Source organism: Collimonas sp. NPDC087041 (genome assembly GCF_044745265.1).
Lineage (GTDB): Bacteria > Pseudomonadota > Gammaproteobacteria > Burkholderiales > Burkholderiaceae_D > Collimonas.
The window spans coordinates 228,985-285,809 of sequence record NZ_JBIUZX010000001.1; the positions used below are offsets into that span (position 1 = coordinate 228,985).

General features: G+C 58.7%; 52 protein-coding genes (2 of these 52 only partly in view). 30 read left to right on the top strand and 22 right to left on the bottom strand.

The window, feature by feature from the left end; translation table 11 throughout:
- The 5 genes from ACIPF8_RS01055 to ilvD all read right to left on the bottom strand — a co-directional run.
- Nucleotides 1-426, bottom strand: partial view of a hypothetical protein gene (locus ACIPF8_RS01055; RefSeq protein WP_400416591.1) — the beginning only. Its footprint begins 516 nt before the window's first position; 426 of the gene's 942 nt are visible here — the first part of the coding sequence; its start codon is at nucleotides 424-426; its stop codon lies off the left edge, out of view.
- Nucleotides 426-3,077 (bottom strand): DNA mismatch repair protein MutS, encoded by a 2,652-nt coding sequence (mutS, locus tag ACIPF8_RS01060; protein ID WP_400416593.1) that lies wholly within the window; start codon nucleotides 3,075-3,077, stop codon nucleotides 426-428. Before mutS ends, ACIPF8_RS01055 begins: the two co-directional genes overlap by 1 nt.
- 187 nt (nucleotides 3,078-3,264) lie before the next feature.
- Nucleotides 3,265-4,152, bottom strand: coding sequence for a hypothetical protein (locus ACIPF8_RS01065; protein WP_400416595.1), 888 nt, complete (start codon nucleotides 4,150-4,152; stop codon nucleotides 3,265-3,267).
- Nucleotides 4,153-4,243: 91 nt separating this feature from the next.
- Nucleotides 4,244-5,512, bottom strand: a complete 1,269-nt coding sequence (locus ACIPF8_RS01070) for a TIGR03862 family flavoprotein (RefSeq protein WP_400416596.1) — start codon at nucleotides 5,510-5,512, stop codon at nucleotides 4,244-4,246.
- 352 nt (nucleotides 5,513-5,864) lie between these two features.
- Nucleotides 5,865-7,739, bottom strand: coding sequence for a dihydroxy-acid dehydratase (gene ilvD / locus ACIPF8_RS01075; RefSeq protein WP_400416598.1), 1,875 nt, complete (start codon nucleotides 7,737-7,739; stop codon nucleotides 5,865-5,867).
- A gap of 318 nt (nucleotides 7,740-8,057) precedes the next feature.
- On the opposite strand from ilvD, the gene metC reads away from it, so the two are divergent.
- On the top strand, nucleotides 8,058-9,263 hold the full coding sequence (gene metC, locus ACIPF8_RS01080) for a cystathionine beta-lyase (protein ID WP_400416599.1): 1,206 nt from the start codon (nucleotides 8,058-8,060) through the stop codon (nucleotides 9,261-9,263).
- Nucleotides 9,264-9,266: 3 nt separating this feature from the next.
- On the opposite strand, the gene ACIPF8_RS01085 is transcribed toward metC, so the two are convergent.
- Nucleotides 9,267-9,734 (bottom strand): Lrp/AsnC family transcriptional regulator, encoded by a 468-nt coding sequence (locus ACIPF8_RS01085; protein WP_061533720.1) that lies wholly within the window; start codon nucleotides 9,732-9,734, stop codon nucleotides 9,267-9,269.
- Nucleotides 9,735-9,944: 210 nt separating this feature from the next.
- Here ACIPF8_RS01085 and ACIPF8_RS01090 point away from each other — a divergent pair, with 210 nt between their 5' ends.
- The gene (locus ACIPF8_RS01090; protein WP_400416600.1) at nucleotides 9,945-11,876 is read left to right on the top strand and encodes an autotransporter outer membrane beta-barrel domain-containing protein; all 1,932 of its coding nucleotides are present in this window, start codon (nucleotides 9,945-9,947) and stop codon (nucleotides 11,874-11,876) included.
- Nucleotides 11,877-11,983: 107 nt separating this feature from the next.
- Here the strand turns inward: ACIPF8_RS01090 and ACIPF8_RS01095 are convergent, their stop codons facing one another.
- Both ACIPF8_RS01095 and ACIPF8_RS01100 read right to left on the bottom strand, forming a co-directional pair.
- A complete protein-coding gene (locus tag ACIPF8_RS01095) occupies nucleotides 11,984-12,601 on the bottom strand; it encodes a DUF2242 domain-containing protein (RefSeq protein ID WP_400416602.1) in 618 nt (205 codons plus the stop codon).
- A gap of 133 nt (nucleotides 12,602-12,734) precedes the next feature.
- Nucleotides 12,735-13,586, bottom strand: a complete 852-nt coding sequence (locus tag ACIPF8_RS01100) for a metal-dependent hydrolase (RefSeq protein ID WP_400416603.1) — start codon at nucleotides 13,584-13,586, stop codon at nucleotides 12,735-12,737.
- 129 nt (nucleotides 13,587-13,715) lie between these two features.
- Between ACIPF8_RS01100 and ACIPF8_RS01105 the strand changes: the two genes are divergently transcribed.
- From ACIPF8_RS01105 to selD, 3 genes are all read left to right on the top strand, one after another.
- Nucleotides 13,716-14,333, top strand: coding sequence for a TetR/AcrR family transcriptional regulator (locus tag ACIPF8_RS01105; protein WP_400416604.1), 618 nt, complete (start codon nucleotides 13,716-13,718; stop codon nucleotides 14,331-14,333).
- An 81-nt stretch (nucleotides 14,334-14,414) separates the two neighbouring features.
- Nucleotides 14,415-15,476 (top strand): tRNA 2-selenouridine(34) synthase MnmH, encoded by a 1,062-nt coding sequence (gene mnmH / locus ACIPF8_RS01110; RefSeq protein WP_400416606.1) that lies wholly within the window; start codon nucleotides 14,415-14,417, stop codon nucleotides 15,474-15,476.
- A 63-nt stretch (nucleotides 15,477-15,539) separates the two neighbouring features.
- The gene (gene selD / locus ACIPF8_RS01115) at nucleotides 15,540-16,595 is read left to right on the top strand and encodes a selenide, water dikinase SelD (RefSeq protein WP_400416607.1); all 1,056 of its coding nucleotides are present in this window, start codon (nucleotides 15,540-15,542) and stop codon (nucleotides 16,593-16,595) included.
- A 33-nt stretch (nucleotides 16,596-16,628) separates the two neighbouring features.
- Here selD and ACIPF8_RS01120 read toward each other — a convergent pair whose 3' ends face one another.
- From ACIPF8_RS01120 to ACIPF8_RS01135, 4 genes are all read right to left on the bottom strand, one after another.
- Complete coding sequence (locus ACIPF8_RS01120) at nucleotides 16,629-18,359, bottom strand: alpha/beta fold hydrolase (RefSeq protein ID WP_400416608.1); 1,731 nt, start codon at nucleotides 18,357-18,359, stop codon at nucleotides 16,629-16,631.
- 155 nt (nucleotides 18,360-18,514) lie between these two features.
- Nucleotides 18,515-19,984 (bottom strand): PepSY-associated TM helix domain-containing protein, encoded by a 1,470-nt coding sequence (locus ACIPF8_RS01125; RefSeq protein WP_400416610.1) that lies wholly within the window; start codon nucleotides 19,982-19,984, stop codon nucleotides 18,515-18,517.
- 23 nt (nucleotides 19,985-20,007) lie between these two features.
- Nucleotides 20,008-22,239 carry a TonB-dependent receptor gene (locus ACIPF8_RS01130; RefSeq protein WP_400416611.1) on the bottom strand — a complete coding sequence of 744 codons (2,232 nt, stop codon included), beginning with the start codon at nucleotides 22,237-22,239 and terminating at the stop codon, nucleotides 20,008-20,010.
- Between the two features lie 216 nt (nucleotides 22,240-22,455).
- On the bottom strand, nucleotides 22,456-22,842 hold the full coding sequence (locus tag ACIPF8_RS01135; protein WP_400416612.1) for a DUF2946 domain-containing protein: 387 nt from the start codon (nucleotides 22,840-22,842) through the stop codon (nucleotides 22,456-22,458).
- A gap of 178 nt (nucleotides 22,843-23,020) precedes the next feature.
- Here ACIPF8_RS01135 and ACIPF8_RS01140 point away from each other — a divergent pair, with 178 nt between their 5' ends.
- Nucleotides 23,021-23,488 carry a MaoC family dehydratase gene (locus ACIPF8_RS01140; protein ID WP_400416613.1) on the top strand — a complete coding sequence of 156 codons (468 nt, stop codon included), beginning with the start codon at nucleotides 23,021-23,023 and terminating at the stop codon, nucleotides 23,486-23,488.
- 54 nt (nucleotides 23,489-23,542) lie between these two features.
- On the opposite strand, the gene ACIPF8_RS01145 is transcribed toward ACIPF8_RS01140, so the two are convergent.
- Nucleotides 23,543-24,232 carry a GntR family transcriptional regulator gene (locus ACIPF8_RS01145; RefSeq protein ID WP_400416615.1) on the bottom strand — a complete coding sequence of 230 codons (690 nt, stop codon included), beginning with the start codon at nucleotides 24,230-24,232 and terminating at the stop codon, nucleotides 23,543-23,545.
- A 262-nt stretch (nucleotides 24,233-24,494) separates the two neighbouring features.
- Between ACIPF8_RS01145 and dctP the strand changes: the two genes are divergently transcribed.
- The 11 genes from dctP to ACIPF8_RS01200 all read left to right on the top strand — a co-directional run bounded on the left by dctP (nucleotide 24,495) and on the right by ACIPF8_RS01200 (nucleotide 34,916).
- Nucleotides 24,495-25,514 carry a TRAP transporter substrate-binding protein DctP gene (gene dctP / locus ACIPF8_RS01150; protein WP_400416616.1) on the top strand — a complete coding sequence of 340 codons (1,020 nt, stop codon included), beginning with the start codon at nucleotides 24,495-24,497 and terminating at the stop codon, nucleotides 25,512-25,514.
- Entirely contained in the window at nucleotides 25,511-26,098 is a 588-nt protein-coding gene (locus ACIPF8_RS01155) for a TRAP transporter small permease (RefSeq protein ID WP_400416617.1), read from the top strand. The genes dctP and ACIPF8_RS01155 overlap by 4 nt, the downstream gene beginning before the upstream one ends.
- A gap of 76 nt (nucleotides 26,099-26,174) precedes the next feature.
- Nucleotides 26,175-27,524, top strand: a complete 1,350-nt coding sequence (locus ACIPF8_RS01160) for a TRAP transporter large permease (protein WP_400416618.1) — start codon at nucleotides 26,175-26,177, stop codon at nucleotides 27,522-27,524.
- Between the two features lies 1 nt (nucleotide 27,525).
- Nucleotides 27,526-29,199, top strand: a complete 1,674-nt coding sequence (gene mdcA / locus ACIPF8_RS01165) for a malonate decarboxylase subunit alpha (protein WP_400416619.1) — start codon at nucleotides 27,526-27,528, stop codon at nucleotides 29,197-29,199.
- 9 nt (nucleotides 29,200-29,208) lie between these two features.
- Nucleotides 29,209-29,523 (top strand): malonate decarboxylase acyl carrier protein, encoded by a 315-nt coding sequence (mdcC, locus tag ACIPF8_RS01170; protein ID WP_400416621.1) that lies wholly within the window; start codon nucleotides 29,209-29,211, stop codon nucleotides 29,521-29,523.
- Nucleotides 29,520-30,419: a biotin-independent malonate decarboxylase subunit beta gene (locus tag ACIPF8_RS01175; protein WP_400416623.1), complete on the top strand. Its 900-nt coding sequence runs from the start codon at nucleotides 29,520-29,522 to the stop codon at nucleotides 30,417-30,419. Before mdcC ends, ACIPF8_RS01175 begins: the two co-directional genes overlap by 4 nt.
- A gap of 2 nt (nucleotides 30,420-30,421) precedes the next feature.
- Entirely contained in the window at nucleotides 30,422-31,132 is a 711-nt protein-coding gene (gene mdcE / locus ACIPF8_RS01180) for a biotin-independent malonate decarboxylase subunit gamma (RefSeq protein ID WP_400416625.1), read from the top strand.
- A complete protein-coding gene (mdcG, locus tag ACIPF8_RS01185; RefSeq protein WP_400416627.1) occupies nucleotides 31,116-31,790 on the top strand; it encodes a malonate decarboxylase holo-[acyl-carrier-protein] synthase in 675 nt (224 codons plus the stop codon). The genes mdcE and mdcG overlap by 17 nt, the downstream gene beginning before the upstream one ends.
- The gene (gene mdcB, locus ACIPF8_RS01190; RefSeq protein ID WP_400416629.1) at nucleotides 31,787-32,710 is read left to right on the top strand and encodes a triphosphoribosyl-dephospho-CoA synthase MdcB; all 924 of its coding nucleotides are present in this window, start codon (nucleotides 31,787-31,789) and stop codon (nucleotides 32,708-32,710) included. The genes mdcG and mdcB overlap by 4 nt, the downstream gene beginning before the upstream one ends.
- Before the next feature lie 103 nt (nucleotides 32,711-32,813).
- Complete coding sequence (locus tag ACIPF8_RS01195) at nucleotides 32,814-33,959, top strand: ABC transporter substrate-binding protein (protein ID WP_400416630.1); 1,146 nt, start codon at nucleotides 32,814-32,816, stop codon at nucleotides 33,957-33,959.
- Nucleotides 33,960-33,989: 30 nt separating this feature from the next.
- Nucleotides 33,990-34,916 (top strand): ACP S-malonyltransferase, encoded by a 927-nt coding sequence (locus tag ACIPF8_RS01200; RefSeq protein WP_400416632.1) that lies wholly within the window; start codon nucleotides 33,990-33,992, stop codon nucleotides 34,914-34,916.
- A 40-nt stretch (nucleotides 34,917-34,956) separates the two neighbouring features.
- On the opposite strand, the gene ACIPF8_RS01205 is transcribed toward ACIPF8_RS01200, so the two are convergent.
- On the bottom strand, nucleotides 34,957-35,862 hold the full coding sequence (locus tag ACIPF8_RS01205) for a LysR family transcriptional regulator (protein WP_400416634.1): 906 nt from the start codon (nucleotides 35,860-35,862) through the stop codon (nucleotides 34,957-34,959).
- A gap of 205 nt (nucleotides 35,863-36,067) precedes the next feature.
- Between ACIPF8_RS01205 and ACIPF8_RS01210 the strand changes: the two genes are divergently transcribed.
- The 6 genes from ACIPF8_RS01210 to pgm all read left to right on the top strand — a co-directional run bounded on the left by ACIPF8_RS01210 (nucleotide 36,068) and on the right by pgm (nucleotide 41,058).
- A complete protein-coding gene (locus ACIPF8_RS01210; RefSeq protein ID WP_400416636.1) occupies nucleotides 36,068-36,253 on the top strand; it encodes a hypothetical protein in 186 nt (61 codons plus the stop codon).
- Between the two features lie 79 nt (nucleotides 36,254-36,332).
- A complete protein-coding gene (locus tag ACIPF8_RS01215) occupies nucleotides 36,333-37,385 on the top strand; it encodes a hypothetical protein (RefSeq protein WP_400416637.1) in 1,053 nt (350 codons plus the stop codon).
- A 183-nt stretch (nucleotides 37,386-37,568) separates the two neighbouring features.
- Nucleotides 37,569-37,955, top strand: a complete 387-nt coding sequence (locus ACIPF8_RS01220) for an RcnB family protein (protein WP_400416639.1) — start codon at nucleotides 37,569-37,571, stop codon at nucleotides 37,953-37,955.
- A gap of 97 nt (nucleotides 37,956-38,052) precedes the next feature.
- Entirely contained in the window at nucleotides 38,053-38,286 is a 234-nt protein-coding gene (locus ACIPF8_RS01225; protein ID WP_400416640.1) for a hypothetical protein, read from the top strand.
- Between the two features lie 56 nt (nucleotides 38,287-38,342).
- A complete protein-coding gene (gene gnd, locus ACIPF8_RS01230; RefSeq protein ID WP_400416642.1) occupies nucleotides 38,343-39,371 on the top strand; it encodes a phosphogluconate dehydrogenase (NAD(+)-dependent, decarboxylating) in 1,029 nt (342 codons plus the stop codon).
- A gap of 25 nt (nucleotides 39,372-39,396) precedes the next feature.
- A complete protein-coding gene (gene pgm, locus ACIPF8_RS01235) occupies nucleotides 39,397-41,058 on the top strand; it encodes a phosphoglucomutase (alpha-D-glucose-1,6-bisphosphate-dependent) (protein WP_400416644.1) in 1,662 nt (553 codons plus the stop codon).
- Nucleotides 41,059-41,088: 30 nt separating this feature from the next.
- Here pgm and ACIPF8_RS01240 read toward each other — a convergent pair whose 3' ends face one another.
- Nucleotides 41,089-41,985 carry a sterol desaturase family protein gene (locus ACIPF8_RS01240; RefSeq protein ID WP_400416646.1) on the bottom strand — a complete coding sequence of 299 codons (897 nt, stop codon included), beginning with the start codon at nucleotides 41,983-41,985 and terminating at the stop codon, nucleotides 41,089-41,091.
- Nucleotides 41,986-42,083: 98 nt separating this feature from the next.
- Between ACIPF8_RS01240 and ACIPF8_RS01245 the strand changes: the two genes are divergently transcribed.
- The gene (locus tag ACIPF8_RS01245; RefSeq protein WP_400416648.1) at nucleotides 42,084-43,112 is read left to right on the top strand and encodes an AraC family transcriptional regulator; all 1,029 of its coding nucleotides are present in this window, start codon (nucleotides 42,084-42,086) and stop codon (nucleotides 43,110-43,112) included.
- A 12-nt stretch (nucleotides 43,113-43,124) separates the two neighbouring features.
- On the opposite strand, the gene yjfF is transcribed toward ACIPF8_RS01245, so the two are convergent.
- From yjfF to ACIPF8_RS01270, 5 genes are all read right to left on the bottom strand, one after another.
- Nucleotides 43,125-44,129, bottom strand: coding sequence for a galactofuranose ABC transporter, permease protein YjfF (gene yjfF, locus ACIPF8_RS01250; protein WP_400416649.1), 1,005 nt, complete (start codon nucleotides 44,127-44,129; stop codon nucleotides 43,125-43,127).
- A complete protein-coding gene (locus tag ACIPF8_RS01255) occupies nucleotides 44,126-45,154 on the bottom strand; it encodes an ABC transporter permease (RefSeq protein ID WP_400417006.1) in 1,029 nt (342 codons plus the stop codon). The genes yjfF and ACIPF8_RS01255 overlap by 4 nt, the downstream gene beginning before the upstream one ends.
- Before the next feature lie 95 nt (nucleotides 45,155-45,249).
- On the bottom strand, nucleotides 45,250-46,791 hold the full coding sequence (locus tag ACIPF8_RS01260; protein ID WP_400416651.1) for a sugar ABC transporter ATP-binding protein: 1,542 nt from the start codon (nucleotides 46,789-46,791) through the stop codon (nucleotides 45,250-45,252).
- A gap of 128 nt (nucleotides 46,792-46,919) precedes the next feature.
- Complete coding sequence (locus tag ACIPF8_RS01265; protein WP_400416653.1) at nucleotides 46,920-47,900, bottom strand: ABC transporter substrate-binding protein; 981 nt, start codon at nucleotides 47,898-47,900, stop codon at nucleotides 46,920-46,922.
- 144 nt (nucleotides 47,901-48,044) lie between these two features.
- The gene (locus ACIPF8_RS01270) at nucleotides 48,045-48,929 is read right to left on the bottom strand and encodes a Crp/Fnr family transcriptional regulator (RefSeq protein WP_400416655.1); all 885 of its coding nucleotides are present in this window, start codon (nucleotides 48,927-48,929) and stop codon (nucleotides 48,045-48,047) included.
- Between the two features lie 306 nt (nucleotides 48,930-49,235).
- Between ACIPF8_RS01270 and ACIPF8_RS01275 the strand changes: the two genes are divergently transcribed.
- From ACIPF8_RS01275 to otsA, 4 genes are all read left to right on the top strand, one after another.
- A complete protein-coding gene (locus ACIPF8_RS01275) occupies nucleotides 49,236-49,454 on the top strand; it encodes an osmotically-inducible lipoprotein B (protein WP_400416657.1) in 219 nt (72 codons plus the stop codon).
- Between the two features lie 142 nt (nucleotides 49,455-49,596).
- Nucleotides 49,597-50,331, top strand: a complete 735-nt coding sequence (gene otsB / locus ACIPF8_RS01280) for a trehalose-phosphatase (RefSeq protein ID WP_400416659.1) — start codon at nucleotides 49,597-49,599, stop codon at nucleotides 50,329-50,331.
- Between the two features lie 18 nt (nucleotides 50,332-50,349).
- Nucleotides 50,350-52,200 carry a glycoside hydrolase family 15 protein gene (locus ACIPF8_RS01285; protein WP_400416661.1) on the top strand — a complete coding sequence of 617 codons (1,851 nt, stop codon included), beginning with the start codon at nucleotides 50,350-50,352 and terminating at the stop codon, nucleotides 52,198-52,200.
- Between the two features lie 67 nt (nucleotides 52,201-52,267).
- Nucleotides 52,268-53,644 (top strand): alpha,alpha-trehalose-phosphate synthase (UDP-forming), encoded by a 1,377-nt coding sequence (gene otsA / locus ACIPF8_RS01290; protein WP_400416663.1) that lies wholly within the window; start codon nucleotides 52,268-52,270, stop codon nucleotides 53,642-53,644.
- Nucleotides 53,645-53,791: 147 nt separating this feature from the next.
- Here otsA and ACIPF8_RS01295 read toward each other — a convergent pair whose 3' ends face one another.
- A complete protein-coding gene (locus ACIPF8_RS01295) occupies nucleotides 53,792-54,058 on the bottom strand; it encodes a DUF1488 family protein (RefSeq protein ID WP_400416665.1) in 267 nt (88 codons plus the stop codon).
- Nucleotides 54,059-54,355: 297 nt separating this feature from the next.
- Between ACIPF8_RS01295 and ACIPF8_RS01300 the strand changes: the two genes are divergently transcribed.
- Nucleotides 54,356-54,655 carry a hypothetical protein gene (locus ACIPF8_RS01300; protein WP_400416667.1) on the top strand — a complete coding sequence of 100 codons (300 nt, stop codon included), beginning with the start codon at nucleotides 54,356-54,358 and terminating at the stop codon, nucleotides 54,653-54,655.
- A gap of 288 nt (nucleotides 54,656-54,943) precedes the next feature.
- Nucleotides 54,944-55,681, top strand: coding sequence for a peptide-methionine (S)-S-oxide reductase MsrA (msrA, locus tag ACIPF8_RS01305; RefSeq protein ID WP_400416669.1), 738 nt, complete (start codon nucleotides 54,944-54,946; stop codon nucleotides 55,679-55,681).
- Nucleotides 55,682-55,729: 48 nt separating this feature from the next.
- Here the strand turns inward: msrA and ACIPF8_RS01310 are convergent, their stop codons facing one another.
- Nucleotides 55,730-56,825: the 3' portion of a carbohydrate-binding protein gene (locus tag ACIPF8_RS01310; protein WP_400416671.1), read on the bottom strand. 425 nt of this gene lie beyond the right edge of the window; 1,096 of the gene's 1,521 nt are visible here — the last part of the coding sequence; the start codon falls outside the window, past its right edge — the gene reads right to left on this strand; its stop codon occupies nucleotides 55,730-55,732.

Consider the following 56,825-nt stretch of genomic DNA (forward strand, 5'->3'; position numbering starts at 1 on the left):
CGTCGATTGCCTGATCAGCGGGATCTTGCTGTCGCCAAAGGAAAACTCGTCGGAAAAGAAAAGATCGCGGATGCGGCTCAGGCGTTCCAACGCGGCTGAACGATCGGCGCTGGTCTTGCATCCGACCCAGTCGCTGGCGGACAAGGAGACGATCAAGCCGTTTTTTGCACTGCTCAAGAGTGTCTTGCGTTGTCCGTATAACTTGTCGGTGCAGGGTTCGTTAGCGGCCTTGATGCCGTTGGCAACCACGAAGGCGAGGTTGTCGGCATCGGTTTCGGCAATGGCGTTGCGCAGGGCGGTTTCGTCGGAGGAGTTGCGAAAAGCATGACCGATGACCCCAAAGCTGAAGGTCGCCGTCTCGGCTAGCGTTGTTCCCGCACTTGCTGTCAGTGCCAGCATGAACGCTAGCCGGAGAATGGCATTCATCAGTTTTGTGGAGAGATTGAAAGTTGTTTCAGTCGGTACAACTGCTCCAGTGCTTCACGCGGCGTCAGCGCATCGGGATCGATGCCGTCCAGGGCGTCGAGCAATTCGCTGCCCAGTGCATCGGCCGCTGAATCGGTATCGCTGCTTTCGCTGTCGGCGTGTGCGGCCTGCGCAAACAGATCGAACTGTGGTGTTGCCTGCACCGATTGCGACTCCAGCAGCGCCAGATGTTTGCGCGCCGCGCGGATCACCGGTGTCGGCACGCCGGCCAACTGCGCCACCTGCAAGCCGTAGCTCTGCGATGCCGGGCCACTTTGCACGGCATGCAGGAAGACGATGCTGTCCTTGTGTTCGACCGCCGATAAATGGACGTTGGCGGCGGACGGATGCAGGTCCGGCAACTGGGTCAGTTCAAAGTAATGCGTGGCAAACAGCGTGAAGCTGCGGGTGACGTCGATCAGATGGCGGGCAATCGCCCAGGCCAGCGCCAGGCCATCGAAGGTCGAGGTGCCGCGGCCGACTTCATCCATCAGGACCAGCGAATTTTCGCTGGCACCGTTCAGGATCGCGGCCGATTCGGTCATCTCCACCATGAAGGTGGAACGGCCGCCGGCCAGGTCGTCGGCAGCGCCGATGCGGGTGAAGATGCGATCAATCGGCCCCAGTACCGCGCTGCTGGCCGGTACATAGCTGCCAACATAGGCCAGCAGGGTGATCAAGGCGACTTGCCGCATGAAGGTCGATTTACCGCCCATGTTGGGGCCGGTGATCAGCAGTAGTTTGCGCTCGGTGGACAGCTGGCAATCGTTGGCGATGAAGCGTTCGATCTGTTTTTCGACTACCGGATGGCGGCCTTGCTCAATTTGGATCGCCGGCTCGGCCACCAGTTGTGGCACGCACCAGTCGTGGCGCGCGGCGTGATCGGCCAGCGCTACCAGCGTGTCGATCTGCGCCAGGGCATGGGCGATGTTTTGCAATGTGCCGATGTGCGGCGCCAGGTCTTGCAGGACCTGCTCGTACAGCATTTTTTCGCGCACCAGGGCGCGTTCCTGCGCCGACAGCGCCTTGTCTTCAAACGCCTTCAGTTCCGGCGTGATGTAGCGCTCGGCGTTTTTCAGGGTCTGGCGACGGCGATAGTCGTCCGGCACCTTGTCGGTCTGGCCGTGCGTGACTTCAATATAAAAGCCATGCACCTTGTTGTATTCGACCCGCAGGTTGGCGATGCCGGTCCGCGCGCGCTCGCGGGTTTCGAGGTCGATCAGGAACTGCCCGGCGTTTTCCGACAATGCGCGCAGTTCGTCCAGTTCGGCATCGAAGCCGGTGGCGATGACGCCGCCGTCGCGCACCATGGTTGACGGTTCGGTGGCGATCGCGGTTTGCAGCAATTGCAGGCAATCGACCGGGGTTTCCAGTGCAAAGCGCAGCTCCTGCAGCAACGGCGCCTGGTTGTCGCTGCCGCACAGGGCGATATCGGCGCGCAGGGAATCCAGCTGCAACAGGCCGTCGCGCAAGCCGGCCAGGTCACGCGGGCGGGCCGACAGCAGGGCAATCCGCGCGGTGATGCGCTCGACGTCCGGTACCGCGCTCAGTGTGCCCGAGATGGCGCTGCCGGTATCGGCTGCAATCAGGGCGCCGATCGCCGCGTGGCGGCCGCGGGCCACCGATTGCTCGCGTTTGGCATGATGCAGCCAGTGGCGCAGCAGGCGCGAGCCCATCGCAGTACGGCAGTGATCCAGCAGCGAGAACAAGGTCGGTGCGCCGGATGAGGCATCCTGGCCGCGAATGGTTTCGGTCAGTTCCAGGTTGCGCCGGGTGGCGGCGTCCAGTCCGATGAATTCGTTTTCGGTCTCGACGGTGAGTGTGCGCACATGCTGCAAGCCCTTGCCCTGGGTCGACTGGGCATAGCGCAGCAGCGCGCCGGCGGCGCCGATTGCAGCGCTCAGGTTTTCCGCGCCGAAGCCACTCAAGGTGCTGACGGCAAGCTGGTCGAGCAGGGACTTCTGGCCGTGGGTGATATCGAAATGCCATTCGGGCACAGTGGTGGCCTTGTCGACCAGGCCGCTGCCGAGCATCGCGTCGGCCATGTCTGCAGTCAGGATCTCTGCCGGCGCGATGCGTTCCAGTTCCTGTTTCAGCAGGGTGTCGAGGTCGCCCGGCTCACAGCCGAATTCCATCATCTTCAAGGCGCCGCTGGCCATCGACAGCCAGGCCAGGCCGACCTTGAGAGATTTGCGTTGCTGGGTGACGTACAGCGCCAGCAACGGCTGGTCGGATTTTTCCGGCAGCAGGTTGGAGTCGGTCAGGGTGCCGGGCGTGATCACGCGCAGCACCTTGCGGTCAACCGGGCCCTTGCTGGTCGCCGGATCGCCGATCTGTTCGCACAGCGCCACCGATTCGCCGAGCTTGATCAGTTTGGCCAGATATTGGTCGGCCGAATGGAATGGTACGCCGCACATCTTGATGGGGGCGTTGTTGTAGGTGCCGCGTGAAGTCAGCGTGATGCCGAGCAGGCGCGTGGCCTTTTCCGCATCTTCAAAAAACAGTTCGTAAAAATCTCCCATCCGATAGAACACGAGCGTGTCCGGATAGTCGGCCTTGATGCCGAGATATTGCTGCATGCCGGGTGAAACTTTTTGTGCCGCTACCGTCATTGGGCGGCCCGTTTGCTGGATTTGGATTGCATTGAATGAGTTCTTTCTCAAGCGCCGCGACAGGCGCTTGATTGCTGGGTTTCGATATAGGCGATATTGTAAGCCGAAGACTGCTCAATCGGTATTACTTTGCAGATTTAGCCGGAATCGAAGGACCATATGGCGGCTGGCAGGTGAGGTGTGCTTGTCAGCGGCCGGGCGCCATATCCTGGAAGAACATTTCCCGCATCAGGAACTGCTGCAGTTCAGCCGTATCTTTTACTCTCGCGCTGAGCGTAATCACGCGACCTAGGCGTTGCGAGCGCCAGGGGATGTCGCCATCGGTTTTCTTGCGGATCAACTCGATCATCTTGTTGACGACAGCCATTTCGATACTGTCCTCGCCACCGCGTTCGATCGGGATCTGCTGCATCGCATTGCGGCTGGTGTTGGCGCTCCAGCCGCGGAAAATCAACGTGGCGCGGAACGGTGTTTTGTCGCGTACTTCAAAAATGCCGCCGGTCTTGTCTTTATCGAGGCCCATCCAGCCGCGCTGCGCCTGGATGTTGGCGCGAGCGATGTCGTTCGAGGTTTGTGGTGTTTCATCGGACGGGCTGGTTTCGCCGGCCAGTGCCCGTTCCTGGGCCTGCGCCGCTTCGCGTCGCTCACGCGAGGCCTGGATGTGCGAAGAAAAATCTTCCTCAACCGATTGCTGATATTTCGGCGCATCCGGCTGCGGCGTAACGATCGTCTGCGGCGTGATGGCGGTGATCGCGCGCGGGGACTGGACGACTTTTGGGGTTGCCTTGCGCGGCTTGGCCGGCGTTGGGGCGGTTTTGGGCTTGGACGGTGTCTTGACAGGCGGTGGCGCGCTATGCGGCACCGGCGCCAGCGTGATGCTGACCGTGCCCATGTTGCCCGGCGCCGGCGATTCTATCTTGACATCGGTCGGCAACTGGGTCAGCAGATACCAGATGCCGACTCCGTGGAGCAGGATCGAAATCAGCACGCCAACGATCTTGGGAGTGCGCTGACGATTTGCCCGCCGCCGATCTATCCACGACATCTTGCGTGGGGCTACACTCCTTTCCTTCATCGATTCAACCTTGTCCACTTGATTGCAAATTTGATAGCAGCTTCGCTGGAAGCTGCATGGTTCATTAGTAAACGCTCCGCGGGCGAGCTGATCATGCTACCGCAACTCTGTGTAACCAGCTTAAAGCGCCATTGCCGGCAGCACGTCCGGAAGCCAGGCAGGCGCTCAGCAGATAGCCACCGGTCGGCGCTTCCCAATCAAGCATTTCGCCGGCGCAGAATACGCCCGGGATGGCCTGCAGCATCAACTGTTGGTCGAGACCTTCAAATGTCACGCCGCCGGCGCTGCTGATCGCTTCATCGATAGGCCGTGGCGCCAGCAAGGTCAACGGCAGCGCCTTGATGGCATTGGCCAGCGACAGCGGATCGATAAAGTCGGCGGGCGCCACCAGTTCGCGCAACAAGCCGGTCTTGACGCCTTTCAGGCCTAGCCGGCTTTGCAGGTGGCTGGACCATGAACGCGCACCGCGCGGGCGCGAGACTTCGTCAATCACGCGCTGCAGCGGCCAATCCGGCAGCAGGTCGATATGAATGACGGCGCTGCCTTCGGCGCTAATCCGATCCCGCAATCCGGCCGACAGTGCATAGATCAAGCTGCCTTCGACACCGTGGGCGGTAACAACGAATTCACCTTGCTTGCGGAATCCATGTTGGTCGCCGGCGTTATCGTCGATTGTGATGGCGACCGATTTCAGATGGTCGCCGGCAAAACGACCACGGAAATATTCGCTCCAGCCAACGTCGAATCCGCAATTGGCAGCTTGCAGCGGGGCGATTGGCACATCGCGCTGCGCCAGCAGCGGCACCCATTTCGCATCCGAGCCAAGCCGTGCCCAGCTGCCGCCGCCGAGCGCCAGGACTACCGCATCGGCGCTGGCGGTGTGCGCGCCTTGCGGCGTCTCGAAAACCAGCGCACCGGCTTCATTCCAGCCGAGCCAGCGATGCCGCATGTGAAATTGCACGCCGGCCTGGCGCAGCCGATGCAGCCAGGCGCGCAGCAGCGGGGCTGCTTTCATGTCGGTCGGGAAGACCCGGCCGGACGAACCGACAAAGGTATCGATTCCCAGTGCATGCACCCATTCGCGCAATGCGTCCGGGGTGAACTGGTCCAGCAACGGTGCAATGTCCGGTTTGCGTGAGCCGTAGCGCGACAGGAAGGCATCGTAGGGTTCGGAATGCGTCAGATTCATGCCGCCTTTTCCTGCCAGCAGGAATTTGCGGCCGACCGAAGGCATGGCGTCATACACCTCGACCTGGATGCCGCCGGCAGCCAGTACTTCGGCTGCCATCAGACCGGCAGGACCGCCGCCGATGATTGCCACGGTTTTCTTTTGCGCTTCGGAATGATTCAACGATGTCATCTGCCGGTGGATGCCGATCCTACAGTTTGGTTCAGGGGAGCGATAACGGAAGGAATTGCGGGAACTGCCATGCAATTCGCCGGGAAATCGATTACGTTTGCGATCCCGTTTTCCCTGGGCAAAATCTGCTGCGGGAAACGGTTCGCAACTTTACCATATCGAGGCCGATAATATGGCTCCCGGCAAGCGTTGCAGAGTATGTTGAAAACGCTTTCCGACATGGAAGTATACGGAAAAGAGGCCGGTTCGCACCGGCCTCTTTTACATAGAGTTACACTTTTTCTGGCAAGTCTACGCTGCGACACATTGATGCATGCCGCTGCGCAACCGACCTGAGAATCAGCGCTTGAAATCAGCGCTTGAGCTGGCTGATATCGCGCACCGCGCCGCGATCGGCCGAGGTGGCCATGGCAGCATAGGCTTGCAATGCCTGCGATACGTAACGCTGGCGATTCACTGGCTTCCAGGCATCCTTGCCTTTGGCTTCCATCGCTGCGCGTCGTTGCGCCAGATCGCTGTCGCTGATTTTCAGGTGTATGCGGCGTTCCGGGATATCGATTTCGATGATGTCGCCTTCTTCCACCAGACCGATGGCGCCGCCTTCCGCCGCTTCCGGCGAGGCATGGCCGATCACCAGGCCGGACGAACCGCCGGAGAAGCGGCCGTCGGTGAACAGCGCGCAGGATTTGCCCAAGCCCTTGGATTTGATGTACGAAGTTGGGTACAGCATTTCCTGCATGCCGGGGCCGCCTTTCGGGCCTTCGTAGCGGATGATGACGACGTCGCCGGCGTGCACGGTGTCGCCGAGAATCGCTTCCACTGCATCGTCCTGGCTTTCAAAGACGCGCGCACGGCCGCTGAACTTGAGGATGCTTTCGTCGACGCCAGCAGTTTTGACGATGCAGCCGTTTTCCGCCAGGTTGCCGTACAAGACCGCCAGGCCGCCGTCTTGCGAGTAGGCATGGGCCTTGTTGCGGATACAGCCGTTGTCGCGGTCGGTATCGAGGCTGGTGAAGCGCTTTTCCTGAGAAAACGCGGTCTGGGTCGGCACGCCGCCGGGTGCTGCGCTAAACATCTTGTGTACTGCCGGATCCTGGGTTTGCGTGATGTCGTTATTGGCGATGGAATCGGCCAGCGTCTTCGCGTGGATCGTCGGACGGCTGGTATCGAGCAAGCCGGCGCGCGCCAGTTCGCCGAGGATGCTGACGATGCCGCCGGCGCGGTGCACGTCTTCGATATGATATTTGTCGGTCATTGGCGCCACCTTGCACAGGCAAGGAACATGACGCGAGATGCGGTCGATGTCGGCCATCTTGAAATCGACTTCAGCTTCCTGCGCCGCCGCCAGCAAGTGCAGCACGGTGTTGGTGGAACCGCCCATGGCGACATCCAGCGTCATGGCGTTTTCAAACGAAGCCTTGCTGGCGATCGTGCGCGGCAGTACCGAATCGTCGTCCTGCTCGTAGTAGCGCTTGGCCAGTTCAACGATCAGGCGGCCGGCGCGCAGGAACAGTTCCTTGCGGTCGGCGTGGGTAGCGAGGATGGTGCCGTTGCCGGGCAGGGCCAGGCCCAGCGCTTCGGTCAGGCAGTTCATCGAGTTGGCGGTAAACATGCCGGAACAGGAACCGCAGGTCGGGCAGGCCGAACGTTCGATTTCCGCGATGTCGGCATCGCTGACCGAGGCGTCGCCAGCCTTGATCATGGCGTCCACCAGGTCGATCTTGAAAATCTTTTGGTCGATCACGGCCACGCCCGGCAGCTTTTCAACCACCTTGCCGGCTTCCATCGGGCCGCCTGAGACGAATACGACTGGAATGTTGAGGCGCATCGCAGCCATCAACATGCCCGGAGTGATCTTGTCGCAGTTGGAGATGCACACCATCGCATCGGCGCAGTGGGCATTGACCATGTACTCGACCGAATCGGCGATCAGCTCGCGCGACGGCAGTGAATACAACATGCCGCCATGGCCCATGGCGATGCCGTCATCGACCGCAATGGTGTTGAATTCCTTGGCGACGCCGCCGGCGGCTTCAATTTCGCGCGCGACCATCTGGCCCAGGTCCTTCAGATGGACGTGGCCTGGAACGAATTGGGTAAAGGAGTTGACCACCGCAATGATCGGTTTGTCGAAATCGCCGTCTTTCATGCCGGTGGCGCGCCAGAGTGCGCGGGCGCCGGCCATGTTGCGGCCATGGGTGGTGGTGCGGGAACGATATTGCGGCATGATTTCAGTCTCCAGAAGAATGGCTTTTAGGCTGGCAATAGAGTGCCTTGCCCATTACGCGATGTCAAATATATGATTTGTTGTCTATTAATATGTTTTGCATATTAATGGCGGGGGCAAATTTGCTAGGTGCGTTAGAGGTGAAAAACCACATAATTCCATTATTGGGGATTAATTTACCTTTAATTTATTTATTTATAGAAAATTATTCTATTAATATCTCATTTGTCTTCCGTAGTTGCAATAATTTTCCCCACTCCAAACTCTAGAATAGACCCAGGTAATGTCGCCGTACAGCTCTGGATGGAGTGCTTCACAATGTCTTTCGATAAAACTTCAGGTTCACCTTCGATGCCGGCCCACGTCGACACGCAATTGGCCCACATCGGCCGTGAGCCGTCGCGCTTCGCCGGGATGGTGAATACGCCGGTGTTCCGCGGTTCGACCATCATCGCCAACAACCTGGAAGACTGGGAAGCCAGCCGCCAGATTGATAACCCGATGTCGAACTACGGCCGCTTCGGCACGCCGACCACGCGTTCGTTCGAACAGGCCATCACCACGCTCGAAGGCGGTCACAACTGCCTGGTGTTCCCATCCGGCCTGTCGGCCTGCACCCATAGCATCATGGCCTTCGTCAAGAGTGGCGACCATGTCCTGATCACCGACAGCGTGTACGGCCCGACCCGCACCTTCGCCGACCGCGTGCTGCGCCGCATGGGCATCGACGTCGAATTTTTCGATCCGTTGATCGGCGGCGAGATTCGCAATCTGCTGCGCCCGAACACCAGCGTGGTGTTTGTCGAGTCGCCCGGTTCGTGGACTTTCGAGGTGCAGGATATCCCGGCGATCGCGGAAGAGGCACACAAGGTCGGCGCTTACGTGCTGCTGGACAACACCTGGGCCACGCCGCTGTTTTTCAAGCCGTTTGAACATGGCGTCGATGTGTCGATCCACGCCGCCACCAAATACATTGTCGGCCACTCCGACGCCTTGCTCGGCGTCGCCAGCGCCAACGAACGCGCCTGGTGCATCCTCAAGCACGGCGCACACGATTTCGGCCAGACTGCCGGTCCGGACGATATCTACCTGGCTTTGCGCGGCATGCGCAGCATGTCGGTGCGCCTGCGCCAGCACTGGGAGAGCGGCATCCAGTTGGCGGAATACCTGCGTACCCAACCGCTGGTGGAAAGCGTGCTGCATCCGGCCTTGCCATCCGATCCGGGCTACAAGTTGTGGCAGCGCGATTTCCTCGGCGCCAGCGGCTTGTTCACGATTGAATTGAAAGAAGTCGGCCGGCCGGCCTTGTCGAAGTTTTTCTCCAGCCTGGAATTGTTCGGCATCGGCTTGTCGTGGGGCGGCTTTGAAAGCCTGGCCTTGCCGCTGGATAAACCACCGACCCGTGTGGCTTCAAAGAAGAGCTACCAGAATCCGCTGGTGCGGATCCATGTCGGCCTGGAAAATATCGAAGATCTGGTGAGTGATATGGGGCAGGCGTTCAAGCAGATGGAAAAGGCGCTTTAAACCTTAGTCCAGCCCGGCATAACCAAGCGGCAGCGCCGTGGTGTGCTTGATCTGCTCCATTGCGAAGCTGGCGTTGACGTCGAACAGCGCGTTCGACTGCGTCAGCTTCTGGTACACCGCATCGTAGGCGGCAATGTTGGGCACCACCACCCGCAACAGATAATCGATGTTGCCGCTCATGCGGTAAAACTCGACCACTTCCGGAATCATCTTCACCGTATTGCTGAACTGTTCATACCAGGTGGCGTTGTGCTGGTTGGTCTTGATCAGCACAAAAACCGTGACGCCAACATTCAGCTTGCCGGCATCAAGCAGCGCCACCCGGCGCACGATCACGCCATCTTCTTCCATTTTCTGGATGCGGCGCCAGCAAGGCGTCGACGACAGATTCACCTTTTCGGCGATTTCCGCGACCGGCGTGGTGGCGTCCTCCTGCAGGATGGCGAGAATCTGTTTATCTATTTTATCCATGATCAATTTGAGTGTAGAGGAGGGCATCGCTGGCAGCCCAAATGCGCCACATAGTTTGGCACAACCGGCGTAAAAACCAAGCAGTTTAGGCCCCCGAATATGGTGTCGACGATTTCAGAGGGTTTTGTCTATGCAGTTTGATTGACAACGCTGGCGAGGAGGCAGATATTAGCGTCGCTGCATTCATAAAAATACAAGAAGGAGACACAATTGAGTTTATCTTTAGCTAAGCCATTCCGGCTGCGCCCGATGGCGCGCGCGTTGAAGCTGGTCACCCGCACGGCAGCCGTACTCGGCACCGGACTGATTGTCAGTTCCTCCGCCTCCGCGGCGAACTTTTCCCAAATGGTGTTTTTCGGCGACTCGCTGACCGATAGTGGATTCTTTACCGGCGTCGGCCAGCAAGCGTCGTTCACGACCAATCCCGATCCAGTGTGGGCGCAGATCGTCGCGCACCACTATGGCACTGCCGCTAATCCGGCCGCAATACTGACACCAAGCGGCGCCCAGCCTGCCGGCGGCACCGACTATGCAGTCGGCGGCGCCCGCGTGACCAGCCAGGATGGTTGGCCCAGCGCGGCCACGGGGCCTTTGGTGCCGACGGTAACGAGTCAGGTCAATGGCTACCTTGCCGCGAATCCGCATCTGGACAGCAAGGGGTTGTATACGGTCTGGGCCGGCGCCAATGACGTATTCGGGTACACCCAAACGAATATGGCGGCCCTGCTCAATCCGGCGACGCAGACCGCTACCGCAGTGCAGACGATCCAGGAAATCACCGGCGAAGCCGCCAATGTGGTCGGCTTGGTCAAGCGCCTGCAGCAAGCCGGTGCGGGCACCGTACTGGTCATTAATCTGCCGGACATCGGACGCACTCCGGAAGGTTCGGCGATTCCTGCGCTGTCGACCTTGTGGACGGCTTCTTCGACCAGTTTCAATACCGCGCTGAACAATGGCTTGAGCGGCCTGGGCGGCAACATCATCGCGCTGAATGCCTTCGGCATGTTGCGTGAAGTGATTGCTAATCCTGGCTTGTACGGCTTTACCAATGTCACCAGCCCGGCTTGCACCACCAGTTCTTCAGGCAACTGCACGTTGCAGACGCTGGTGGCGCCGAACGCCGACCAGACCTATCTGTTCGCCGATGGCGTGCATCCAACCGGCGCCGGCCATGCGATCCTGGCGCAATACGTGGTGTCGGTGCTGCAGGCGCCAGGGCAGATCGGCATGCTGGCCGAAGCGCCGCTGGCCAGCGCGCAGACTTTCACACGCGCCATTGACGATCGCTTGCGCCTGACACCGCGCGCCGGTCAGGTCGAAGCGTATGCAGCCTATGACAATACGCACCAGAGTCTCGATCACAACAACAATAATCCCGGCCTGGATGGTTCGGCCAACAGCTTGACTGTGGGTGTCGATTACGCGGTCAACCAGAATGTCACGGTTGGCGGCGCCTTTGGTTTTGCCCATAACAAGGCCGAGTTCGGCGGCAATACCGGCGGCTTCAAGCTGGATCAGGCGATGTTGTCGGCGTACACTCAGTACCGTGATGGCGCCTGGGCGCTGAATGCAATCGGCATGGTCGGTTCGCTGCAGTACAACGACGTGACCCGTAACATCGCGCTGGGTCCGGCGACGCGTAGTGAAAGCGGCGACACCAACGGCCATCAATTCCTGTTGCGCATCGGCGGCCAGTACGATTTCAACGTCGGCGCACTGGTGCTCAGCCCGGTCGGCACACTGACTTGGCAACAGGTGAATGTTGGTGGTTACTCGGAAAACGGCAACGACAGCACTGCCATGAACTTCCAGTCGCAAACGCGCAATTCGCTGGTATCCAGCCTGGGCGCGCAAGTCAGCAGCAAGCTGACGCTGGGTTCATATGAAGTGAAGCCGTTTGCCAAGCTGGCTTGGGAAAAGGAATTCGATGATAGCGAACGCGATGTCCGCGCCAATATCGTCGGCATGGCGGGCAGCTTCGGCTTGCCGGCGTATCTTGGACCATCCAACAGCGCACGTGTGGAACTGGGAGCGAGCATTGCGCTGGCGACCGATTTCAGTGCTTACGCCAGCTATAACGGCCAGTTCGCAGGCGGCAACAAGATCAATTCTTTCCAGGTTGGCCTGAAAAAAGCGTTCTAAAGCGTTTTGAATCGTAGGGTGGGCACGTTTTTGTGCCCACGCTGAACGGACTTGCCGATGCCGGAGGTTCATGACGCGTGGGCACAAAGGCGTGCCCACCCTACATTTTATGGGGATGTTTCGTCGGAGGTTTTGGCCGACGACTTGGTCGGCAGCGCTGGTTCGTCGTCGAAATCGACCACCGGGGCGCCGCCATCCAGGCCGAGGTAATGTTCGGTCAGGCCGAAGAAGCGATCATAGAACTGTCCGGCAGGAATGGTCTCGCTGGCGACCTTCACCAGTGAATCTGATGTGCTGCCGATCGGCATGGAGACCGAACCCAGCACGCTCAAGCCGACACTGGCGGAGTTGTTGGTCTTCTTCAACGCGTAGCGATCTTGCGTGGCGCTGACGAACACCGTGGTGCTTTTGCCTAGTTTGTCGTTGGCGGCGCACACCACATTGAATTCAATTTCGACGTGCACATCGCTTTCCGGCTGGAAGTGCTTGTGGCCGTCCACCAGGTCAGCCTTGGCCTGTTTGATGATGTAGCCCTGGCTCAGCAGGGTGCGCCGCACGGCCTCACAGGTTGCCGGCCCGGAGCTGGCAAAATCATGGGAGAAGGTGCTGGTTTCGCTGAATTCTTCGCCCTGGTATACCGCGGATTTTGTGGTCGAGCAGCCGGCGAGGACGCCCGCCAGCGAGACGGCGAGTAAGGCGGGCGATAACCTGGACATCCTGAACATAAACGAAAACTCCTTGAATCGGCTAAATGGAAGCGGCGGATGGCATTTTAGTCCATTGCCGCTCCTAATAATCAGTCGATTCGACAGAAGTCCGGGAGTTTTGTTGCGCTGGTGTTGCAGATTTGTTGCGGCTTCACGCTTCCTTCGGTCCGCGCACGATGCTGTAGCGGCTTGCATTGTCGTTCAGCCAGGTCGTCGCCAGCTCACGGTTGTCATGCTGCCAAGGGTGGAAATCGCGCTTCATGTAGCTGAAAAGCGGTCCGATCGTCAGCCAGAACAAGCCGTATCGGCCAAAGAAAAAGCTGGCCGCATCGAGCCACGTGCTGGGCTTGAACAGCACCCGGTCGTGCCACAGGTTGTTGATGGTTTGTCCGGTTGCCCTCGTGGTGAAACTCCACATCGCATACATATACCAGCGCACGCGCGTCCGGCGGTCGCCACCCAGGGTGCGAAACAGGTCGAATGCAACCGCCTTGTGTTCGGTTTCTTCGACCGCGTGCCAGCGCCATAGCGTGGCCAGCATTGGATCGGCGTCGTCCAGGACTTCCGGATGGCGCAGCGTGATGTCGGCAAGCACCGCAGTGCAATGCTCAAAAGCTGCCGTCACGGCCAGCCTGCTTAGCGGGGGCACTTTGCGGCGGAGTCCCAGCTCGATCTGATTGCGTGCCCAGTCTTGCCAGTGATTGACCAGTCCTTGCTTTGCCAATTCTTCGTTATAGAGACTATGGATACGCCGATGAGTCGCTTCCTGGCCGACAAAATCCTGGATGGTGGCGCGCAAAGAAGCGTGGTCGGCATCGGCCGGCAGCGTTTCCGCCGCCGCGCGCACGGCGTCGATGAATTCCTGTTCGCCGACTGGAAAGCTCATCGACAGGGCATTGAAGTATTGAGTGCGGAATGCCTTGCCGCCCAGCCAATGGCGCGGGAAGCCTTGCGACAGGTCGACCAATAGTTTCCTGACCATCAATGGTGTGGATGTGTTCACGGACTGCCTTTGTTAAATGACGATAGAGACACTATACTGAGCTTTATTCAGTTTTTAAACTCGCAAGTTGCTCAGTTTTTGACAGGTATCCATATGGCCAAGCGAAATCCCGTTTCCTCCTCTGAAATCATGCGAAAAATGCCCACGCAGGAGCGTGCGCAACGGACAATAGAGACCATTTTCCAGACCACTGCTCAGATTTTGGAAAGCGAAGGCGAAGCCGGCCTGACCACCAACAAGGTGGCGGAAAAGGCCGGTTTTTCGATTGGTACGCTGTATCAGTACTTCCCGAGCAAGGAAGCGATCCTGTCGGCCTTGATCGCACGCGAACGGCGGCGCGTGATGGATGAACTGAATGCGTTGATGGAAAGCGCCGAGAACCAGAGCGATCAGCTCGATCCGAAAACCTTCCTGCGGCAGTTCATCCGCATCAATATCGAAGGACTTGGCAGCGGCAGGAGCGTCAAGCGGGCGATGATCCGCTTTGCCTGGCAACACGACCATCACGAGGAGATAACCCAGGCCCTGCGCGAGACGGCGGAACGGATCGCCATCAGCATGCAGCGGATCCATCATCCGTACCTGCGGCCACCGACCCCGGCGATGATGTTCGTGGTGACGCGTGCCGTGATCGGCGCCATCCGCAGCGCTTCGCTGGAAAAGTCGCCGCTGCTCGGCAGCATCGAGTTCGAAGATGAACTGGTGCGGCTGGCTTGGGGCATGCTGTCGCAGTCCAGCGATTTCTGACGGGGCGCCATCAATCGGGTTGCGCGCCAAAATGACCGATAATGCATGTACCGCTGTTGCACTAACCTATAGAAAACCCGCATGAAATACCCGGCATTGCTCCCTTTTTCAGAAATTCTTCCTCGGCTCTCGCAGTTCGACACCATCATCGATGCACGCAGTCCGTCTGAATTTGCCGAAGACCACATTCCCGGCGCCATCAATTGTCCGGTGCTGGACGATGCGCAACGGATACAGGTCGGCACCATGTACAAGCAGGTCAATGCGTTCGAAGCGAAGAAGCTGGGGGCGGTGCTGATCGCCCGCAATATTGCGCAGCATATCGAGACGCTGTTCATCAGCCAGCCACGCGAATGGGAGCCGCTGATCTATTGTTGGCGGGGCGGCAACCGTAGCGGAGCGATGGCGCATATCATGGCCAAGATTGGTTGGCCGGTGGTACAGCTGGACGGTGGCTACCGGGAATATCGTCGCCACGTCAATGAGAGCCTGGGCGAACTGCCGCAGCGATTTTCCTTCAGGGTGATTTGCGGCCCGACCGGCAGCGGCAAGAGCCGCCTGCTGCAGGTGCTGGAACAGCAGGGCGCACAAGTGCTTGATCTGGAGCAGATGGCGGCGCACCGCGGGTCGGTGCTGGGCAATCTGCCGAGCGAACAGCAGCCGTCGCAAAAAACTTTCGAAAGCCGTATCTGGCAGCGCTTGCAAGGTTTCGATCCGCAGCAGCCGGTATTCGTTGAATCCGAGAGCAAGAAAGTCGGCAATCTGCGCGTACCGGAAATGCTGATGGAGCGAATGCGCAATTCGCCGTGTATTGCGGTTGCCCTGGCGCGCCCGGAGCGGGTGCGGCTACTGATTGAGGATTATGCGCATTTCGTCGTCGATCCCGCTTCGCTGAATACCCAACTGGCTTGCCTGGCCTATGTGCACGGCCGCGAAAAGGTTGGGCAATGGCAGCAAATGGCTTTGTCGGGGCGCATCGGGGAGTTGGTTGATGAGCTGTTGCTGAAGCACTATGATCCGGCCTATGCGCAGTCGATCAAGCGCAACTTCGAGCAGTTTTCCAATGCGCAGATACTGGATCTGCCCGATATTTCAGATGCCGCCTTTTTGCGGGCGGCAAAGCAATTGCATCAGAATAGTTGAACTGCGATGGCGCGCGCACGGCGCGGACTGCCGTCTTTTATCTACCTACATACCAGGACCAGCATGAGCGACCTCATTGAACCAGCCATCAAACTGACTTCCTTTTCGCACGGCGGCGGCTGCGGCTGCAAGATCGCGCCCGGCGTGCTGGCGCAAATCCTCAAGAATTCGAATGGTTTTCCGGTGCCGAAGGAGTTGATGGTCGGCATAGAAACCGCTGACGACGCTGCGGTCTACAAGCTCAACGACGAACAGGCCTTGATCGCCACGACCGATTTCTTCATGCCTATCGTCGACGATCCCTACGACTTCGGCCGCATCGCCGCCACCAATGCGATTTCCGACGTCTACGCCATGGGCGGCACGCCGATCATGGCGCTGGCGCTGGTTGGCATGCCGATCGATAAATTGCCGGTCGAAGTCATCGGCAAAATTCTGCAAGGCGGCGAATCGATCTGCGCCGAGGCCGGCATTCCGATTGCCGGCGGCCATACCATCGATTCGGTCGAGCCGATCTACGGACTGGTGGTGCTGGGGCTGGTGCATCCATCCAAGGTCAAGCGCAATGCCGGCGCCAAGGCGGGCGACAAACTGATCCTGGGCAAGCCGATCGGTGTCGGCATTTTGTCAGCGGCGCTGAAGAAGGGCGCGCTGGATGCGGCCGGTTATGCGGCATTGATCGACAATACCACCAAGCTGAACAAGCCGGGCCGACTGTTATCGGAGCTGGCGGGGGTCAACGCCTTGACCGACGTCACCGGCTTTGGTGTACTGGGGCATTTGCTGGAACTGGCGCGTGGCGCCAAGCTGTCGGCCAAGCTCAACATGGGATTGCTACCTTTGCTGCCGCAGGTGCAGCAACTGGCCGAGCAGGGCTACATCACAGGCGCTTCCGGCCGCAACTGGAGTGGCTACGGCCACGATGTGAAGCTGGCCGACAGCATCACGCCGGTGCAGCGTAGCCTGTTGACCGATCCGCAAACTTCGGGCGGCTTGCTGGTCTCTTGCGACGCCGGCGCCGTTGAGGAAGTGCTGGCACTATTCCGCCGTGAAGGCTTCGCCGACGCTGCCGTCATCGGTGAGATGACGACAGGTGGCGGTGTCGACGTGATTCCTTGAGTTAGAGACGCGGGATTCCCGGGAAGAGTCGCGCTACTTGACGTATGGGGCCACATCTCCCGATATTTCTTTCATTCTGAGAATGATTTGTTCTATTCGTTCCGGGTCTGAATGCATTGTATAAAGTGATGCAGGCGTTTCATCTGGCTTCGGGCAAACGGTTAGGCGCTGGGGTTTGGCACCGTAAGCGAGATAGGCTGCGACGTGCTGATTGACGCAAGGATATGCGGCGTAAGTAAATATGCCATGGGCATTGACACCTTCGATGTAGACCATGCTGGCATTGGGTACGTTGGCAAATGCGTGAAAGGCCGGCGCAGCGGGAGTGAAGTGATCGAACTCAGCTTGTACCAGCAGCAGGCTGTCGGTTTTCGCCAATTGCTCGACAGGTGGTTTTACCGGTTTCTTTGCTCGCCATTGCGCACAATATCGTTCCGTTATGTCGCTTCCGCCAAATGGATATTTTTGGGCGTATTCGTTTTCCTTGGCTGTCCAGTATGCGTCGCCGCCCGCGAATGTGTCATTGCAGGCAACGGCATATCGTGTCGCGCCATTCAGGTTTAACGGCCCGGGCTTAATTGTTGGAGAAGAGTCGAAGATACTGCTGATCTGGAATCCGGCGATCGATTTTGCAGTCTGATTGACTGTCGCGTCAGAACTGAACACATGCTGTTGGGCCATTTGAAGAAGCGTGTCTTTGTCGAGATCGGGTGCATGCTGTAGCCAAAAACTGATTGCTCGGGCGGCCATCAACGATTCCGGGCTGAAGTAGAAGCGGGCGGCGGCGCGCACTCTGGGTTGCAAGTCCAAAAATATTTTTCGTATTGCGGCTGGATTACTGCCCATGCCATATATTTCCGGATTTGCCGCGGCGTGTTCGACTGAGAATTTATTAAAAATCGCTTCTCTAGATGGTGCTTGGGCTATGCCGGCTGCTTGAAATGTCTTCGTCCAATCCATGTTTGAATCCAGCACCATGCGTCCGACATGCCGTGGAAATAGCGAGCCGTACCAGGCGCCCAGCCAGGTGCCATAGGAAACGCCAAAATAATTGAGTTTCTTCTCCTTCAATGCAACACATACGAACTCCATGTCGCGCGCTGTCTGATCGCTATTGATATGCAGCACATTTTTCTGGGCCAGGCAGCCGCGGGCGACGATACCTGCGTTGCGGCGGATGGCCCGAATGTTTTCGGCGCTGCGATCGTCGGTAACATCATTTTGAGGCTCGATCAATTCGTCTGAGCGACAGTCAAAACGCATCGCCTCTACGCTTCCGGTACCGCGCGGAGAGATACCGATCAAGTCGAAGCGCTCGGTAATACGTTTGAAGGCGTCGCCGCCAGGGGCTTCTGTTTTATAACTGCCCCACACTTCTGCCAAGCCCATGACGAAGAACCCGCCCGGAATGCCCGGTCCGCCTGGATTGGTGAAAATCGCGCCTTCTCTTTCTGTCGGATTCTTGGCGCGCACCCGCCTGATCTCAAATTGGATGTCGCCTTTCGACGGATTCAAGTGATCCAGGGGAGCGGTGACGATGCCACACTGGGTGCGGGCGAAGACCTCCGCGGAGAAGCCCTCGTCCGGACATGTGGGTAGCCAGGCAATGCCCCGGGTACTTTGCGCAATGGAAGGCGAACTGCAAAACGCACCGAGACAGGCAATGATTGCAATGCCCGGGATTATGCGGCCCGATGTGAGCGGCCATCTGCGGGCGGGGCAAACTATTAATCGGCGCGTATTGTTTTTGAATAGCTTTATCAAAATATCTCCACGAATATTTGTTCGAGGGCTTCACTTCCTCATCAATCAAAAGATGTGAAGTTGATGCATCGACATAATTGATCATGTTCGATGTTATTTTGATAATTGCATGTCGTCTTTTTTGAAGCAATCGCTGTTTTTAGATTAAGACAAATCTAAGGGTTATTGCTTCTGAAAATCAGCGTATCGCCCAGCCACACCACGATCATGCTCGCGCCCATCAGCGGAAACAGGATGCCGAGGAGCGCCATGTAGCCCTTCCAGCGCCTGATCGACGGCGGTGGCTGCGGCACACGTTTCGGCGCGCCGAGTGCGCGTTGCGGACGGCGCATCCACCACATCACGAATCCGCTCAGCGCCATACCCAGCAACGCCAATGAAACTGCGGCGCAGAGCAGCTGGTTGGCGAGGCCGAAATATTCTCCCATGTGCAGCGCCACGCCCAGCGTCACCAGTTTGGAGACCGGGTTGTAGTCGGTAAAGCGCATGTCTTTCATGATCTTGCCGCTGTACTGGTCGATGTGCAGCGTACGTTGCCGGTCCAGGTCGGAACGCACGAATTCCCCGGCGCTCGGCGCATAGGCGGCGGTGAATACGTCCGAGGTTTTGTTGGGCAGCGCCAGCTGGTAGGTGCGCATGCCGTTGCTGGCTGCAATCGCGACTACCTGGTCGAGCGACAGGCGTTGCAGTGGCGCGGCTTGAGATTGCGGCACCGTGGTGGCGCCGACCGCCCACGGCACTTCGGCTAGTGGCAGGTCTTGCATCTTCATCGGCATCGACATGGAGGCCATCGCCTCATGTTGTGCGTGGTCGCTATGGCCGCCGTGGCCACTGTGATCGTCGTGCTTGTGTTCGCTGCTCGCAACCGGCTTCGGCTGCGCAGAGCCGGCCCAGGTCACGATGGCCTGGAAATTCTTGCCCCAGAAGCTAGACCATGGCAGGCCGCTCATGATGAAGAAGAGCGCGCCGATCGATACCCAGATGCCGGCTACCAGATGCAACTCGCGCCACAATGCACGTCCACGCAAATTCAGGCGCGGCAGCAAGCTGCCCCATACTGAAAACTGTTTGCGCGGCCACCACAGCGCGATGCCGGTGCCGATCATGATCAGGGTCCAGCAAGCGGCCAATTCCATCAACCAGCCGCCCCAGCGTCCCAGCAGCAAATCGCGATGGATTTGCCGGACCTGTTTCATCAGCCGATGTTCGACGCTGAGCGTGCCCAGCACCTGGCCGTTGTATGGATTGAGATAGACGCTGTCGCTGTCGCCGGACGACAAGCGGAACACGGCTTCGGTGCTGCGGCTTGGATTCTGGCTGACCGATAGCGAAGTCGCCACTGCATCCGGCGGCAAGGTGGCGGCGGCGATCGCCAGCAGCCGGTCGTAGCCTAGCCGTGGCTGGTTGCTGGCGCTGACAAACAGCTTGTCGCCGTACAGCGCGCCTTCGATTTGCGGCTTGAATACATAGATCGATCCGGTAATCGCCAGCACCATCAAGAATGGCATGACGAACAGGCCGGCATAGAAATGCCAGCGCCACAGGATGCGGTAATTGCGTGATGCGACCGACGTTGTGTCTGTTGTCGCGTCGGCCAGCGGTGCTTGCCGCAGAGAGGTTTGCATGATGGTTCCTTGTTGAATGCGTTCTACAAACTGACCTTGGCTTCCAGGTAGAAAGTCCGGCCCGGATAGGGGTAGTACACGTAGTAGCGGCGGTTGGTCAGGTTGTCGATGCCGATGCCCACTTCGGTGTTCCTGGTCGGCTTGATGGTCAGCTTGCTGTCGAACACCAGGAACGAACTGGTGCCGCCGAATGTGTCCGGATTGATGTCGGTGTTGGTCAGTGTGTTGTACTGGCGTCCGGAATAGCGACCGCCCAGCGAGGCGGTAACCTGGTCGCTGAATCGATAGCTGCCGACCAGGTTGGCGCGCCACAGCGGGATGCGGTAGAAGTTCTTGCCGACGGTTGCCGGGTTCTTGCTGTTTTCCAGGATGATCGAGCGGGTATAGCCGACGCTTGCGCTTAGATCCAGTCCGCGCAGCAGCACGTCTTCACCGGCATAACTGAGTTCTATGCCGCGCGAACGTACGCGGTCGATGTTCTGGATGCTGGTGACGTTGGGGAACACGGTGGTGTTGGTTTGGCTGAACAAGGTGTTCTTGACGTCGTCTTCGAACAGCGACATGCGCAGCGAGCCGTTGTGCAGCGCCCACTCGGCGCTGAGTTCCTTTGCCAGGTCGTTTTCCGGTTTCAGGTTGGGATCGTTGTTGACCAGGGTGGATCCGGTCAGGCTGCCCTGGAACAGTTCGCTGACAGTCGGGAAGCGGTAGGCGCGGCCGGTGGAAAAGCGCAAGGTCAGGTCGGAAGTCGCCTTGAATGCCAGGGCTGCTTTCGGCGACCAATACGATAACTGGCGATTGTCGTAGCGCTGGGCCGCGCTGCTGGTTGCGCGAGCGCCGTCGTAAGCGCGCCAATCTTCGTAACGCAAGCCGTAGGTCAATTTCCACAGCTGGCTCAGTTGCCAGGCGTCCTGTGCAAACAGTGCCTGGGTCTCGGTCTTGCCGGCAAATGCATTGTTGAAGCTGCCGCCGTCGCTGCCGCGCCAGTTGGCCAGGTTGTAGGTAGTGTTTTCGAGGAAGTAGTTATCGTAGTGATAGCCGATGGTCGGCCAGTGGCTGCCGGCGGTGACGGTTTCGGGTTTGTAGTCGGCCGTCAGGTCCAGCGTTTTCCAGCCGGAACCGTCGCCGAAGGTGGCGACGCCGCTGAGATTGTTCGCCAGCCCGCTGTTGGCGGAGCGGGCGATGCTTTTGGATACATCGAAATACGAAGCGACGGCGGAGTAATTCCAGCCGCTGGCATGGCGGCTTTTCAGCGTCAGGCCATATAACTGGTTTTCGCTTTCGCTGGCTGCCGGCGCGAAGAAAGAGGCCGGCAGGTTGTATTGGTAGCCGCCGATGTTGACCAGGCCGGAGTAAACCGGGTTGCCGTTGGCGTCGCGCAAAAAGGTCTGGGTGCTGTTGCTGACCTGCTGGCGCCAGTAGCCGAACGTGAAGCCGGCCTGCAGCGTGGGCGTGATGTCGTAGGCTGCCTTGAACTTGAATTGGTCTTGCACTGCACGCTCGGCGCCTTCGGCGTTGACGCCGAAAATGGTGGCGGGAGCGCCGTTCGGATCGGTGTATTGATAGGCGCCGGTCACCGGAATGGCGGCGCTGCCGGCTGCTTGCGTCGAGCGCGGCTGGCTGGCGTAGACGAATGGTTGGCCAGCGTTGGACAGGTGGTCGATGCCGAGCAGGAAAGACAGATCGCCGACCTTGTTGCCGATCGAAGCGGTACTTTTGTTGCCGTCGAAATGGCCATCGACGCCGAACAGGTTGAATTGCTGGCTGAACACCTGCGCCTTGATCATCGCTTCCAGTTTGGTCGGCATCTTGGTCGTGATGGCCACGGTTGCACCCATCGAGTTGCCCGGATAGAGCGCGGAGAACGGACCGTAGATCACATCCACTTGCGCAATGTCTTCCGGGAACACCATCGACCAACGTGGCGGGAAACTGTGCGTGTTACCGAGGAAATTGCTGAGCAGCAGGCCATCGGCATAAACCAGGCCGCGTGCAGTCTGCGAAGTGCCGTTGCCGCGCACCGAAATGGTGGCGTTTTCGTCGCCGATGAAGCGTTTGCGGATTGCCATGTTCGGCATGTATTTCAATGCATCTTCGGTGTTGATGACGTTCAGGTTTTGCAATTGTTCGGCGGTGATACGTTCACTGCTGGCGGGCAGGTTGGGGTCTATCGCCCGTTTTTCCCGGGTCGCGGTGACGAACACTTCGGTGGCTGTGCGGTTATCGTCTTCGGCCGCCCAGGCGGTTTGGACGAACATGGGTAGTGCTAACAACGATACCGGCAGCAGTGCTGCCGACAAGCTTGATGTTTGATGTAATGACAAGTACCGGCGCGATGCGGCACCCTTGGTTTGCTTGCGCAAATCAGGCATGGTTTTCCCCTGGACTTCAATGAATACGGCAATGAATAAGCGTCCTCCGGATTGCCGAGGCAATGGAGGCTAGCCGACACGGTGGTGTCGGCGAATCGTTAATCAGGCAGTGGTCAGGGGCGGATCGAGCGGATGGGTGCGTCCGCGGAATGGGCGTGGCGGCAGGTAGGTGTAGAGCAGTGACAGGGTATGCGATACCACTGCCGAAGTGGCAAGCAACAGATCAAAGGATGCCGCGGGCGGCGGACTGTCGGCCAGCAGCGTACAGTAGCCGCAGGCACTCAGGTGGTCGCCAACCGGCGCCGATGAGTTGCCATGGTCATGGTCGGCGGTTGCCTGAACCAGTCCGGTTGCCGTACAGATGTCGCCGCTGATTTGCACCGTCTCGCTGGCCCTGAGCGCTTGCGAAACGGTCGGCATGAGCACGCCCAGCCAGATGGCAAACAGGCAAGCCCATACAGCAAATTTCTGGCGGCGAAGACGTAGCATGGATAACTTACGAGGGTGTAAGCGGAGGGCAGGGATGAAATACCGAGTGTCGATTATATTGTGATGGCCCGCCTAAGACAAGTTGATGACGTTTTCCCGCCTTGCGGGTAGGCTGTGGCTTTCAGTCGGTGCTGCAATCCGTCACCGACAATTTCATAAAACCAAATCAGGAGCCACCATGAGCGATAGCCCCCGCAGTCCCGACACCGTGCTGTATTTGGATGACCTGGCCGTCGGCGCCCGCTTCTCCAGTGGAGAACACGCGATGGACGCGCAGCAGATCAAGGCGTTCGCTGCGCAATTCGATCCGCAACCTTTTCATCTCGACGACGAAGCCGCAAAAAAATCCTTGTTTGGCGGCCTCGCTGCCAGCGGCTGGCATACCGCGGCGATCACGATGCGGCTGCTGGTCACCAGCGGGATACCGCTGGCCGACGGCGTGATCGGCGCCGGTGGGGAAATCAGCTGGCCGCGGCCGACACGGCCGACCGATGTGCTGCATGTTGAGAGCGAAGTGCTGGAAATCACGCCGTCGCGTTCGCGGCCCGATCGCGGCATGGCGACAGTACGCAGCGAGACCCGCAACCAGCACGGTGACATCTTGCAGGTATTTACCGCCAAGATGGTGGTCTCGCGCCGCCTCTGATAATGCCTCAAGAAGTATAGCGCTGCAAAAGGCGCCGACAGGCGAGCGCGCTGCCTAATTGTATTTGTAGATCGGCTCGGGCTTGATGGTCAGTTGCGGCAGCGAGGCGATCAGGTCGGCGAAGCGCTGGCCCTGGATCGTGATGTGCTGGCGCAGCCGCTCCGCCGTCAATTCACCGTCGCCGGCGATGATGGCTTGCACCACGCTGTCATGCTCCTGATATGACACGTTGAGGCGATCGCGCACCCGCAGTTGCAGGCGACGATAGGGGCGCAGGCGCCGGTGCAGGGAGCGCGCCTGCGCCGCCAGGAAGGCGTTGTGGCTGCCTTCGTAGATGGCGTCGTGGAACGCTTCATTCTTGTAGAAATAGGTATCCGGATCGTGGGCGTCGCGCGCCTCCATACAGGCCTGGTGCGCGGCCAGTAAGCCGACATGTTCTTCGCTGCTCATCCGGCGCGCCGCCAGGCGGCCGCACATCGCTTCGAATTCCGCCATCACTTCAAACATTTCCACCAGTTGCTGTGGGCCGATTTCGGCGACGACGGTGCCGCGCCGCGGTCGCGTCACTACGATGCCCATCGAGGCCAGTTGAATCAAGGCCTCGCGGATAGGGGTACGGGAAACGCCGAACTGGATTGCCAGGTCGGTTTCATCGAGATGCTGGCCTGGGCGCAATTCACCAACTGCGATCATCTCTTCGATTGTTTCGCGCAGGGTTTCTGAGCGATTTTTTGTCGTGAGCATAGTGATAGCCGCTATTCTGGAATGGTGTATTCAAGATTGGATTGTAATGTCTATTTAATCGTTGACATACAAATGTTTTGTGGAATACTGTGTATACAAGGCAATACGAAAAGAATACATAGCATCTATCTTCAGCAAAAAAGCATTAAAAGTAAACGCGGGAATGTAGCTAATAACAGGGGGAGCGAAAAACTGTGGCGTGTGGCAGTTTTTTTGAGATTCCTGACAGTATCGGTTGTTTGTCCAATCATAGGAGAGGGATATGTCTTTAGTCAGCAGAAGGGCGGTGCTGGGTGCGCTTGCGACCACACCGTTCTGGTCAATGTCGTCAGTATGGGCGCAATCTGGCGCCTTGAAAATCTCCCATCAATTTCCCGGCGGCACCATCAGCGAAGGCGACTTCCGCGATCGCCTGACCCGCATGTTTGCCGAAGAAGTCGGCAAGCGCACCAAGGGCAGTCTGAAGTTCGAAATTTATCCCGGTTCTTCCTTGATGAAGACCAACTCCCAGTTTTCGGCGTTGCGCAAAGGCGCTTTGGACTTTTCGCTGGTGCCGCTCAATTATGCCGGCGGCGAAGTGCCAGAAGTTAACATCGGCCTGATGCCTGGCCTGGTGACATCGTATGAACAAGGCGCGGCCTGGAAAAATGCCGAGGTCGGCAAGGAGCTGTCGCGCATCTTGCTGGAGAAGGGCGTCATCATCGTCAGCTGGATCTGGCAGGCAGGCGGCGTGGCGTCACGCACCAAGCCGATCATCGATCCGTCCGATGTGAAGGGCCTGAAGGTCCGCGGCGGCTCGCGCGAGATGGATCTGATCCTGAAGGAAGCCGGCGCCGCGGTTGTGACGCTGCCGTCAAATGAAATCTATGCAGCGATGCAGACCGGCGCGATGGATGCCGCCATGACGTCATCGACTTCGCTGATTTCCTTCCGCCTGGAAGAAGTGTCGAAGAGCCTGACCAGCGGCCGCGACAAGGCTTATTGGTACATGCTGGAGCCGCTGATGATTTCCAAGGCGACCTATGATCGTCTGAGCAAGGAACAGCAGGCGGCGGTGATGGCGGTTGGCGCCGATATGGAGAAATTTGCAGAGAACGCTGCACGACTCGACGATTCCGGTGTGGCGGCAGTGTATCAAAAGGCCGGCGCCAAAGTGGTCGACCTGAACGCTGCGACAGTCAAGAAATGGCAGGACATTGCACGCAACACCGCGTGGAAAGACTATGCGGCAAAAAATGATAACTGCGCCAAGTTGCTGAAGCTGGCGGAGAAACTCCTATGAGTCATGGCTTCGACGCCCAGCCGAGCGCCGGAGCAACAATGCCCGCCATGCCGGATAATCCGGTCGTGGCGGTCTTGTCCAGTGTGCTTGCCCGATTCAACAAGCTGGCCCTGTATTTGTCCATGGCAGCGCTGATATTGACGTCGCTGATCATGACCTACTCAGTGGTGGCGCGCTACTTCTTCCATGTTCCTACCGATTGGCAGGACGACGCCACGGTCTTCATGCTGGTCGGCGTGATTTTCCTGTGTTCCGGCTATGCGCAAGCGCATCGCGGCCATATCGGCATCGAAGCCTTGGCGTCGATTCTTCCGGCTTCAGTGAATGCGCTGCGTTTGCTGCTGGTCGATGTGGTGTCGTTTTTGTTCTGCGGATTCTTTTCGTGGAAATCGTGGACATTGTTCCATGAGGCCTGGTCGGAAGGGCAGACGACTTCCTCCACTTTCGCGCCGCCGCTGTGGATTCCTTATTCCTTAATGGCGCTCGGCATGACCGTGCTGACCTTGCAGATACTGGTGCAGGTGCTGGCGCGCCTGACTGATCGCAAGCAGGCCGCCAACCAACAAACCATCACGGAAAAGTAATGGGCATTTCTAAAAAACATAATGAGCGCCGTACGGCGGAGATTGGCTCGCCCAGCAGATTCATGGAGATGCCGCAATGAGCCCGCTGACCCTTGGTGTCTTGTACGGCATCGTCACCATTGTCGTGATGTGTTCCGGCATGCCGATTGCCTTTGCGCTTGGTGTGGTGGCGACCGGCTTCATGTATTTTTTCATGCCGGCATCATCACTCGATACGGTCACGCAAAACGTCTACGAGGAAATCGCCTCGGTGACCTTGCTGTCGATTCCGCTATTCATCTTGAAGGGAGCGGCCATCGGCAAATCGCCGGCCGGGCGCGACCTGTACTCGGCGATCCACGCCTGGCTTAGCAGGGTGCCGGGCGGCTTGGGGATTGCCAACGTGTTTGCCTGTGCTCTGTTCGCGGCGATGGCCGGTTCGTCGCCGGCGACCTGTTCGGCAATCGGCTCGGCCGGTATTCCGGAGATGCGCCGGCGCGGTTATTCGCCAGGCTTCGCGGCCGGCATCATCGCCGCCGGCGGCACACTGGGCATCCTGTTGCCGCCATCGATCACGATGATCCTGTATGCGGTCGCTTCAGAACAATCGCTGGGACGCTTGTTCCTGGCCGGGGTTGGTCCGGGTGTGCTGCTGGTGTTCATGTTCGCCGGTTACGCGGTGTACCGTGCGCGCAAGGAATATCGCCTGGCGCACGCCATCTACAGCCAGGGCGGCGTCAAGTCGGCCTACCTGGATGACGAGCATTTCACCTTCGCGCAGAAAGTCGAGATGCTGCCACGCGTGCTGCCATTTCTGATCCTGCTGATCGGCGTCATGGTTGCGCTGTACGGTGGCTTTGCCACACCATCCGAGACCGCCGGCCTGGGCGCCTTGCTGGCGATCGTGCTGATCGCCGTGGTGTACCGCATGTGGCGGCCGCGTGATCTGATGCCGTACCTGAATTCGACCATCAAGGAATCCTGCATGCTGCTGCTGATCATCGGCATGTCGCTGCTGTATTCGTATGTGATGAGCTATCTGCACATCAGCCAGTCGGCAGCGCAATGGGTGGTCGGCCTGCATCTGTCGAAATGGCTGCTGCTGTCGGTGATCCTGCTGATGGTGATCGTGCTTGGTTTTTTCCTGCCGCCTGTGTCGATCATCCTGATGACGGCGCCGATCATCCTGCCGCCGCTGCGTGAAGCCGGTTTCGACCTGATCTGGTTCGGCGTGGTGATGACGGTCGTGATGGAAATGGGCCTGATTCATCCGCCGGTGGGCTTGAATCTGTTTGTCATCAAGAACATCGCGCCGGATATTCCCTTGTCGGACGTGATCAAGGGTACGCTGCCGTTCCTGCTGCTGATGTTCCTGGCGATCATATTGTTGTGTCTGTTTCCCGGCATCGTCACCGGGTTGCCTGACATGCTGATGGGAGTACGCTGACATGGATACCTCCGGCAACGGGCGGCGCTGGGATTTGCGCAACACCAATCGCGAGCAGCGCCTGCAGCGCGCCGCCGCGACGCTGGGCGATGCTTGCCGCGGCAAGGTGGTGGAGGCCGGGCGGATCCAGGACCTGCTGCACAGTGTGCTGGAATCCGGCGACCGGGTTTGCCTGGAGGGGAACAACCAGAAGCAGGCTGATTTCCTGGCCAAGGCGCTGACCAAGCTCGATCCGGGCCGCGTCAACGACTTGCACATGCTGCTGTCGGTGCTGGCGTTGCCGGAGCATCTGGACATCTTTGAAAACGGCATTGCCTCGCGCCTGGATTTTTCCTTTTCCGGGCCGCAGGCGGTGCGGCTGGCGCGCCTGGTGGCGGCGGGCAAGCTGAACATCGGCGCGATCCATACTTATCTTGAATTGTTCGGTCGTTATTTTGTTGACCTGACGCCGCGGGTTGCACTGGTGGCGGCGCAGGCTGCCGATCGTCACGGTAATCTGTACACCGGGCCGAACACCGAAGACACGCCGGCGATTGTCGAAGCCACCGCATTCAGCGGCGGCATCGTGATCGCCCAGGTCAACCAGATTGTCGATGTGCTGCCGCGTGTGGATATTCCGGCAGACTGGGTCGGCTTCGTGGTGCAGGCGCCGACGCCGCACTATATTGAACCCTTGTTCACGCGCGACCCGGCGCAGATTTCGGATATCCAGATACTGATGGCGATGATGGCCATCAAGGGCATTTACGCCGAGTATCAGGTGCAGCGCCTGAATCATGGCATCGGCTTCGATACTGCCGCGATTGAGCTGATCTTGCCGACTTATGCCGCGTCGCTCGGTCTGAAAGGCAAGATTTGTAAACACTGGGCGTTGAATCCGCACCCGGCGTTGATACCGGCCATCGAGGCTGGTTTTGTCGAGTCGATCCACTCGTTCGGCTCTGAACTCGGCATGGAAGAATATATCCGCGCCCGTTCCGACGTGTTCTTTGTCGGTCCGGACGGCTCGATGCGTAGTAACCGCGCGTTCAGCCAGATGGCCGGCCATTACGCCTGTGACATGTTCATCGGTTCGACCCTGCAGATTGATTTGCAGGGCAATTCGTCGACCGCCACTGCGGGCCGCATCGCCGGCTTCGGCGGCGCGCCGAACATGGGCGCCGATGCCCGCGGCCGCCGTCATGCCAGCCCAGGTTGGTTGAAAGCCGGACGCCAGGCGCGCGACGGCAAGAACCTGATTCCGCGCGGCCAAAAACTGGTGGTGCAGATCGTCGAGACTTTCCGTGAGCACATGCAGCCGGCCTTCGTCGAACGCCTGGACGCCTGGGAGCTGGCTGAACAGGCCGACATGGCGATTCCGCCGGTGATGATCTACGGCGAAGACGTCAGTCATATCCTGACCGAAGAAGGCTTGGCCAACCTGCTGTTGTGCCGCACCGACGAAGAGCGTGAGCAGGCGGTGCGCGGCGTTGCCGGTTATACCCCGATCGGTCTCGGGCGCGACAAGCGCATGGTGGAAAACCTGCGCGATCGCGGCATCATCCAGCGGCCGGAAGACCTCGGCATCGACAAGCGGCAGGCCACGCGCGATCTGCTGGCGGCAAAAAACATGAAAGATCTGGTGCGTGCTTCGGGCGGTTTGTACGACCCGCCGAAACGCTTCAGGAACTGGTAAGGGAATCCGATGGAAACCTTGAATTTTCGTTTTGAACATGGCCAGCGCCGCTTGCCGGCCGCGCCGCAACTATCGGGCGTGGTCAGCTCCGGCAACCTGGAAGTGCTGATCGAATCGGCGCCGTTGAACGGCGCCTGTACGATTGAAATCAGGACTGCCGCACGCGGTTTCGGGCCGATCTGGGAAGCGGTGCTGGGCGATTTTCAGCAGCGCTGGCAATTGGCCGATGCGCGCATCGCGATCAACGACATGGGCGCGACGCCGGCAGTGGTCAGCCTGCGCCTCGACCAGGCGCTGCAGGCAATGACCGGGAGCGCGCCATGAGCAGCTATCTGGAAGCGAATGCGCGCGAGCGCTTGCAGGCCTTGCTGGATACCGATAGTTTCGTCGAAATCCTGCCGCCGGCGCTGCGCATCGTCAGTCCCCATCTCGGCCAGCTGGATGCGCCTGTGTCGTTCGATGACGGCGTGGCGATTGGCCGCGGTCGACTGCATGGCGAACCGGTATTCGTAGCGGCGCAGGAAGGCGGTTTCATGGGCGGCGCTGTCGGCGAGGTGCATGGCGCCAAGCTGACCGGTTTGCTGCAGCTGGCGCTGACGGAGCGTCCCTATGCAGTGCTGTTGTTGCTGGAAACCGGCGGCGTGCGCTTGCACGAAGCCAATGCCGGCCTGATCGCCGTATCCGAGGTGATGCGCGCATTGCTCGAAGTGCGCGCCGCAGGCATTCCTGTGATCGTGCTGGTCGGCGGCTCCAACGGCTGCTTCGGCGGCATGGGCATCGTCGCCCGTTGCGCCAATGCGATCGTGATATCGGAAGAAGGGCGGTTGGCGATGTCTGGCCCGGAAGTGATCGAAACCGCCAACGGCGTCGAAGAGTTTGACTCACGCGACCGTGCTCTGGTGTGGCGCACCACCGGCGGCAAGCATCGTTATCTGCTGGGCGATTGCCAGATGCTGGTGGCCGACAATGTCGGCGCTTTCCGGCAGAGTGCATTGGAACTGGCGCAGCAATGCCACGCCGATGCCGCCGCCATTCCGCTGACGCTGGTAGCGTTGGAAGCCGAGCAGCAATTGCTGCAGCAACGTATCACCAACTTTGGTCAGGCCCGCGATCCGCTTGAAATCTGGACGCAGCTTGGCATTGCCGATGCTGCCGGCTTGCCAATGCTGGAAGCCGATGCGTTCGTTGCGCTTGCCGCCGATGTGCGCTTGGGAGCATGAACATGGATTGGAAAAACCTGGCAACGGCGTTGTTCCCCGATGGCCATAATATTGTCGAACAAGATCAGTTTTTATCCGGCAGCGGGCAGGTCGATGGGGAAACGGTAGCGATCATTGGCACCACCGGCCACGCGGCGATCGGCGTCGAGATCGCCTTGCTGCAGGCGCAAGCGGTTTTGGCCACGGTGCGCGAGCATCCGCAGCGCGCCATCGTGATCCTGGTCGATACCCAGGGGCAGCGTTTGCGGTATCGCGATGAAATGCTGGGCATCAATAGTTATATGGCGCACCTGGGGAAATGCCTGGACCTGGCGCGTCGGCAGGGACATAAAATTGTCGGCCTGGTCTACGATCAGGCATTGTCCGGCGGCTTCATCACCAGCGGCTTGATGGCTGATGCCTGCTACGCATTGCCGGAAGCGACCATCCGCGTAATGGGTTTGCCGGCCATGGCCAGGATCACCAAGGTGCCGGAAGAGCGGCTGAACGAACTGGCCAAGAGCAATCCGGTATTCGCTCCCGGCGCCACCAATTACTTGCACATGGGCGGCATCGAAGAAATCTGGCATGACGATCTGGCGCAGCGGCTGATACAAGCCATCCGCCAGGCCGATCCGCAAGACAAACGCAGCGCGGCCGGCTTGCAACGCGGTGGTCGTTCCATGGCCTTCAAGGTGACGCAAGCGGTGGCCGGCCATGCTGACACGCCATAGCCTGGTCTGGCTTAGCAGCGCCGGCTGGCAAGCTGCCGCCGAAGGCATGACGCCGCCGCAGCGCGCGGCGCTGGCGCAGTGGCAGCAGGCTGATTGGCCGGCAGTGCTGCGGCGCCAGGAAGCGGGCACTGCCGTCGATCAGGTTTGCCTCGGATTGCCGTTACCGCCCGATGCCGACGGCCATAAAATCCGTATTCCATTCAAGGCCGACTCCAGCGCGATTCGGCGCATAGAGCCGCCGCTGGCCTTGCATTCGGCGCTGGCGCATGCGCCTTCCTGGTGGTTGGGCCCGTTGCATGCATTTGCCGAGGATTGTCAGCGCATCGGCATCACGATGCGGATCTATGGTTCATGGTCGTGGCAAATCCTGACCCGGCAAAACTATCTGACGCTGACCTCCGATATCGATTTGCTGTTTGCACCCAAGAACGCCGATGAACTGTCGTGCGGCCTGGGACTACTGGAGCAGTACGCTGCGCATTTGCCACTGGATGGCGAGATCGTTTTCGCGGACGGTCAGGCCGTGGCCTGGAAGGAGTGCCAGCAGGCGCTGCAACTTGCTGGTCAGCAGAAGGTGCTGGTCAAGAGTGAAACCGGAGTTAAGCTGGCGACGCTATCGACCTTGATCGCCGGCCTCGAAGGCGTGGCATTGACATGAACTCCTGCGGTCATCCCGATTTGCTGCGCCCCGAACCGGCGCCGGGACGACGCCGTCAATACGCGCTGCAGCGGCAAAACATGCGCGTACAGCGTGCCTTTTGCGTGACTGTTGCACGGCTGGCGTTGCGCAGCCTGTATCGCGAGTTGCAGCTTTATCCCAAGCCGGGCCTGGTGTCTCCCGTCGATAACGGCAGCCACGCCGACATGGACGCCACCACATTCATGCGCAGCCTGTTTGCGTTACGCCATTATTTCATTCGTATTACACAAGCTGGCGTCGATGGCGCCGGATTTCCCGTGCTGCGCCAACTCGGTATCGAGGCCGAACAGACCATGCTGCGCGCTACCGCCGGAATCAATACGCATCGCGGGGCGATTTTCAGCCTGGGCCTGTTGTGCGCCTCAGCCGGTTATTGCCATGGCCGCGGCATCTCGCTGTCAGCGGCGGCGATCCGCGCCACGCTGTTGATACAGTGGGGTGATGCGCTGAACCGCCATATGCAGGACACCGCAAGCGGCTCGCATGGCAAGCAGGTGGCCGAGCATTACGCGGTCAGCGGCGCCGCCGAAGAAGCGGCGCTGGGTTTTCCGTCGCTGTTCGAGCTGGCGCTGCCGCGTTTCGTGCAGACGCTGAACGCCGGCCGTGGCTACGAATCGGCCGCCATCGATACCTTGTTTGCGTTGATGGCGCATATCAGCGACACCAATACCTATCATCGCGGCGGCTTGGACGGTGCTGAAAAAGTCAAAGACAGGGCGCGACAGTTTCTCGATGCCGGCGGCAGCGCCGCAGAAAATTGGCGCGAGCACGCAATTAGTTGCCATTTGGCATTTATTCAGGATAAGCTGTCGCCCGGTGGCGCTGCCGACTTGCTGGCGGCCACTTATTTGCTGCACGGACTGAGCTACTTGCGGTAATCGGCAGCGTTTGCTGATCCGCCGGATTGCTGTCGCCTATAAACACGCGTTGAACAATGCCTGCAGGAGAACTCAGGCGTTGAAGAATATCTCTGGAGAATAAATGAAAGCGCATCAGAAGTTGTCTTTGGCAGTCGGTATCGGGTTGTTCGGCTTATTCAGCGTTGGTAGCGCTAACGCAGAGCCTGGTATTACCAGCAATACGATCGTGATCGGCCAGTCGGCAGGATTTACCGGAACCGCAGCAGAAGAAGTCAAGCAGGCGACCGCAGGCGCACAGCTGTATTTTGATATCGTCAACAAGCAGGGCGGCGTGTTCGGCCGCAAGATCGTTCTGGAATCGCTGGATGATGGCTTTGAACCAAAGCGCACCGTTGAGAATACGCACAAGCTGTTGACTGAAAAGAATGCCTTCGCGTTGTTCCTGTATCGCGGCACGCCGACTACCGAATCGATCCTGTCGACCATCAACGACGCCAAGGTGCCGCTGATTGCACCGGTCAGCGGCGCGACTTCGCTGCACGAACCGATGCAGCACTATCTGTTCAACGTCCGCTCCAAGTATCGCGATGAAGTCATCACCGCGATTGATCAGTTGTCGGGCATGGGCCTGCAGAAATACGCGGTATTGGTGTCCAACGATTCATTCGGCAACGATGCGCTGGAAGGCTTGAAGCAGGCAATCAAGAAGCATAAGCTGCCGGAACCGGTGATCGCCAATTACGAACGCAATACCGTTGCCGTCGAAGGCGCAGTGAAAAAGATTTTTGACGCAAAACCGCAAGCCGTGCTGTTGATCTGCACCGCCAAGCCATGCGCGGCCTTCATCAAGGAATATCGTCAGGCTGGCGGCCAGCAGCAGTTGATTACCTTGTCGAACGTCAGCTCGCAGGTGTTCCTGCAAGGCCTGGGCAAGGATGCGCGCGGCCTCGGCATGACCCAGGTGTTCCCGAACCCGCGCAGTTCCAGCTCGGCGATCTCCAAGGAATTCATGACCGCGCTCAAGAGCCGTAGTGAATTGTCCGACTCCTATCCGACGCTGGAAGGCTTCATTTCCGCCAAGGTGCTGGTGGAAGGCTTGCGCCGTGCCGGCAACAAGCCGACCCGCGAAGGCCTGGTCAGCGGACTGGAAAGCATGGGTAACTACGACCTCGGCGGCGTCTCGCTCAAATACGGCCCATCCAGCCGCGACGGCTTGAGTTTCATCGAGTTGACGGTGATCGGCAAGGATGGCTACGTACTGCGTTAATCGCCAGGACGGGAAAGGGAGCAGGGAAGCATGATGCCGCGTCTGGCAATTCTGTGTCCGGGGCAAGGTGGCCAGCATCCGGCCATGTTCGATCTGCTGCGCGCCGACCCGCGCGCGGCAGAGTTGCTCGATCAGTGGCTGCCGCCTGCTGTCCTCGGGCAGCCGCTGGAACAGATACTGTCCGACGATACCTTGCTGTTTTCCAATCTGCTGGCGCAACCGCTGATCGTGGCGGCAACGCTGGCGGCCTGGTCTGCGCTCAAGGATGTGGTGCCGGCGCCAGAATTGGTGGCCGGCTACAGTATCGGCGAGCTTGCCGCCTATGGCGTCGCCGGCGCCTTGACGCCGCAGCAGGCGATCGGGCTGGCAAGGCTGCGCGCCAACCTGATGGACGCCTGCGTACAGCAATCGCCGCGCCAGGTGTTGTTTGCCGTGAGCGGCGTCGATGTCCGCGCCATGGCTGCCTTGCTGGCGCCGCTGCAACTTTACGTTGCGATCGAAACCGACGCCGACAGTTGCATCGCCGGCGGCCATTATCAGGATCTCCACCAGATTGCCGATGACATCCTCCGGCTCGGAGGGCGTATCAGTGTGCTGCCGGTGACGGTGGCGTCGCACACGCCCTTGATGGAAGCTGCAGTTGCGCCGTTTGCAGAAGAACTGCGTGGGCAATTGTCGCTTGATCCCTTGTTGCCGGTGCTGTCCGGCCTGTCCGGACAAGCCGTGACAAGAAAAGAGTTGGCGATTTCGGAGTTGTCCAATCAAATAGCGCACACCATACACTGGGACGATTGCATGGATGCCTGCGCCGAACGTCAGATCACCGTGGCACTGGAATTGGGGCCCGGCTCGGCGCTGTCGAGCATGTTGCGCGCGCGCCACCCGCATATCGCATGCCGTTCCGTGAGTGAATTCCGGAGCTTGCAAGGCGTACTCGACTGGCTGGAACGGCTGTGAGAAGCATTGGCTGCGGCGTTCGACTATCTGCCTGCCGGCCTCAAAACTTCTCCGCATCCGGCATCAATTTCAAGAACGCTTCAATGAAGCTTGCCGTCATCGGCGGGGCGTCGCGCCGATAAATCAGCGCCACCTCGGAATGGGCATCTTGCTCCTGCAACTGCAGAAAATGTATATGCGATGAAGACACCTCGCGCATGCTGGCGGGAATGATCGCAATACCCAGGTTGGCCTCGATCAGGTTCAACTGTGACGACTTGCGCGAGGTAGCGCGCGCCACTTTCGGAAAGAAACCGTGGCGCATGCAGAGCTCCGCCACAAGATAGCTGAGGCCGCCGCGATCCTTGTGCGGGACCGAGACAAATTGTTCATCGCGCAACTCACCGATGTCGATGCTGCTCCTGGTTGCCAGCCGATGGTTGCTGGAGACCGCTACCACCAGTCTTTCATCAAACAGTTTCTTCGCCAGGATATTCGGAAATTTGCGCAGGATCGGCAAGCGCGCCAGGCCGAAATCGGCGCGGCCTTCATCGATATCTACCGCCTGATGCTCGGACGGCGCCCTGGAAATGTCCAGCGAGACGCCGGGAAATTGCGCGAGCAGCGCGTTGAATACATTGCCGAATGTCTCAGACAAGGTGACCGAGCTGGAGTGCAGGATACGGATCCTGCCTTGCTCGCCTTTGCCGACTTGATGCGCCTGTACGATGGCGTCGTCAAGGTCTTCCAGGATTCTCTTGCATCTCTCATAAAACAACTGACCCGCTTGGGTCAATTCGATATGGCGCGAATCACGCTGCAACAGGCATGCCTGTATATCGCCCTCCAGTTCCTTCATCTGCCGGCTCAGCGCCGATTGCGCAATGTACAAACGTTCGGCGGCGCGCGTATAGCTGCCGGCGTCGACAATTTCGACAAAATACCTGATCTGCCTGAGTGAAATCATTTCTATGCCGTTTTGAGATGGATGCCTGCCGTATTCGGTATTGGCCTTCGTCAATGCCGTGACGTTACAGTAAATACATGGGAGGCAAGTGCCGATGCCGGGAGGTCTCGGGAGGCTCTTGCCAGAGACAGTTTTACCTTGGGCAGGTTAAGCGGTCAACCAAATAGTTGAACGTTCGACTGCGGCAAGGCAATCGGGGGGAAGCATGTTTGAATTTTTTCTCATTGTGGTTGGAATCGCCGGCATCGCGATCAGTATTTTTGCCAAGATCCTGTTCGCCTGGCGTAGCAATGCATCCGTGACGGAGGATTGCGGCGAGAAGCATCGGCGCGCCAATGTGCAGGCGTTTTCCAAACCGGGGCGTAGCGATCCGGGCGGGCCTCGCGACTAATCAACTGGCGCGGGCGTCGCCGGCCCCATGCAATCATGCTAAATTGTCGTATCGCCGCCAGGCATAGACAAAGGCCCCGATGCGCCCATTATTTTTCTCCTTGTTGAGTTTGCTGCCCTTCGGATACGCGGTGGCCGGCACCGATCCAGTCTCGTTGGCTGGGGTATGGCAAGGCAAGCTCGGCAATGCCGATATTGTCGCCTGCTTCAATCAAGCCGGCGCCGACAGTGCCAACGGCAGTTACTACTACGTGCGCCACAAAACACCGATCCAGTTGACGCGGCAAGACGGCCAATCGAGTTGGACGGAAAGCGGCAATACCGGGTCATGGAGCCTTGGGGCTCCGGCAGGTGGTCATGTGGACGGTACTTGGCGCGGCCCCAAAGGAGGTGCGCCGCTGGCATTGGCGCTTGCGTCAATCGGTGAGGCCGGTAGTGAAAATGCTTGTGGCAGCGATGCCTATAATCGCCCACTGGAAAATTTGCCAGCGCTGCAGATTGGCAAGACACAGGATTTCGAAGGGAAAAAATACCGGAATCTGCGGATTGCCGATGTCGTGACCATTGAGTTGCAAGGAGCCGGCGATGGCGTGGCCAAGGTCAATCAGAAACTGCGCGCCATCCTGCCGCGCAAGGTCGAAGATATTGCGGACTACTTCGCCACGCGACGCCAATATCTGGGCAGCATGGGCGCTGCCACGGAAGATGAAACATCAGCCGCGCCGGTGTTCTGGTCTTCACGCTGGATTACCGTCAATTTCTATCGATGGGCAGCTGGCTATGGTCGAAGCGGGATCTCGCTCGACTATCGGACCTGGGATCTGCGCAGCGGCGAGGAGATCCAGCTCTGGGATTGGTTTGCCCCGAAATCAGCTGATGGCGGCCTGTATCGCGTTCTCCCCGAACGGTTACAAAAGTATCTTTTCAAGGGCGTCGCAATCGACAAGGAGTGCCGGAATGGATACAAAGGCGAAGGGGAATATAGGGTATCGCTCACCGCGAGCGGCATTGAATTCTGGGAAGAGGCCTTTGGTACCGGATGTGAACAGGATTTCGTGATTCCGTACGCAAAACTCGGTCCTTTCCTGACGCCGCAAGGCAAGGTGGCGCTGCGCGATTCAGGCAGCATTTGATTTTTTGTCATTAAGGCCGTGCCGTGCGTTGGTCAAGGGTACTGTGTGCGCTGGCGCACGGAATATATTTGATTTAGGTGTATCTTCTTATGGGAAGCAAGAGTGCCGGCGCGCATCGTGACTGCCGGTCCGCGACTAACGTCCAGTGTATGGATGCAACGTCTCTTTCCAGAGGAGTTCAGCATGAAAATGAAAATAATGGCCACCGTCGTCATGGCGATGACCTTGGCTACGACAGGATTGGCATACGGCCAGAACTACGGCGAACGCAATGACCAGCACAACGACCAGCGTGATGGTCAGCAACGCCCTGACCGTGGCCAGCAGCCGGATCGCGGCATGCGCGGTGACCCGCACCAAGGCGAACGGGGGGCGGGGCCGAACCATGCGTTTTATCGAGGACAGCGTCTACCGCCCGAATATCACAACCGGCAATACGTGGTTGACGACTGGCGCGGTCATCACCTGAACGCACCGCCACGCGGCTACCATTGGGTGCAAACCGGTGGCGATTATGTGCTGGTGGCGATTACCACCGGCATCATCCTGCAGGTATTGCTGGGCAACTGAAGCGTCCGCAATTACTGAAATATGCATCCATCCGGGACTGGCGGATGGATGTGTGCGCTTGGCTCAACCAAGTGCTTTGTATCAATTGGAGGCAGTCATGCGTACCGAAATAATTGGTGATTACGAGATCGAGTGTTCTGCATCGCAAGTGCCGGATAGCGAAGACTGGATTGCCAATCTGGTGATTTACGGCCCATCGACCAATCCGATGCATCGTAACGATATTTTTCCCTTGCAACGGGTTGCTGTCGACGAAGTGTTTCCGACCGAAGCGGCGGCCGAAGAGGAAGCACGTTCTGTGGCAATCGCACTGATCGAAAAACAGCGCTAGCAACAGATGTAATATGGCAGGTATTGTCGCGAGACCTGTCAAATAGGAGATTGAAGATGCAACTCGGCATGATCGGATTAGGGCGCATGGGCGCCAATATGGTGAAACGGCTGCTCAAGGGCGATCATCAGTGCGTGGTGTATGACTTGCATCAGGATGCGGTCAAGGCCATGCAGCAAACTGGCGTGGTCGGCGCCACCTCGCTGGCCGACCTGGTCGCCAAGTTGCCCAAGCCGCGCGTGTTGTGGCTAATGCTGCCGGCCGCTGTGGTCGATGAGAATCTGGCCCTGTTGGCGCCGCTGCTTGAAGCCGGCGACATCGTCATCGACGGCGGCAATTCGTATTATCACGACGACATCCGGCGCGCAGCGGAATTGCAGGCGCGCCAGATCCATTACGTCGATGTCGGCACCAGCGGCGGCGTGGCCGGATTCGAGCGCGGCTATTGCCTGATGATCGGTGGCGAAAAGGAAACTGTGCAGCATCTTGCGCCGATTTTTTCCACACTCTCGCCGGGCGTTGATGCCGCGCCAGCGATGGCCGGGCGGAACAAGCCGGACAGCACCGCTGAACAAGGTTATCTGCATTGCGGTCCGCATGGCGCCGGCCACTTCGTCAAGATGGTTCACAACGGTATCGAATACGGCATCATGGGTGCTTATGCGGAAGGCTTGAATATCCTGCGGCACGCCAATGTCGGCAAGCAAAGCGGTGAGGTAGATGCCGAAACGACGCCGTTGCGCCACCCCGAGCATTATCAATATGATCTGGATCTTCCGGAGATTACCGAACTCTGGCGGCGCGGCAGCGTGATCAGTTCCTGGCTGCTGGACTTGACCGCCGGGGCGCTGTTGCAGGACCCAAAGCTGGAAAATTACGCTGGCCGCGTTTCCGATTCCGGAGAAGGGCGCTGGACGATCAACGCGGCCATCGACGAATCGGTGCCGACGCCGATCCTGAGCGCGGCATTGTATGCGCGCTTCAGTTCGCGCGGTGAAGCCGGTTTTGCCGACAAGGTGTTGTCGGCGATGCGACACGGTTTTGGCGGCCATCTGGAAAAGCCCGTCAAGCCTAAGGAGGAATGATGAAGAAGGTTTCGGGAAGGTATCCATGGCTATCAGTCCACTAGCAGGCAAGCCGGCGCCATCCTCCATCCTGGTGAATGTACCCAGGCTGGTGTCGGCCTATTACACCGAGGTGCCGGACCCGGCGCTGCCCGCGCAGCGGGTGGCATTCGGCACCTCGGGCCATCGCGGCACTTCATTCGAGGCAAGCTTCAACGAATGGCATGTGCTGGCGATCAGCCAGGCCATTTGCGCTTATCGTGCCGAGCAGGGCATCACTGGCCCGCTGTTCCTCGGGATCGATACGCATGCGCTGTCGGTACCGGCCAGCGCCAGCGCGCTGGAAGTCCTGGCGGCCAACGGCGTCGAGGTGATGCTGTCGCTGGACGATGAATATACGCCGACGCCGGCAGTGTCGCTCGCCATACTCACGCATAACCGTGGGCGCAGCAGCGGCCTGGCCGACGGCATCGTGATTACGCCTTCGCACAATCCGCCGGAAAGCGGCGGCTTCAAGTACAACCCGCCGAACGGCGGCGCCGCCGATACCGTGGTTACTGCCTGGATCGAGGCCAAGGCTAACGAATACCTGGCGGCGGGCCTGAATGGCGTCAAAAGAATGCCTGTTGAAAAGGCGTTGAAGCTGGCGACGACGCATCGCTACGATTATCTCGGCAGCTACGTGGATCAACTTGAGCAGGTCATCGACATGGAGGTGATCCGCGGAGCGAATATTCATCTTGGCGTCGATCCGCTCGGTGGCGCCGGCGTCCATTATTGGGCGCGGATCGGCGAGCAGTACAAATTGAATTTGACGGTGGTCAGCAGTGAAGTCGATCCCACTTTCCGCTTCATGACGGTGGACTGGGATGGCCGTATCCGCATGGACCCGTCGTCTTCGTATGCGATGCAGCGCCTGATCGACATGAACGGTCGCTACGACATTGCTTTTGCCTGCGATACCGATCATGACCGTCATGGCATCGTCGCCAACAGCGTTGGGCTGCTGCCGGCCAATCATTATCTCGCGGTTGCGATTGATTATTTGTTCCAGCATCGCCCGCAATGGTCGAAGGATGCTGGCGTTGGTAAAACCGTGGTCAGCAGCCAGATCATCGATCTGGTCTGCGCGCGACTGAAGCGCAAACTCTACGAGACGCCTGCCGGCTTCAAGTGGTTCGCCGAAGGATTGCGCGAGGGATCGCTCGGTTTTTGCGGTGAGGAGAGCGCCGGGGCATCCTTCCTGCGATTGAACGGTTCGGTCTGGACCACGGATAAAGATGGCTTGATACCGGGCTTGCTCGCCGCCGAAATGACGGCGCGCACCGGGCACGATCCCGGGCAACTCTACAGCCAGTTGACCAGCGAACTTGGCGATCCTGTCAGCACTAGGGTCGAGGCGAGCGCGACGGCGGCGCAGAAGAAAATGTTGTCCGCACTGTCACCGCAGCAGGTTCACTACAGCGAGCTGGCCGGCGAAAAAATTCAACATATCCTCACCAACGCACCAGGCAATAATGCGCCTATCGGCGGTTTGAAGGTGGTTACCGACGGCGGCTGGTTCGCAGCGCGGCCATCCGGCACCGAAGATATTTATAAAATTTACGCTGAAAGCATGCACGGCGAGGAGCATCTGTCGCGCATTGTGACGGAGGCGCAAGCGATCGTCGATGCTGCGCTCGGTAGCGGCGGTTCGGTAAAGAGCTGAGCCAACTGCCGGCGTCACAAGTGCATGTGTCTATTCGCCGCCTGCGGCGGTAGGCCTTTGGTATTCCGGCGGCGCCCAGATATGTTTCAGCCGCTGCATCAGGCTGCCAGGCCGGGCCACATCTTTCCACATGTCGATGAATTCGTGGAAATTTAGCGTGAGCGGATTGTGGCTGTGCACCTGGCGCTTGATGCCGTAATCCACCGCTTCCTGCTCCTCGACATAGGTGCCGAACAGGCGATCGAAAATAATCAGCACGCCACCGTAATTCTTGTCTATGTAGCAATCGTTGCGGCCGTGGTGGGCGCGATGGTTGCTGGGCGTATCGAAGATGTATTCGAGCACCGGATGCAGCTTGCCGACGCTTTCGGTGTGGATGAAGAACTGATACACCAGATCGCAGGCATACAGTATGAACACCACCGCCGGATGCACGCCGAGTAATACCAGCGGCATGAAGAACAGCCACCAGCCGGTGATCGGATAGAGCACCGACTGGCGCATGGCGGTCGTCATGTTCATGTGCTCGCCGCTGTGGTGCACCACGTGCGCGGTCCAGAACCAGCGTACCCGATGGCTGCAGCGATGAAACCAGTAGTAGCAGAATTCGACGGCAAAGAAGATTAGCGGCACGGTCCAGGCATTGATCGGGATCGTGAAGAAACGATGCTGCCAGAACCAGAACACCGCTGCGCCGACGAACAGGACATGCACCGCCAGCTCGAACAGCTGGTAGCTGCTGCCCAGGGTCAGGTTGGTCAGGATGTCTTTCAAATAAAACTGCCGCGCCGTGCCGCGCTTGCGCATGACTTGCCATTCGATCGCGAAGCCGACCAGGAACAGCGGCGTCATGCCGATCAGGACGACCTGCTTCCATTCGATATGCGCGCCGAACGTGGTTTCCATCCAGGCAATCAAGTCCATCATGATGCAGTACTCCATCGTCATTGCCAATATCAGGAATTCTAGGGCGGAAGGCGTTTCAGCGCTTGACTGGCGTCGACAACTATTTGACAATTCTCGCCATGCGCGAAACCAGAGTGGAACAGCATGTACGGGGAGTGATCCCCAGCACCTACGTGCGCCTGCTATACGAATACCTTGCGCAGCAGGGTGTGGATGCTGCCGTCCTGCTGGGAGAGGCGGCGCCGGAAGCGGCGGACCGCGGCCTGGTGCGCTATCCGGTGGAGCGCTGGCGGGCATTGCTGCAGCGCGCCGCCGATCATCTGGGCGACCCTCTGCTGGGGCTGCATCTGGGGCAAACCGTTACGCCGGCGCATTTCGGCGTCATGGGCTATGTGATGCTGGCTTGCCCGCAACTGAGCGCCGCGCTGACGCGCATGCAGCAGTACCAGCGCCTGCTGTACGACGTCAATCCGATGCGCAGCAGCGTGCAAGGCGGCGATCTGCTGCTCGAATGGGGTGTCGACAATGGCCGTCCGGGCGCACTGGTCGATGAGTGCGCGATAGTGGCTCTGCTGCAGTTTGCCCGCAACGCCACCGGGCGTCGCAACATTGCCACCGAAGTCTGTTTTGTCAATCCAGCGCCGGCCGATGCCAGCCCATATCGCGACTGGTTCGGTTGTCCGGTCTTGTTTGAGCGGGAAACGACCACTGTGCGGATTCCGCTGGCCTTGCTGGCGTTGCCGCTGCGTCAACCGGATGCAACCCTGATGCGAGTACTGGAACAGCAGGCCGATGCCTTGTTGGCGGAATTGCCGCCAACCGATGACTTTGAACAGGCGGTGCGGCGTTGCGTTGCACGGCTGATCCGTTCAGGCGAACCGGAACTCGAACGGGTGGCCAACGAACTGCACGTTTCACCGCGCACGCTGCATCGCCGGCTGGAAGCCGGCGGCACGAATTTTCGGGCTCTGCGGGAAGACATCCGGCAGCGTCTGGCTGAACACTACCTGGCCGATCCGCGTTTGCAACTGGCAGAAATCGCGCAACTATTGGGCTATTCGGAACAGAGCACGTTTACCCGCGCTTTCCGGCGCTGGACCGGGCTTGCTCCGAACAGTTATCGACAACAGGCGCTGCACCTTGAATAGCCGGCTAGCTTGTCACGCCGCTTTGGATGCCGGTGTGGCCGAGCCAATCCCGCCTGCGCTCATGGACATCAGGCGTTGAGCGACGCAGAAGATGAACAGCAGCGCACCGATGACGATTTTGGTCCACCACGAACTCAAACTGCCATCGAACGCGATCAGTGTCTGGATCACGCCGAGTATCAACACGCCGGTCAGGGTGCCGGCCACGTAGCCGTAACCACCGCTCAGCAATGTGCCGCCGATCACCACGGCGGCAATCGCATCCAGTTCAGTTCCTTGCGCATGCAGGCCGTAACCGGACAGCATGTAGAACGAGAACAGGACGCCCGCCAAGGCGGCACAGAAACCGCTGAACGCGTACACCAGCACTTTGGTGCGACCAACCGGCAAGCCCATCAGCAGCGCCGATTGTTCGTTGCCGCCGATGGCATACACGGCACGGCCGAAGCGGGTGTAATGCGCGAGGTAGATGGCCAGCGCCAGCGTCAGCATGGCGATCACCACGCTGGGCGAGATGAAGGCGCCAAAAATGCCCAGCCGGGCCTGCGACAACTCTACGTACAGCGGCTGATCGATGGTGATTGAATTGATGCTGATCAGGTAGCACAGGCCGCGCGCCAGGAACATGCCGGCCAGTGTCACGATGAATGCCTGTAGCTTGAAAAAATGGATCAGCGCACCCATCAGGGCGCCGAAGCAGCTGCCGATCAACAGCACGCAGACAATGACCAGCAGCGGCGGCCAGTGCCAGGATTGCAGCAGGTAAGCCGAAATCATCGTCGTCAGTGCCAGCACCGAGCCGACCGACAAATCGATGCCGCCGGACAGGATGACGAAAGTCATGCCGATTGCAATCACCAGCAGGAAGGCATTGTCGATCAGCAGATTCAATACCACCTGCAAGGAAAAGAAACCGGTGTAGGCGAAAGAGCCCATGCCGAACATCAGGACCAGCAAGGCAACCGTCGCCAGCGAGGTGAAGTAGGGGGACGACAGCGAGGAACGTAGCATTTTCATTGTTTTCCCTGCGCAGAGGCGCCAAACATGCGCTTCCAAAGATGACGAAACTCCGGCGATTGCGACAGGCATACCGCAAACACCACGATCGACTTCACCACCATGTTGACTTCCGGCGGCACGCCCATTGAATAAATCGTGTAGGTGAGCGTCTGGATGATCAAGGCGCCGATGACGCTGCCGACCAGGCTGAATTTGCCGCCGGCCAGGGAAGTGCCGCCCAGCGTGACGGCCAGGATTGCATCCAGTTCGAGCAGCAGGCCGGCATTGTTGGCATCCGCGCTTTTGATGTTGGAGCTGATTAATAACCCGGCGACGCCGGCGCAGGCGCTGCAAAAAATGTACACGAAAAATATCAGCGCGGCAGTCCTGATGCCGGCCAGCCGCGCCGCCACCGGATTGATGCCGACGGCCTGGATGAACAGGCCCAGCGCGGTCTTGCGCATCAACAGCGCGACGATCAGGAACACGCCGATGGCGATGAACAGCGAGAACGGCAATCCGAACAGGTAGCCGCTGCCGAGATAAAAGAAGGGCTTGTAGTAGACCGTGATGATCTGGCCATCGGTAAGTAGCTGCGCCAAGCCGCGGCCGCCGACCATCAGGATCAGTGTGGCAATGATCGGTTGCAGGCCCAGCGTCGCTACCAGGAAGCCGTTCCAGACGCCGCACAGGATGGCCGCTCCCATGGCTGCGGCCAAGGCCCAGGCCATGGGGATCTGGCTGACATACTGCGGCACGCCATTGTGCATTTCGAGGTTGCCGCCGATCAGTAACGCGCTTACCGTGCCGGAAATCGCCACCACCGCGCCGACTGAAATGTCGATGCCGCGCGTGGCAATCACCAAGGTCATGCCGAGTGCGGTCAGTATCAGTGGCGCGGCGCGATTGATAATGTCGATCAGGCTGCCGTACAGATGGCCGTCCTTCCATTCCATCTGAAAAAATCCGGGGACCATGAAGAAATCGATGACCAGCAGCAGCGCCAGGGCCGCCAACGGCCGTATCAATGGATGCCGCAACATGTGCGACAGGCGGGAAAGAGAAGATGATGGCGGGGTGTCGCTTGCAGCGCTGCTCAATTCAGCCTCGGAGATAGGTTGGGGGTGCATGGGAATACTCACGCGCATTCTCCCGCGATGACTTGCAGCACGGAGTCGTCGTTGAGTTCGCCGCGCAGATATTCGCCGCAAGGCTCACGGTCGCGCAGCACCAGCATGCGATCGCTGCAGCGTAATACTTCAGAGATTTCGGAAGAGATGAACAGAATCGCCATGCCCTTGCGGCACAAGGCGATGACGTGGTCCATGATCTCCTGTTTGGCGCGGACATCGATGCCGCGCGTCGGTTCGTCGAGAATCAGTATGGCCGGATCGGTGGCCAGCCAGCGCGCCAGCAATGCCTTTTGCTGGTTGCCACCGGAGAGGGAACTGATCGGCGTTTCGATATCCGGAGTTTTGATGCCCAGCCATTTCACGTAATCGGCGGCGATGGCCTGTTGTCGTTTGCGCGGAATCACCCGCAACAAGCCGGCGCGCGCCTGTAATCCGAGGATGATATTTTCGCGCACGGACAATTCCAGTATGGCGCCTTCATGCTTGCGGTCTTCGGAGCAAAAGCCGATGCCGGCGGCGATGGCCTCACGCGGCGAGTTGAATTTTCCGATCAGCTTGCCTTTGATGCTGATGGCGCCGCTATCTGCCTTGTCGGCGCCAAACAGCAGGCGCGCAGTTTCTGTACGGCCGGAGCCGAGCAGGCCGCACAGGCCGAATACCTCACCAGCACGTAGATCAATATCCAGCGGAGCGAGGATGCCTTTGCGTCCCAGTCCGCGTGCCTGCAATACGATTTCCGCGTTGTCGGCAGGTCCTGTTGCTGTATCTGGCGCGTGGTCGTCTGACGGCATCTGTGAGCCGACCATTTTGTTGACCAGATCCAGGCGCGTCAATTCATGCACCCGATATTCACCCTCCAGGACGCCGTTGCGCAACACGGTAATGCGGTCCGAGATCTCGTAGGTCTGCTCAAGGAAATGCGTCACAAACAGGATTGCCATGCCTTGTTCCCGCAACTTGCGCAGGACGCCGAACAGCAGTTGTACTTCGGTTTCGTCGAGGCTGGATGTCGGTTCGTCGAGGATCAGGACCTTGGCGGAAACGCTCAGTGCGCGTGAAATCGCCACCATTTGCTGGATCGCCAACGGATACCTGGAAAGCGGTGCTGCGACATCGATGTGAATCTGCAAATCGGCCAGCAGGTCTTGCGCCTGGCGTTGCATGGTTTTCCAGTCGATGGCGCCGAATTTGGTTGGGTAGCGGCCGATAAAGATGTTTTCCGCCACCGACAGGTTGGGGCAGAGATTGACTTCCTGATAGACCGTGCTGATGCCCAGGTGTTGCGCTTCCAGCGTGGATGTGGGGCGCACCTCTCTGCCATTAAGGCGTATCGTGCCGCGCTCAGGTGAATAGACGCCAGTCAAGACCTTGATCAGTGTAGATTTGCCCGCGCCGTTTTGCCCCATCAGCGTATGCACCTCGCCTGGGTAAAGGCGCAAACTCACATCGCTCAGCGCTTTGACGCCGCCAAATGCCTTGTATATGCCGTTCAATTCCAGTGTCGGTGCGACACCGTTTACTGCTTGTCGAGCAGTGTTTGTTGCCATTGTAGCCATGCCGTTGCGATCCCCGGTTTTCCGCACTGAATCCCGGCGAATGCAAATTCCCCGGATACGAAAATCGCGGCGAACAGTTTGATCCGTTCGCCGCAGTATGCGCTCAAACTAGTATGTGCCTAGTATTTGCGATTTGGGAATTCCTTGGCCGCGACTTCTGCCGGGAACACGCCTTCTTCCGTCGTAATACGCTTAGGTACGGTTTCGCCGGCGACCACTTGCTTGGCGACTTTCATCAGTTGAGGCCCAAGCAGCGGGCTGCATTCGACTGTGACATTGAGTTTGCCAGCCATCATCGCCTCGAATGCGCCTTTGACGCCGTCGACCGAGATCACCAGGATGTCGACGCCCGGTTTCAAGCCGGCTTCTTCGATGGCCTGGATCGCGCCGATTGCCATGTCGTCGTTATGTGCATACAAGACATTGATTTTTTTGCCATCGGTCTTGAGGAAGGCTTCCATGACTTCCTTGCCCTTGGCACGTGTGAAATCACCGGTTTGCGAGCGGATGATCTTCAGGTGCGGATTGGCAGCGATGGTTTCGGCGAAGCCGGCCTTGCGATCGATGGCAGGGGCGGAGCCGACGGTGCCTTGCAATTCAACGATGTTGATGTCGCCGGCAGGCATGGTCTTGGCGCGTTCCAGCAACCAGCGTCCGGCACGGCGGCCTTCTTCAACGAAATCGGAGCCGATGAAGGTGACGTACAGGGATTTGTCGCTGACATTGACTGCGCGATCAGTCAGGATAACCGGGATTTTCGCGGCCTTTGCTTCGCGTAGCACGGTGTCCCAGCCGGATTCAACTACTGGTGAAAAGGCAATCACATCGACCTTTTGGGCGATGAAAGAACGGATCGCCTTGACCTGGTTTTCCTGCTTTTGCTGGGCATCGGCGAATTTCAGTGTCACGCCTGCCTGTTTTGCCGCATCCTTGATCGATGCGGTATTCGCGGTGCGCCATTCGCTTTCGGCGCCCACCTGGGAAAATCCCAGAACCAGCGGTTTGTCTGCAAAGGCGCTGGAAGCTGCTCCCAATCCGAGGCCTAATCCGAGGCCCAAACTCAGGGCGGTGTTCAGTATTGATCTGCGTGTGATGGTCATTGCTTGTCTCCGTTAATTTTTTAATAAGCAAAACGTATTTTTTTGGATGTGCGCGGACCATACTAGGAGGGATGCGAGTAACTATCCAATGAAATTTTTCACAGCAGCAATACATGTTTGGATATCTGTTGCAGACCGAGCGTCTCAAGAGGCGTGGATAGGCGAGCGCAGATGCTCATAGTCCTGCTTCAAACCACCGTAGCATTCGCAGGCGCGAGCTTCCAGGCCGGATCGATTCAATACGGTCATGTGCCCACGCGCATACTGGATCAAACCATCGCTTTGCAATTTGGCCGCCGCTTCAGCAACCGATTCGCGCCGCACGCCAAGCATCGAGGCGATCAGGCTTTGCGTGACGCTGATTTCGTTGCCTGGCAGCCGATCCAGCGTCAGCAGCAGCGAACGGCACAACTGCTGCGGCACGCTGTGGTGCCGGTTGCATACCGCTGTTTGCGACATTTGCGAGATCAGTGCCTGCGTATAGCGCAGCAGCAGTTGTTGCAGGGCGCCTCCCCGGTTGAACTCTTCGGTGAGAATGCTTGCCTTGAGACGAAAACCATATCCGGCGCTTTTGACCGTGGCGCGATTCTGGTTCTTGCCGCCGCCCATGAACAATGCGATGCCAGCCACACCTTCGTTGCCGATGACGGCGGTTTCTGCCGAGCTGCCGTCTTTCATCTCATGCAGTAGCGATACGATGCTGCTGGTCAAAAAATAGAGATGATGCATTTCACAGCCGGGTTCACATACGGTCATGCCAAGCGGCATCGCGATGAATTCCAGGTGCGGCAGCAGGCGCTTGAAGTCTTCGGCAGGCAGCGCAGCGAGCAAGTGGTTTTGCAACGGGTTATGTCCGTGCAAACCAGCAATCCGTAACGTTGCCAGTTTCTTCTCAGAGCCAGCCTGCAAATCCCCGGCCGTCTTCTTTTCGGGTGTGTTGTCGGTTGCCTTGTCGGCAGCAATCAGCGTATCAACGTCATTTGCCGCGTCCTCGCGTTCAACCTCAAAACGATTCAGTACGTAAGCCATCTCCGTCTCCTTTGATGATGTCCTGTGGTGCCATGGGTTCATCATCACCGTACGTGCTGCAATGCGGCATCGGCGCATGCCTGATTCGTCTGTAGGATTGCGCCGACACTTTCAAGTAGACATATTGGCAATTTTCACGACGGTTAACTAAACGACATCCTGCCGGTTGTTATCCGGTTGTTATCCGGTTGTTATCTTTAACGGCGCGAGTCGCATGAAAGATCGCTAGCGTATGTGCCCTATCGAACATACAAGGGAACGGAGCGCGTGTAATTTGAAGTCACCATTTGATAAAGAGGTGAAAAAATGAAAACCATGCAAAGATTTCTAACGGGTTCGGCAGTCGTCCTGCTGATGTTTGGCTTGAGCGCCTGCGACGGCATGTCGAGGCGAGGGCAGGACACTGCGGTCGGTGCTGGCATCGGCGCAGTCGGCGGTGCTGTTCTCACCGGCGGTAGTGCCTTGGGCACCGTTGGCGGCGCAGCAGTTGGCGGCGTGATTGGCAACGAGGCCGGCAAGCGCTAATTCGCCCGTGTAGCACAAGGGCGAAGCGTCCGATCTCAGCTGTTGGATGTCGGCCGGCCTTGGTTGTTGCGGCGGCAACAGCCGGGTCGCGCCCGTCGATTCCAGAAATGGAACTAATTTTCTTCAAAGCCGCCATACCTGAATGCCTCCACAAAATCACTACTACGACCTGGTCGCTGACGCGTTGTTTCTGGATTTTGACGGGACCTTGGTTAATCTTGCCCCGCAGCCGGAAAGTGTCGTACTACCAGCCGGCCTGATAACGATATTGCAACGCCTGCAAAGCGCTACGGGTGGCGCGTTGGCTGTTGTCAGCGGACGCCCGCTGGAACAGATCGATTCCTTTCTCGCACCAATGTCTCTGCCGGCTGCGGGTGTGCATGGCGCCGAGCGACGCCGTGCCGATGGCAGCATCGCCAGATTGCAAGTGCCTGACACCGGACGCTTGCTGGCGCTTCTGGATTCGTTCATCCAGCTGCAACCCGGGTTGCGGCTGGAAATCAAGCGCGGTGCGGTGGCGCTGCATTACCGCCATGCGCCTCATCTGGAACAAGCCTGCGTGCAGGTCATGTCGAATGCGCTGATGCAAGTGGACGGTTTCAAGCTATTGCACGGCAAGATGGTGGTGGAAGCAACCGCTGCAGACGCCAACAAAGGCGATGCGGTCGCGGCGTTCATGCGCGAGGCGCCGTTTGCCGGTAGACGTCCTGTGTATGTCGGTGACGACGTCACCGATGAAAGCGCCTTTTCCTGGGTACAGTCGGCCGGCGGCGTCGGCATCAAGGTCGGTGAAGGCCAGAGCCAGGCGCGTTTGCGCCTTGCCAATCCCGATGCGCTACGCAATATGCTGCTGGAAGCGCTGGAGAAACAGAAATAAAGTCAAACAAGGGAAGCCATGACAAAACCCCCCATTGAACCGCTGGTTGCGGCCGCCGTTACCACCAACGTGAGTGCTGCTCCGCAATCCACTTCGACCCTTGATCTTGGGGTTGTCGGCAATTGTTCCTTCAGCGCGCTGATCGACAAACTGGGACGCATAGTCTGGTGTTGCTTGCCGCGCTTCGACGGTGATCCGGTCTTCAACGCCTTGCTCGATCCTAGCGAAAACGGCAGCCTGTGGAGTTTCGAGCTGGAGAATTTTTCACACAGCGAGCAATGGTATGAACCCAACACGGCAGTGCTGCATACCCGCTTGTACGACACGCTGGGGCAGGGTGTCGAGATTACCGATTTTGCGCCACGCTTCCTGAGCCGCGCCCGCTATTTCCACCCGCTGACCCTGGTGCGGCGCGTGCAGCCTTTGGCCGGCGCACCGCGTCTGCGCATCTTGCTACGCCCTAAATTTGATTGGGGGCGCGTGCCGCCGATCATTACGCGCGGCAGCAATCATGTGCGCTACATCGGGCCGCAGCAGACCCTGCGCCTGAATACCGATGCGCCGCTCAGTTATCTGCTGGACGAAACCTTCTTCGTCATTGGCCGTCCGTACAATTTCATCCTTGGGCCGGATGACACGCTGAGTGGCGGCATCAATGATACCGCGCGTAGCCTGGAGCAAGAGACGCTGGCTTATTGGCGCAACTGGAGCCGTAGCCTGGCGACGCCGCTGGAGTGGCAGGATGCCGTGATTCGTGCGGCAATAACGCTCAAATTGTCGCTCTACGAAGATACCGGCGCCATCATCGCGGCGATGACCACCAGCATCCCGGAAGCGCCGGGCAGTGGACGCAATTGGGACTATCGCTATTGCTGGTTGCGCGATGCATTTTTCGTGGTGCGTGCGCTCAACAGTTTGTCGGAGCTTGGCACGATGGAGGATTATCTGCGCTGGCTCAGCAATATCGTGGTGCGTGCCGGTGGCTCGCATATCCAGCCGCTGTACGGCATCGGCCTGGAGGAGGCGCTGCCAGAACAGATCGTCGATCATCTGCCCGGTTACGATAATAACGGCCCGGTGCGCGTTGGCAATCAAGCCTACGAGCATTTCCAGCATGACGTCTACGGCAACATCGTACTTGGCGCCGCGCAGGCTTTCCATGACAGCCGCCTGCATCATCCGGCCGGCATCGAGCAGTTCCTGCATCTGGAGGCAGTCGGCGAGAGTGCCTACAAGCTCTATGATCAACCGGATGCCGGCATGTGGGAGTTGCGCACGCGCTCCCGCATCCACACTTCATCGGCATTGATGAGCTGGGCGGCGTGCGATCGCCTGGCAAAAATCGCCGTCAAGCTCGAACTCACCGAACGCGCCACTTATTGGAGCGAACGGGCAGCGGTGATCGGCGAACGTATCCTGCGCGAAGCCTGGAACGAGGAGCGCCAGGCATACGTGGAAAGTTTTGGGGGCCGCGATCTCGATGCGAGCGTACTGCTGATGGTAGAGGTCGGCTTGATTGCGCCGACCGACCAGCGTTTTATTTCTACCGTTGACGCGCTCGAAACGTATTTGTGCGATGGCCCCTATATGCGGCGCTACGAAGCGCCGGACGATTTCGGCCCACCGGAAACAGCCTTCAATATTTGCACCTTCTGGCGCATCGATGCGCTGGCGCGGATCGGCCGCAAAGAACAGGCGCGTGAAATTTTCCAGGCGATGCTGGATGTCCGTAATCATCTCGGTTTGCTGTCGGAAGACACGCATCCGGTGACCGGCAAGATGTGGGGTAACTTTCCGCAAACGTACTCCATGGTCGGCATCATCAATTGTGCGATGCGGCTCTCCGCGCCGTGGGAAAGCGTGATTTGAATAGTCACGGCAGAAACGACGCTCTTCATCACACAGTCTGCTTGCGGGAAGGAAAAGGAACTTGCTTATGTCACGCCTGGTTGTAGTCTCCAACCGTATCGCTGATCCGCGCAAGCCGGCAGCGGGAGGGCTGGCGGTGGCGCTGGGCGAAACCCTCAAAAAGACCGGCGGTCTCTGGTTCGGCTGGAGCGGCAAGACCGTGCCGGACGGCATGCCCGGTGAGGGCAAGTTGAATGTGCATGCGGCCGGCGCGGTGACATTGGCCGAGTTGGATTTGTCGGAAGAAGATGTCGATGCTTACTATCGCGGCTATTCCAACGGCGTACTGTGGCCGGTGTTTCACTATCGCCTGGATCTGGCGCAGCTGGAATCCGGCTACCTGAGCGGCTATCGCCGCGTCAATCGGCTGTTTGCCCGCAAACTGGCGCCGCTGCTGAAAGAAGACGACCTGATCTGGATCCACGACTACCACCTGATCCCACTGGCTGCGGAATTGCGGGCGATGGGATGCACCAATCGGATCGGTTTCTTTTTGCACATCCCGCTGCCACCGCCGCAGATCCTGGCGGCGATTCCCTCCCACGAATGGCTGATGCGGGCGTTGTTTGCCTACGATCTGGTCGGTTTCCAGAGCGAAGCCGATTTATTGAATTTTTCTCATTATGTTCAGGCCGAAGCCACTGCCGAACCGGTTGGCGCCAGCCAGTTTCGGGCATTCAACAGCACGGTGCAGGCCGGCGCCTTTCCGATCGGTATCGATGTCGACGAGTTCCGGCGTTTAGGCCTCGCACGTGAGGCGCGCGACACCTTTGACACCACACGCAAGGAGTATTCGCGGCGACGCCTGCTGATCGGCGTCGATCGCCTGGACTATTCCAAGGGGCTGCCGCAGCGCATTCGCGCATTCGGGGAACTGCTGCGCGAGTATCCGGAAAACCGCCATAGCGCGACGCTGTTGCAGGTGGCATCGCCGAGCCGGGAAGACGTCGACGCGTATGTCGATATCCAGCACGAACTGGAAAGTTTATGCGGCGCTATCAACGGCAATTATGGCGATCTCGACTGGATGCCGGTGCGCTACATTCACCGCACCATCGCCCGGCGTCGTTTGCCGGGCCTGTACCGCGCCTGCGATGTCGCTTTGGTCACGCCGCTGCGTGACGGCATGAACCTGGTTGCCAAGGAGTTTGTGGTTGCGCAAGACGAGAGTGATCCGGGCGTGCTGGTGCTATCCCGTTTTGCCGGCGCTGCCGAGCAATTGAAAGATGCCTTGCTGGTCAATCCCTACGATATCCCCGGCACCGCCCAGGCGATCCAGCGCGCCTTGCAAATGCCGCTGGAGGAGAGGCGTGCGCGCCATGCCGCTTTGCTGGAGAATGTCTGCAAATACGACGTGCATTGGTGGTGCCGGCAATTCCTGGATACCTTGGCAGGGATCCGTTGAAAGGCGCAGCGTTAATCGGTTGGCCAGAAAACGGGCAATGTCACGGCGGCTGCCTCGTCCTCCCGAACGCGGGGCGAAACTATTGAATACGATGTAACAACCTGGTCTCGTGCTTGCAGGAGATAGCACATACAATGATTACGTGCCCTAGTCGTTGAAGTCCGTCGGCAGCAACGCTACGCCGTTGCGATGCCTGGTCACCCTGAGCTTGTGGGCAAGCGCCATCTGGATCTCGATCTTGTGGCCGCGATAGGTGGCCAGACGGTCTTCGGGCTGTGGGCCGGCATAGAACTTGTTATCCAGGCATTCTTTGGTCACGTTACATTTGGCCAGATGGTTGTCGATCACAACTGGAACGATGATGCTGTCGGAAGCGGGATCGTGGGTTATCGATCCGAGAAAGGAAATGCGCATTTTCTTCTCTCCTGAGATGAGCGGTGGAAACGGCGTGCGGCGTGATCAATTGCAGAACAAAATCGGCGTGTCGGCGATGGAAGTGACAGTCGATAGCAACAGATTTAGAAGCTAAGACAGCGGCGCCATTTTGCAAGTTCAAATTTGGATGTATTTGTTTGTTGCGTTTGTATTGCTTATTTGTAGTGCGCATTTGTATTGCACTTTTTTGTTGATTAGGTAGCCAGCACTTTTGCATCTGAAGCGCCGTGCGTCGCCGCCGCAGGGGCAAATACGATTGTGCGACAGGAGACATGAATGATGAAGCAAGCCCTTGTTGTGACAATGCTTGCGGCTCTTTGCGGCTGCTCGGTTCCGCTCGCTCCCGAGGCAAAGCCGGTAAGGCTGGTCTCGGATGCGGAGAAGCAGCGCTGCGAATTCATCCGTCTCATCACCATCAACCAACGTGTCGGCCCCGACAAGGCCGGTAATGCGATGAAGTCAGTACTGAATGCAACCGCTGTCGCCGGCGGCAACGGATTTTATCTGGTCTCTTCATCGACTAATTGGGAAGACGGCGCCACCGTTGTGGGCGAAGCGTTGCGCTGCAAACCGTGATGCAGACCAGTCTTTCCAGATTGCCTTCATTGCCTGCCAGGTTGCTTTATTTCTGCCGGCCGATTCGCCTTCAATAGTTCCCTACGTTTTCCTTGATCTGTCACTGATATGCCAACTCCACCCACCTATTCGTAACATGACTGTTTCGTCGCGCCGACGAAACTCGACGAATTGGCGCAACATAGGTGTAAGGAAAGCCGGCCTTTGCTGACTAACCATCAGTATCGAGGCGCTTGTCTCGACCAATTAACGCATTTCCCGTGAATTACCTGGAAGGGGCTCGTCATCATGCATAACGGACAACAAAATGTGGGGCGGCAATCGCCGTGGAGAAAGTGGCGGATTGCCGCTATCGCCACCTCCGTGCTTGCCATCGGCGTGTTGCTCAATCAAGGTCTTGCATTCTCATCGGAAAAAGCCGTGGTGGTGCCGCCACCCGTCAGCGACGAGCAAGCAGCGGCTGGCGAGCATTCGGCAACGGCGGTGCTGGCAGGCGGTTGCTTCTGGGGCGTGCAGGGTGTGTTTCAGCATGTGCGGGGCGTCACCAATGTGGTCTCCGGCTACACCGGTGGCAGTCGCGCGACAGCGCAGTATGAGCGGGTCAGCGAAGGTGATACAGGGCACGCGGAATCAGTGCAGATCACCTACGATCCAACCCAGATTTCTTACGGCAGGTTGCTGCAGATATTCTTTTCGGTCGTGCACGATCCAACCGAATTGAATCGGCAGGGGCCGGATAGCGGCACGCAATACCGGTCAGCCGTATTTCCTCTGAATGACGCACAACGCAAAATTGCAAGCGACTATGTTGGCCAACTCGACCGGGCCAAGGTGTTTGGCGGCGCCTTGGCAACGCGTGTGGAAGCCTACAAAGGCTTTTATCCGGCCGAGACCTATCACCAAAATTTCCTGACCTTGCATCCGGACTATCCGTATATCGTCGTCAACGATCTTCCCAAGGTCGATAATTTGAAGCGCCTTTTCCCTGCGCTTTACCGGGTTCAGCCGGCCCTTGTGAAAGGGTGATCTTCCGTGCGCGGCCGGCCTGTACCGGTCCCGCACGGGATTATGGCGTTATAGCTGAACGTTGGTGGTGGCGTTGAATTTGGTGCCAAGGCTGCTTTCCAGGTTGCCGATTGCATTTTCAAGGACGCTGAATATCTGCGCCCGGTCGGTCGCGCTGCTCAGGTCCAGCGTGCCGCTGGCGGATACGCCACTGGTTGCCAATGCGCTGTTGAATGCGGTTTGCGCCTGTGCCGTGGTGATGTATGCCGATTGACCGCTGCTGTTCACATACGCCAGAGTCTGGAATACATTGGCAAATACCGTTTCCAGTGTCGCAATGTTGAACACGACATGGTTAGCCGGCGTTGCAAAGGTGGTGGCGCTGGTGGTCGGGATCGGATTGCCGTAGAGCTGATCGAGGTAATAGCGCACCTGATAAGGGTACTGCTGGTAGGTATCAGTGACGCCCCAAATGGAACTGTAAGAGTTGACTGCTGCTACTGTGGCGGCCGTGGCCGTTGCTCCCAATTTGCTGTAGCTGGTCATCAGGGTGCCATAGTAGCCCTGGTTGTAGGCGACGTTCAGTAACACATCCAGGAAGTTGTTCGGCAGCGTGGTGAAATTGACCAGCGTATTGTCGTAGTACGGTTGCCATGGCGTGACCCAGCCGCCGGTACCTTTGCCGGTGAGGATCAACGCCACAAAATCGTTGTAGTGGAAATACGCGGTCAGCATCGGGCCGTAGTATTTGTTGTTGAACGAAGGTGGCGTCACTTTCGTATATTGCTGGGGCGCGGTGGCCATGGTGTAGCCGATGTTTTTCTGGATGGCGACGTAGTTGATCAACGAATGCCCCGCCGGCGTGTAGGAACCGGAAACCATGTCGGCCGCATAATTGTTGATCTGGTACGGACCGCCCTGGCCGGCGCCCATCACCGCCTGTTGATCGGGTGATGGATCGATGAGGCTGCCGGTGTTGACGTACAAGCCGGTCTCGATGTTTTCCTGCAGCAGTTGGCCCATGATCGAGCCGTACAGATAGTCCTTCTGGAATTGCAGGCCTGGGTAGTATTCCTGTACCAGGTGCCCGTACATGACCCCGGCGATGATGTTCGACATGATCAGGTCGTTGTAATTGCCGCCATCCAGGACCAGCTGGTCTTGC

Bases quoted from the DNA above. Each gene is read 5' to 3' on its own strand.
- mutS (WP_400416593.1), bottom strand. From the start codon at position 3,077: ATGACGGTAGCGGCACAAAAAGTTTCACCCGGCATGCAGCAATATCTC.
- ACIPF8_RS01065 (WP_400416595.1), bottom strand. From the start codon at position 4,152: ATGAAGGAAAGGAGTGTAGCCCCACGCAAGATGTCGTGGATAGATCGG.
- ACIPF8_RS01070 (WP_400416596.1), bottom strand. From the start codon at position 5,512: ATGACATCGTTGAATCATTCCGAAGCGCAAAAGAAAACCGTGGCAATC.
- ilvD (WP_400416598.1), bottom strand. From the start codon at position 7,739: ATGCCGCAATATCGTTCCCGCACCACCACCCATGGCCGCAACATGGCC.
- metC (WP_400416599.1), top strand. From the start codon at position 8,058: ATGTCTTTCGATAAAACTTCAGGTTCACCTTCGATGCCGGCCCACGTC.
- ACIPF8_RS01085 (WP_061533720.1), bottom strand. From the start codon at position 9,734: ATGGATAAAATAGATAAACAGATTCTCGCCATCCTGCAGGAGGACGCC.
- ACIPF8_RS01095 (WP_400416602.1), bottom strand. From the start codon at position 12,601: ATGTTCAGGATGTCCAGGTTATCGCCCGCCTTACTCGCCGTCTCGCTG.
- ACIPF8_RS01105 (WP_400416604.1), top strand. From the start codon at position 13,716: ATGCGAAAAATGCCCACGCAGGAGCGTGCGCAACGGACAATAGAGACC.
- mnmH (WP_400416606.1), top strand. From the start codon at position 14,415: ATGAAATACCCGGCATTGCTCCCTTTTTCAGAAATTCTTCCTCGGCTC.
- selD (WP_400416607.1), top strand. From the start codon at position 15,540: ATGAGCGACCTCATTGAACCAGCCATCAAACTGACTTCCTTTTCGCAC.
- ACIPF8_RS01125 (WP_400416610.1), bottom strand. From the start codon at position 19,984: ATGCAAACCTCTCTGCGGCAAGCACCGCTGGCCGACGCGACAACAGAC.
- ACIPF8_RS01130 (WP_400416611.1), bottom strand. From the start codon at position 22,239: ATGTTCGTCCAAACCGCCTGGGCGGCCGAAGACGATAACCGCACAGCC.
- ACIPF8_RS01135 (WP_400416612.1), bottom strand. From the start codon at position 22,842: ATGCTACGTCTTCGCCGCCAGAAATTTGCTGTATGGGCTTGCCTGTTT.
- ACIPF8_RS01140 (WP_400416613.1), top strand. From the start codon at position 23,021: ATGAGCGATAGCCCCCGCAGTCCCGACACCGTGCTGTATTTGGATGAC.
- ACIPF8_RS01145 (WP_400416615.1), bottom strand. From the start codon at position 24,232: ATGCTCACGACAAAAAATCGCTCAGAAACCCTGCGCGAAACAATCGAA.
- dctP (WP_400416616.1), top strand. From the start codon at position 24,495: ATGTCTTTAGTCAGCAGAAGGGCGGTGCTGGGTGCGCTTGCGACCACA.
- ACIPF8_RS01155 (WP_400416617.1), top strand. From the start codon at position 25,511: ATGAGTCATGGCTTCGACGCCCAGCCGAGCGCCGGAGCAACAATGCCC.
- ACIPF8_RS01160 (WP_400416618.1), top strand. From the start codon at position 26,175: ATGAGCCCGCTGACCCTTGGTGTCTTGTACGGCATCGTCACCATTGTC.
- mdcA (WP_400416619.1), top strand. From the start codon at position 27,526: ATGGATACCTCCGGCAACGGGCGGCGCTGGGATTTGCGCAACACCAAT.
- mdcC (WP_400416621.1), top strand. From the start codon at position 29,209: ATGGAAACCTTGAATTTTCGTTTTGAACATGGCCAGCGCCGCTTGCCG.
- ACIPF8_RS01175 (WP_400416623.1), top strand. From the start codon at position 29,520: ATGAGCAGCTATCTGGAAGCGAATGCGCGCGAGCGCTTGCAGGCCTTG.
- mdcE (WP_400416625.1), top strand. From the start codon at position 30,422: ATGGATTGGAAAAACCTGGCAACGGCGTTGTTCCCCGATGGCCATAAT.
- mdcG (WP_400416627.1), top strand. From the start codon at position 31,116: ATGCTGACACGCCATAGCCTGGTCTGGCTTAGCAGCGCCGGCTGGCAA.
- mdcB (WP_400416629.1), top strand. From the start codon at position 31,787: ATGAACTCCTGCGGTCATCCCGATTTGCTGCGCCCCGAACCGGCGCCG.
- ACIPF8_RS01195 (WP_400416630.1), top strand. From the start codon at position 32,814: ATGAAAGCGCATCAGAAGTTGTCTTTGGCAGTCGGTATCGGGTTGTTC.
- ACIPF8_RS01200 (WP_400416632.1), top strand. From the start codon at position 33,990: ATGATGCCGCGTCTGGCAATTCTGTGTCCGGGGCAAGGTGGCCAGCAT.
- ACIPF8_RS01205 (WP_400416634.1), bottom strand. From the start codon at position 35,862: ATGATTTCACTCAGGCAGATCAGGTATTTTGTCGAAATTGTCGACGCC.
- ACIPF8_RS01210 (WP_400416636.1), top strand. From the start codon at position 36,068: ATGTTTGAATTTTTTCTCATTGTGGTTGGAATCGCCGGCATCGCGATC.
- ACIPF8_RS01215 (WP_400416637.1), top strand. From the start codon at position 36,333: ATGCGCCCATTATTTTTCTCCTTGTTGAGTTTGCTGCCCTTCGGATAC.
- ACIPF8_RS01220 (WP_400416639.1), top strand. From the start codon at position 37,569: ATGAAAATGAAAATAATGGCCACCGTCGTCATGGCGATGACCTTGGCT.
- ACIPF8_RS01225 (WP_400416640.1), top strand. From the start codon at position 38,053: ATGCGTACCGAAATAATTGGTGATTACGAGATCGAGTGTTCTGCATCG.
- gnd (WP_400416642.1), top strand. From the start codon at position 38,343: ATGCAACTCGGCATGATCGGATTAGGGCGCATGGGCGCCAATATGGTG.
- pgm (WP_400416644.1), top strand. From the start codon at position 39,397: ATGGCTATCAGTCCACTAGCAGGCAAGCCGGCGCCATCCTCCATCCTG.
- ACIPF8_RS01240 (WP_400416646.1), bottom strand. From the start codon at position 41,985: ATGATGGACTTGATTGCCTGGATGGAAACCACGTTCGGCGCGCATATC.
- ACIPF8_RS01245 (WP_400416648.1), top strand. From the start codon at position 42,084: ATGCGCGAAACCAGAGTGGAACAGCATGTACGGGGAGTGATCCCCAGC.
- yjfF (WP_400416649.1), bottom strand. From the start codon at position 44,129: ATGAAAATGCTACGTTCCTCGCTGTCGTCCCCCTACTTCACCTCGCTG.
- ACIPF8_RS01255 (WP_400417006.1), bottom strand. From the start codon at position 45,154: ATGTTGCGGCATCCATTGATACGGCCGTTGGCGGCCCTGGCGCTGCTG.
- ACIPF8_RS01260 (WP_400416651.1), bottom strand. From the start codon at position 46,791: ATGGCAACAAACACTGCTCGACAAGCAGTAAACGGTGTCGCACCGACA.
- ACIPF8_RS01265 (WP_400416653.1), bottom strand. From the start codon at position 47,900: ATGACCATCACACGCAGATCAATACTGAACACCGCCCTGAGTTTGGGC.
- ACIPF8_RS01270 (WP_400416655.1), bottom strand. From the start codon at position 48,929: ATGGCTTACGTACTGAATCGTTTTGAGGTTGAACGCGAGGACGCGGCA.
- ACIPF8_RS01275 (WP_400416657.1), top strand. From the start codon at position 49,236: ATGAAAACCATGCAAAGATTTCTAACGGGTTCGGCAGTCGTCCTGCTG.
- otsB (WP_400416659.1), top strand. From the start codon at position 49,597: ATGCCTCCACAAAATCACTACTACGACCTGGTCGCTGACGCGTTGTTT.
- ACIPF8_RS01285 (WP_400416661.1), top strand. From the start codon at position 50,350: ATGACAAAACCCCCCATTGAACCGCTGGTTGCGGCCGCCGTTACCACC.
- otsA (WP_400416663.1), top strand. From the start codon at position 52,268: ATGTCACGCCTGGTTGTAGTCTCCAACCGTATCGCTGATCCGCGCAAG.
- ACIPF8_RS01295 (WP_400416665.1), bottom strand. From the start codon at position 54,058: ATGCGCATTTCCTTTCTCGGATCGATAACCCACGATCCCGCTTCCGAC.
- ACIPF8_RS01300 (WP_400416667.1), top strand. From the start codon at position 54,356: ATGATGAAGCAAGCCCTTGTTGTGACAATGCTTGCGGCTCTTTGCGGC.
- msrA (WP_400416669.1), top strand. From the start codon at position 54,944: ATGCATAACGGACAACAAAATGTGGGGCGGCAATCGCCGTGGAGAAAG.